General features: G+C 64.6%; 49 protein-coding genes, 1 tRNA gene and 1 other RNA gene (1 of these 51 running past the window's edge). 18 read left to right on the top strand and 33 right to left on the bottom strand.

Annotated features, from left to right (window positions below):
- The 5 genes from FM101_RS10250 to FM101_RS10230 all read right to left on the bottom strand — a co-directional run.
- Positions 1–96: the 5' end (the start) of a PLP-dependent aminotransferase family protein gene (locus tag FM101_RS10250; RefSeq protein ID WP_086999246.1), read on the bottom strand. Its footprint begins 1,167 nt before the window's first position; only the first 96 of its 1,263 coding nucleotides appear in the window; the start codon lies at positions 94–96; the stop codon falls past the left edge of the window.
- Positions 93–1,589 carry a M24 family metallopeptidase gene (locus FM101_RS10245; RefSeq protein WP_086999243.1) on the bottom strand — a complete coding sequence of 499 codons (1,497 nt, stop codon included), beginning with the start codon at positions 1,587–1,589 and terminating at the stop codon, positions 93–95. Before FM101_RS10245 ends, FM101_RS10250 begins: the two co-directional genes overlap by 4 nt.
- Positions 1,590–1,664: 75 nt before the next feature.
- Positions 1,665–3,155: an NAD-dependent succinate-semialdehyde dehydrogenase gene (locus FM101_RS10240; protein ID WP_086999240.1), complete on the bottom strand. Its 1,491-nt coding sequence runs from the start codon at positions 3,153–3,155 to the stop codon at positions 1,665–1,667.
- Positions 3,152–6,193 carry an FAD-binding and (Fe-S)-binding domain-containing protein gene (locus FM101_RS10235; protein ID WP_245806681.1) on the bottom strand — a complete coding sequence of 1,014 codons (3,042 nt, stop codon included), beginning with the start codon at positions 6,191–6,193 and terminating at the stop codon, positions 3,152–3,154. Before FM101_RS10235 ends, FM101_RS10240 begins: the two co-directional genes overlap by 4 nt.
- Before the next feature lie 17 nt (positions 6,194–6,210).
- Positions 6,211–7,482: an aspartate aminotransferase family protein gene (locus FM101_RS10230; protein ID WP_086999238.1), complete on the bottom strand. Its 1,272-nt coding sequence runs from the start codon at positions 7,480–7,482 to the stop codon at positions 6,211–6,213.
- 65 nt (positions 7,483–7,547) lie between these two features.
- Between FM101_RS10230 and FM101_RS10225 the strand changes: the two genes are divergently transcribed.
- Positions 7,548–8,564 (top strand): D-2-hydroxyacid dehydrogenase, encoded by a 1,017-nt coding sequence (locus FM101_RS10225; protein ID WP_086999235.1) that lies wholly within the window; start codon positions 7,548–7,550, stop codon positions 8,562–8,564.
- A gap of 10 nt (positions 8,565–8,574) precedes the next feature.
- On the top strand, positions 8,575–9,327 hold the full coding sequence (locus FM101_RS10220) for a hypothetical protein (protein ID WP_143269271.1): 753 nt from the start codon (positions 8,575–8,577) through the stop codon (positions 9,325–9,327).
- Between the two features lie 18 nt (positions 9,328–9,345).
- On the opposite strand, the gene FM101_RS10215 is transcribed toward FM101_RS10220, so the two are convergent.
- The 3 genes from FM101_RS10215 to FM101_RS10200 all read right to left on the bottom strand — a co-directional run bounded on the left by FM101_RS10215 (position 9,346) and on the right by FM101_RS10200 (position 14,143).
- Positions 9,346–9,735: a YciI family protein gene (locus FM101_RS10215; RefSeq protein WP_086999230.1), complete on the bottom strand. Its 390-nt coding sequence runs from the start codon at positions 9,733–9,735 to the stop codon at positions 9,346–9,348.
- A gap of 2,505 nt (positions 9,736–12,240) precedes the next feature.
- Positions 12,241–12,777 (bottom strand): nucleoside deaminase, encoded by a 537-nt coding sequence (locus FM101_RS10205; RefSeq protein WP_086999225.1) that lies wholly within the window; start codon positions 12,775–12,777, stop codon positions 12,241–12,243.
- 79 nt (positions 12,778–12,856) lie between these two features.
- Complete coding sequence (locus FM101_RS10200) at positions 12,857–14,143, bottom strand: aspartate kinase (protein ID WP_086999222.1); 1,287 nt, start codon at positions 14,141–14,143, stop codon at positions 12,857–12,859.
- 236 nt (positions 14,144–14,379) lie between these two features.
- Here FM101_RS10200 and FM101_RS10195 point away from each other — a divergent pair, with 236 nt between their 5' ends.
- Positions 14,380–15,399, top strand: coding sequence for an ABC transporter ATP-binding protein (locus tag FM101_RS10195; RefSeq protein ID WP_086999219.1), 1,020 nt, complete (start codon positions 14,380–14,382; stop codon positions 15,397–15,399).
- On the top strand, positions 15,396–16,616 hold the full coding sequence (locus FM101_RS10190; protein ID WP_245806680.1) for an ABC transporter permease: 1,221 nt from the start codon (positions 15,396–15,398) through the stop codon (positions 16,614–16,616). Before FM101_RS10195 ends, FM101_RS10190 begins: the two co-directional genes overlap by 4 nt.
- 43 nt (positions 16,617–16,659) lie before the next feature.
- Here the strand turns inward: FM101_RS10190 and FM101_RS10185 are convergent, their stop codons facing one another.
- The 4 genes from FM101_RS10185 to FM101_RS10170 form a co-directional block, all read right to left on the bottom strand.
- A complete protein-coding gene (locus FM101_RS10185) occupies positions 16,660–17,505 on the bottom strand; it encodes an amino acid ABC transporter ATP-binding protein (protein WP_275542622.1) in 846 nt (281 codons plus the stop codon).
- Positions 17,489–18,157 carry an amino acid ABC transporter permease gene (locus tag FM101_RS10180; protein WP_086999212.1) on the bottom strand — a complete coding sequence of 223 codons (669 nt, stop codon included), beginning with the start codon at positions 18,155–18,157 and terminating at the stop codon, positions 17,489–17,491. The genes FM101_RS10185 and FM101_RS10180 overlap by 17 nt, the downstream gene beginning before the upstream one ends.
- Complete coding sequence (locus FM101_RS10175; RefSeq protein WP_245806679.1) at positions 18,154–18,882, bottom strand: amino acid ABC transporter permease; 729 nt, start codon at positions 18,880–18,882, stop codon at positions 18,154–18,156. The genes FM101_RS10180 and FM101_RS10175 overlap by 4 nt, the downstream gene beginning before the upstream one ends.
- 84 nt (positions 18,883–18,966) lie before the next feature.
- Positions 18,967–19,911, bottom strand: a complete 945-nt coding sequence (locus tag FM101_RS10170) for a transporter substrate-binding domain-containing protein (RefSeq protein ID WP_086999209.1) — start codon at positions 19,909–19,911, stop codon at positions 18,967–18,969.
- A gap of 397 nt (positions 19,912–20,308) precedes the next feature.
- Between FM101_RS10170 and FM101_RS10165 the strand changes: the two genes are divergently transcribed.
- Positions 20,309–21,046 carry a GntR family transcriptional regulator gene (locus FM101_RS10165; RefSeq protein ID WP_179204298.1) on the top strand — a complete coding sequence of 246 codons (738 nt, stop codon included), beginning with the start codon at positions 20,309–20,311 and terminating at the stop codon, positions 21,044–21,046.
- Positions 21,047–21,083: 37 nt separating this feature from the next.
- Here FM101_RS10165 and recR read toward each other — a convergent pair whose 3' ends face one another.
- The 4 genes from recR to ffs all read right to left on the bottom strand — a co-directional run bounded on the left by recR (position 21,084) and on the right by ffs (position 25,908).
- Positions 21,084–21,680: a recombination mediator RecR gene (gene recR, locus FM101_RS10160; RefSeq protein ID WP_086999204.1), complete on the bottom strand. Its 597-nt coding sequence runs from the start codon at positions 21,678–21,680 to the stop codon at positions 21,084–21,086.
- 43 nt (positions 21,681–21,723) lie between these two features.
- The gene (locus FM101_RS10155) at positions 21,724–24,825 is read right to left on the bottom strand and encodes a DNA polymerase III subunit gamma and tau (protein WP_086999201.1); all 3,102 of its coding nucleotides are present in this window, start codon (positions 24,823–24,825) and stop codon (positions 21,724–21,726) included.
- A 28-nt stretch (positions 24,826–24,853) separates the two neighbouring features.
- A complete protein-coding gene (gene gluQRS, locus FM101_RS10150) occupies positions 24,854–25,780 on the bottom strand; it encodes a tRNA glutamyl-Q(34) synthetase GluQRS (RefSeq protein ID WP_086999198.1) in 927 nt (308 codons plus the stop codon).
- Positions 25,781–25,811: 31 nt separating this feature from the next.
- An RNA gene (gene ffs / locus FM101_RS10145) (signal recognition particle sRNA small type) lies at positions 25,812–25,908 on the bottom strand.
- Positions 25,909–26,075: 167 nt separating this feature from the next.
- On the opposite strand from ffs, the gene FM101_RS10140 reads away from it, so the two are divergent.
- Positions 26,076–26,160: transfer RNA gene (locus FM101_RS10140), tRNA-Ser, on the top strand.
- 152 nt (positions 26,161–26,312) lie between these two features.
- Positions 26,313–28,277, top strand: a complete 1,965-nt coding sequence (locus FM101_RS10135; protein WP_086999195.1) for an aconitate hydratase — start codon at positions 26,313–26,315, stop codon at positions 28,275–28,277.
- Positions 28,278–28,348: 71 nt separating this feature from the next.
- Here the strand turns inward: FM101_RS10135 and FM101_RS10130 are convergent, their stop codons facing one another.
- From FM101_RS10130 to FM101_RS10115, 4 genes are all read right to left on the bottom strand, one after another.
- Positions 28,349–30,067: an ABC transporter ATP-binding protein gene (locus FM101_RS10130; RefSeq protein WP_086999193.1), complete on the bottom strand. Its 1,719-nt coding sequence runs from the start codon at positions 30,065–30,067 to the stop codon at positions 28,349–28,351.
- Positions 30,064–31,092 (bottom strand): ABC transporter permease, encoded by a 1,029-nt coding sequence (locus tag FM101_RS10125; protein WP_086999190.1) that lies wholly within the window; start codon positions 31,090–31,092, stop codon positions 30,064–30,066. Before FM101_RS10125 ends, FM101_RS10130 begins: the two co-directional genes overlap by 4 nt.
- Before the next feature lie 2 nt (positions 31,093–31,094).
- A complete protein-coding gene (locus tag FM101_RS10120; RefSeq protein WP_086999187.1) occupies positions 31,095–32,180 on the bottom strand; it encodes an ABC transporter permease in 1,086 nt (361 codons plus the stop codon).
- Positions 32,181–32,290: 110 nt separating this feature from the next.
- The gene (locus tag FM101_RS10115; protein WP_086999184.1) at positions 32,291–33,925 is read right to left on the bottom strand and encodes an ABC transporter substrate-binding protein; all 1,635 of its coding nucleotides are present in this window, start codon (positions 33,923–33,925) and stop codon (positions 32,291–32,293) included.
- 244 nt (positions 33,926–34,169) lie between these two features.
- On the opposite strand from FM101_RS10115, the gene FM101_RS10110 reads away from it, so the two are divergent.
- The 3 genes from FM101_RS10110 to FM101_RS10100 all read left to right on the top strand — a co-directional run bounded on the left by FM101_RS10110 (position 34,170) and on the right by FM101_RS10100 (position 37,086).
- Positions 34,170–35,741 (top strand): fatty acyl-CoA synthetase, encoded by a 1,572-nt coding sequence (locus FM101_RS10110; RefSeq protein ID WP_086999180.1) that lies wholly within the window; start codon positions 34,170–34,172, stop codon positions 35,739–35,741.
- Positions 35,738–36,526 (top strand): enoyl-CoA hydratase/isomerase family protein, encoded by a 789-nt coding sequence (locus FM101_RS10105; RefSeq protein WP_086999177.1) that lies wholly within the window; start codon positions 35,738–35,740, stop codon positions 36,524–36,526. Before FM101_RS10110 ends, FM101_RS10105 begins: the two co-directional genes overlap by 4 nt.
- 65 nt (positions 36,527–36,591) lie before the next feature.
- Positions 36,592–37,086 carry a glutathione peroxidase gene (locus tag FM101_RS10100; protein ID WP_086999174.1) on the top strand — a complete coding sequence of 165 codons (495 nt, stop codon included), beginning with the start codon at positions 36,592–36,594 and terminating at the stop codon, positions 37,084–37,086.
- Here FM101_RS10100 and FM101_RS10095 read toward each other — a convergent pair.
- Complete coding sequence (locus FM101_RS10095) at positions 37,083–37,661, bottom strand: TetR-like C-terminal domain-containing protein (RefSeq protein WP_086999172.1); 579 nt, start codon at positions 37,659–37,661, stop codon at positions 37,083–37,085. The genes FM101_RS10100 and FM101_RS10095 overlap by 4 nt on opposite strands.
- A gap of 63 nt (positions 37,662–37,724) precedes the next feature.
- Between FM101_RS10095 and FM101_RS10090 the strand changes: the two genes are divergently transcribed.
- A complete protein-coding gene (locus FM101_RS10090; protein WP_086999369.1) occupies positions 37,725–38,207 on the top strand; it encodes a DUF4188 domain-containing protein in 483 nt (160 codons plus the stop codon).
- Here the strand turns inward: FM101_RS10090 and FM101_RS10085 are convergent.
- Complete coding sequence (locus FM101_RS10085) at positions 38,204–39,346, bottom strand: alcohol dehydrogenase catalytic domain-containing protein (protein ID WP_086999169.1); 1,143 nt, start codon at positions 39,344–39,346, stop codon at positions 38,204–38,206. The two genes, FM101_RS10090 and FM101_RS10085, sit on opposite strands and share 4 nt — an antisense overlap.
- Before the next feature lie 38 nt (positions 39,347–39,384).
- The gene (locus FM101_RS10080; RefSeq protein ID WP_086999166.1) at positions 39,385–40,407 is read right to left on the bottom strand and encodes an isopenicillin N synthase family dioxygenase; all 1,023 of its coding nucleotides are present in this window, start codon (positions 40,405–40,407) and stop codon (positions 39,385–39,387) included.
- Positions 40,408–40,554: 147 nt separating this feature from the next.
- Here FM101_RS10080 and FM101_RS10075 point away from each other — a divergent pair, with 147 nt between their 5' ends.
- Complete coding sequence (locus tag FM101_RS10075; protein WP_086999163.1) at positions 40,555–40,854, top strand: type II toxin-antitoxin system VapB family antitoxin; 300 nt, start codon at positions 40,555–40,557, stop codon at positions 40,852–40,854.
- 4 nt (positions 40,855–40,858) lie between these two features.
- Positions 40,859–41,608 (top strand): LytR C-terminal domain-containing protein, encoded by a 750-nt coding sequence (locus FM101_RS10070; RefSeq protein WP_143269270.1) that lies wholly within the window; start codon positions 40,859–40,861, stop codon positions 41,606–41,608.
- Between the two features lie 31 nt (positions 41,609–41,639).
- On the opposite strand, the gene FM101_RS10065 is transcribed toward FM101_RS10070, so the two are convergent.
- The 5 genes from FM101_RS10065 to FM101_RS10045 form a co-directional block, all read right to left on the bottom strand.
- Entirely contained in the window at positions 41,640–42,371 is a 732-nt protein-coding gene (locus FM101_RS10065; RefSeq protein WP_086999161.1) for a DsbA family oxidoreductase, read from the bottom strand.
- 54 nt (positions 42,372–42,425) lie between these two features.
- Positions 42,426–43,499 carry an alkene reductase gene (locus tag FM101_RS10060; RefSeq protein ID WP_086999157.1) on the bottom strand — a complete coding sequence of 358 codons (1,074 nt, stop codon included), beginning with the start codon at positions 43,497–43,499 and terminating at the stop codon, positions 42,426–42,428.
- 54 nt (positions 43,500–43,553) lie between these two features.
- Positions 43,554–44,867 carry an ABC transporter permease gene (locus tag FM101_RS10055; protein WP_086999154.1) on the bottom strand — a complete coding sequence of 438 codons (1,314 nt, stop codon included), beginning with the start codon at positions 44,865–44,867 and terminating at the stop codon, positions 43,554–43,556.
- 172 nt (positions 44,868–45,039) lie between these two features.
- Complete coding sequence (locus FM101_RS10050; protein ID WP_086999151.1) at positions 45,040–45,972, bottom strand: 2-hydroxyacid dehydrogenase; 933 nt, start codon at positions 45,970–45,972, stop codon at positions 45,040–45,042.
- Positions 45,973–46,087: 115 nt separating this feature from the next.
- Entirely contained in the window at positions 46,088–46,708 is a 621-nt protein-coding gene (locus FM101_RS10045) for a phosphatidic acid phosphatase (RefSeq protein ID WP_143269269.1), read from the bottom strand.
- Positions 46,709–46,828: 120 nt separating this feature from the next.
- On the opposite strand from FM101_RS10045, the gene FM101_RS10040 reads away from it, so the two are divergent.
- The gene (locus tag FM101_RS10040) at positions 46,829–47,146 is read left to right on the top strand and encodes a transcriptional regulator (protein ID WP_086999363.1); all 318 of its coding nucleotides are present in this window, start codon (positions 46,829–46,831) and stop codon (positions 47,144–47,146) included.
- 130 nt (positions 47,147–47,276) lie between these two features.
- Here FM101_RS10040 and aceB read toward each other — a convergent pair whose 3' ends face one another.
- Both aceB and aceA read right to left on the bottom strand, forming a co-directional pair.
- Positions 47,277–48,914: a malate synthase A gene (aceB, locus tag FM101_RS10035; RefSeq protein WP_086999146.1), complete on the bottom strand. Its 1,638-nt coding sequence runs from the start codon at positions 48,912–48,914 to the stop codon at positions 47,277–47,279.
- Positions 48,915–48,987: 73 nt separating this feature from the next.
- Positions 48,988–50,292 carry an isocitrate lyase gene (gene aceA, locus FM101_RS10030; RefSeq protein WP_086999143.1) on the bottom strand — a complete coding sequence of 435 codons (1,305 nt, stop codon included), beginning with the start codon at positions 50,290–50,292 and terminating at the stop codon, positions 48,988–48,990.
- Between the two features lie 252 nt (positions 50,293–50,544).
- Between aceA and FM101_RS10025 the strand changes: the two genes are divergently transcribed.
- The gene (locus tag FM101_RS10025) at positions 50,545–51,966 is read left to right on the top strand and encodes a helix-turn-helix transcriptional regulator (protein WP_179204300.1); all 1,422 of its coding nucleotides are present in this window, start codon (positions 50,545–50,547) and stop codon (positions 51,964–51,966) included.
- 91 nt (positions 51,967–52,057) lie between these two features.
- Here the strand turns inward: FM101_RS10025 and FM101_RS10020 are convergent, their stop codons facing one another.
- Entirely contained in the window at positions 52,058–53,482 is a 1,425-nt protein-coding gene (locus tag FM101_RS10020) for a nucleobase:cation symporter-2 family protein (RefSeq protein ID WP_086999138.1), read from the bottom strand.
- Positions 53,483–53,946: 464 nt separating this feature from the next.
- On the opposite strand from FM101_RS10020, the gene FM101_RS10015 reads away from it, so the two are divergent.
- The gene (locus FM101_RS10015; protein WP_086999136.1) at positions 53,947–55,203 is read left to right on the top strand and encodes an NAD(P)/FAD-dependent oxidoreductase; all 1,257 of its coding nucleotides are present in this window, start codon (positions 53,947–53,949) and stop codon (positions 55,201–55,203) included.
- Positions 55,204–55,347: 144 nt separating this feature from the next.
- The gene (locus FM101_RS10010) at positions 55,348–55,566 is read left to right on the top strand and encodes a PLDc N-terminal domain-containing protein (protein WP_086999134.1); all 219 of its coding nucleotides are present in this window, start codon (positions 55,348–55,350) and stop codon (positions 55,564–55,566) included.
- Positions 55,567–55,584: 18 nt separating this feature from the next.
- Here the strand turns inward: FM101_RS10010 and FM101_RS10005 are convergent, their stop codons facing one another.
- Both FM101_RS10005 and FM101_RS16120 read right to left on the bottom strand, forming a co-directional pair.
- Positions 55,585–56,097, bottom strand: a complete 513-nt coding sequence (locus FM101_RS10005) for a metallophosphoesterase family protein (RefSeq protein ID WP_086999131.1) — start codon at positions 56,095–56,097, stop codon at positions 55,585–55,587.
- Between the two features lie 52 nt (positions 56,098–56,149).
- Positions 56,150–57,139, bottom strand: coding sequence for a TIGR00730 family Rossman fold protein (locus FM101_RS16120; RefSeq protein ID WP_342744380.1), 990 nt, complete (start codon positions 57,137–57,139; stop codon positions 56,150–56,152).
- A 122-nt stretch (positions 57,140–57,261) separates the two neighbouring features.
- On the opposite strand from FM101_RS16120, the gene FM101_RS09995 reads away from it, so the two are divergent.
- Positions 57,262–57,516 (top strand): hypothetical protein, encoded by a 255-nt coding sequence (locus tag FM101_RS09995; RefSeq protein ID WP_086999125.1) that lies wholly within the window; start codon positions 57,262–57,264, stop codon positions 57,514–57,516.
- The last annotated feature ends 155 nt before the right edge of the window (positions 57,517–57,671 follow it).

Below are 57,671 nucleotides of genomic sequence, written 5' to 3'. Positions count from 1 at the left end.
GTGCTTCTGGGCTGCGAGCAGCGACGTGCTCGAGTCGATGACGGAGCCCACGAGGTTCTCGGCGCGGCCGGCGAGCGGCAGGTTCACGGTGGTCATGGTGTCTCCTTCGTGGGGTGATCGGTGTCGCTGTCGTCCTCGAGGGATTCCAGCGGCGGGGTGGTGGGTCGGGCCGGATCGCTATCGGCGGCCTCGGCATTGCGTGCCACAATGTTCATCGAACCGGTCAGGGTGGACTCCTCCGGGGTGGTGAACCCGAAACGCGGGGTGGCCGGACGGCGCGGTTCGTTGGTCGGAGGAGTCATCCCGGGCAGGCCCGGTGCGTTCGAGACCGCGCGCTCGCCGGGGTTGCCCAAGAGGCTGATCGACTGCGCTGCCTCGTGCCCGGCCCGGCCGGCGGGGACGAGCCCACGCGGGAAGGACGTAAAGGTCTCGACACCGCTATCGGTGACCCGGATGGCCTCGGAGACCTCGTAGCCGTAACCGTCCATCCACATGCCACACATCAGGTGGAACGTCATGTTCTCGGCCAACAGCGTCTGATCCTCACTGCGTAGGGAGATGGTCCGCTCGCCCCAGTCCGGGGGATAGCCAACACCGATGGAGTAGCCGATCCTTGAAGCCTTCTCGTAACCGTATTCGAAGAGCGTGCGGTTGAAGACCTGCGAAAGTTCCTGCACCGGGGTCCCGGGCTGCACCGTTTCCAGTACCGCCGCCAACGCGTGGTCGGTGGCCTGAGACAAATGGGCCAGCTGCGCGGTGGGGGTGCCGGTCATGAAGGTTCTGGCCATGGGGACGTGGTAACGCTGGTAGGCCCCCGCCAGCTCCACGATCATCGCCTGATCCTTCTCGAGCGTCTCGTTGTTCCAGGTCAGGTGCGGGGTGTCGGCTGACTCGCCGGTGGGGAGCATCGGAACGATGGCCGTGTAGTCACCGCCGAACTCCTCGGTGCCACGGATCTGTGCGTTGGTGATCGCCGCGGCGACGTCGCATTGCCGGGCGCCGACTTCGATGGCGTCCTGGGCCGCGTGCATCGCCATGTTGGTGACCACCGCCGCCTGGCGCATCAGCTGGATCTCCGCTGGTGACTTGATCGCCCTGACCCAGTTGACCAGTTCGAAGCAGTCGACCAGCGTCCATTCGGGCAAGGCGTTGACCAGTGAACGGTAGCCCTTGGGGGAGAAGAAATGGGCGTCCATCTCCAACCCCACACAGCCTTTGGTGGCCGGGGCGATCAGATACCTGGCGCGCAGTGCGTAGGCGACCCAGTCGAAGGGGTGCAGGTGAGGGCGGTGCACGTAGCGTTCCGGATACCCTACGATATTATCCGAATCCAGCCAGGTGGTGCGGAACGCCCCGTTGGCGTCCATCTCACGGGTGAACAGGATCATGTCCCCTTCCATGGGGACGAAGACCATTTGCGGGGTGTAGAACGACCAGGCGTTGTACCCCGTCAGGTAATAGATGTTCGCTGGATCGGTGACGATCAGCGCGCTGAGGCCCTGCTCTTGCATGCGCACCCGTGCCGCGGCCAATCGTGCGGCGTACTCTTCGGTTGAGAAGAGCATGGGGGCGAAGCCCGTTTGTACCATTCAAGCTCCTTAACTACCCATCGTAGATTGTCTACAATTCTAGGTTGTGGTTCAGGTCACTGGCAAGCATGACGCCTATCGGCGTGGCATGGCCATGTACTTGGTTTCGAGGAACTCCTCGATGCCGACCCGGCCGCCCTCGCGTCCAAGCCCCGAGGCCTTGATACCGCCGAAAGGTGCTGCGGGGTTGGAGACGATGCCCGTGTTCAGTCCGACCATGCCCACTTCGAGGGCATCCCCGACACGGAAGGCCCGGTCCAGGTCCTGGGTGAAGAGGTATCCGGCCAGCCCCCACGGGGTGTCGTTGGCCATGGCCACGACCTCGTCCTCGGTGTCGAAGGGGATCAGTGGGGCCACGGGGCCGAAGATCTCCTCGGTCATCAGATGGGCCGAGGGGTCCACGCCGGTGAGCACCGTGGGGGAGTAGAAGTAGCCGGCGCCCTCGGGGCGGGAACCGCCGCACACCACACGGGCCCCCTTGGCCACGGCGTCATCCACCAGTTCCTGAACCTTCGTCAGCGCCTTCTCTTCGACCAGAGGGCCGACGTCGGTTCCGTCGATGGCGCCGTTACCCACGGTCAGTGCCCCCAATCGCCGGGCGAGCATCGCGGCGAATTCCTCGGCGACGGAGGATTGCACGAAGATCCGGTTCGCCGCGGTGCAGGCTTCGCCCATATTGCGCATCTTCGCGGCGAACGCGCCCTCCACGGCACGGTCCAAGTCGGCGTCCTCAAAAACGATCAGCGGTGCGTTGCCGCCGAGCTCCATCGAGGAGCGCATGACGTTCTGGGCTGCCTGCTCCAGGAGCCGGATCCCGACCCCGGTGGAACCGGTGAAGCTGACCTTGCGGGCGATCCCCGATTCCATCCACGGCGTGACGACCTCGGAAGCTGATTTGGTGCACACCACGTTCAGCACCCCGGCGGGCAGACCCGCCTCGATCAGGATGTCCACCAGGGCCAGTGAGGACAACGGGGTCAGGTTGGCTGGTTTGAAGACCATGGTGCAGCCGGCGGCGATGGCCGGACCGATCTTGCGGGTGCCCATGGCCAGCGGGAAGTTCCAGGGAGTGACCAGCACGCAGGGCCCGACGGGCTCCTTGGAGACCATGATCCGGTTGGCGCCGTCCCCGGTGACCATCTGGTCTCCGCCGATACGCACGGCTTCCTCGGAAAACCAGCGGAAGAATTCGGCGGCGTAGGCGACCTCGCCGCGGGCCTCGGCCAACGGCTTACCCATTTCGGTGGTCATGACCAGGGCCAATTCGTCCTGCCGGGACATGATCAGGTCGTAGGCCCGGCGCAGGATCTCGCTGCGGACCCGTGGGGGCGTGGCCGCCCAGTCCTTTTGGGCGGCACCGGCTGCTTCGATGGCCCGCCGGGCGTCATCGGCGTTGCCGTTGGCCACCGTGGTGATCACTTCCTCGGTGGCCGGGTTCACCACGTCGAAGCGCCTCCCGGAGGCGGAGGGGACCCATTCACCGTTGATGAACAGGTCGGTGCTGATGCCCGAGACGCCACGACGGGCTGACTCGGCGACGGATGAGCTGGAGGTCTCGGTGGTCATGGGTGCTCCTTCGGGTGGGTGGTGGAACGGAGGTGGTCGGTGGCTGATTGGGGGTCGAGCAGTTCGGCCAGATGCAGGCCGCGGCGGCCGGCGTCGAGCTGGGCGACCTGCATGGTGCAGGAGAAGCCGTCGGCCAGGACGGGGACCTCCGGCTCGCTGTCGGCCATGGCAGGAGCCAGAGCCAGATCGGCGACCTTCATGCTGACCTCGTAGTGATCGGCCTCGAAGCCGAAGTTCCCGGCGACCCCGCAACAACCGGTGGCATCGGTGACATTGGCGACACCCAGGGCTGCCAGGGCCCGGCGTTGGATGGCGGCACCGAAGACCGAGTATTCGTGGCAGTGCGTTTGCAAGACCACTGAGGCGGGGACGGGGGCGGCCGGGGCCGGAGTCCACCCGTCGGCGGCCAGGGCGGCGATATGCCCGGCGAAGCTCCGGACCCGGGCCGCAACCCGGCGGGCGGCGTCGGTGTGGACGAGTTCGGGCAGGTCCTTGGACAAGGCGGCGGCGCAACTGGGTTCGATGACGACGATTGGGCGTTCGGTTCCGTCGTCGAGGACGCGGGCCGCTTGGTTCAGCAGGCGGCGGGCCGTCCCCAACTGTCCGGTGGAGATATAGGTCAACCCGCAGCAGGCCTCGGCCGAGCAGGTGACCGGTTCCCCGGTGCCGACCATCACCCGGGCAGCGGCCCCGGCGACTTCGGGGCGGAAGCCGCGGGTGAAGGTGTCCACGAACAAGACGGCGCCCGCGGTGTCGCGACCCGCCACGGCGTCGTTCTCGGTGGCGGTAGCCCGTGGCGTCCGGGCCCCGGAACCGGCGAGGGTGCGCGGCGGTCCGACCCGCTGTCGCGGTGCGGCGGCCAGGGCCGCGTCGACCTCGCGGCGCCAGGCCGACCCGGAGGCGAAACGCGGCAGCGCACGTTGGGTGGTCAACCCGCCGGCGGCGGAGACGAGCTTGCCCAGCGGTGAGCCCATGACGGCGTTGACCAGTGGGGCGACCCGTCCGGTGATCTTGAGCCATCGCGGCAGCCAGCCCAGCGAGAAGTGCGAGAGCGGGCGCATGCGCCCGGCGTAGTAGTGGGAGAAGAACTCGGATTTATAGGTGGCCATATCCACCCCGGTCGGGCAGTCGGTCGAGCAGGCCTTGCAGGACAGGCACAGGTCCAGGACCTCGCGGACCTCCTTGGATTTCCAGCCCTCTTCGACGGTCTTCGCACCGCGGACCATATCCTGCAGTACGCGGGAGCGGCCGCGGGTGGAGTCCTTCTCGTCCCCGGTGGCCCGGTAGCTGGGGCACATCACCCCACCGGTGGCCGAACGGCAACGCCCGATGCCGATACAGCCCTGGACCGCGCGGACGAACGGATCGAGCCCATCCCCGGTTTTTCCCGAGGCGGGGGTCAGATCGAAGCTGGTCCGCCACTGGCGTTCGGGCACCCCGGCCAGCAGCAGATTCTCATCGAAGGCGTCGGGGCTGGTCATCACCCCGGGGTTCAACAACCCCGTCGGATCCCAGATGGCACGAAAGTCCTCGAAGGCAGTGAGCATCGCCGGGGAGTACATCAACGGCAGGAATTCCGAGCGGGCCCGGCCGTCACCGTGCTCCCCGGAGAGCGAACCGCCATGGGAGACGACCAGCGCCGCTGCGGCCGCCGTAAATTCACGGAAGACCTTCCGGCCGGCGTCGCTGCGCAGATCGTAGGTGATGCGCACATGCATGCAGCCGGCGCCGAAGTGCCCATACATGACCCCTTGGAGCCCATGGTCGGCCAACAAGTCACGAAAGTCAGCCAGATAATCGGCCAGTTTCGCGGGCGCGACGGCAGAGTCCTCCCAGCCGGGCCAGGATTCCCCGCCGGTGGACAGCCGGGCCGAGAGGCCGGCACCGTCCTCGCGGACCCTCCAGAGGGAGGCACGTTCGACGGTGTCGGGGACCACCCGGCCATCGACCATCCGCCCGATGCCACGCAACTTTTCCAGCAGGTTCCCGGCCTGGGTCCGAACCGATTCCGGGTCGGTCCCGTCCAGGTCGATGTAGAGCCAGGCTTTGCCCTCGGGCAGGCCCGTGACGGAGTCCTCCCCGCGCCGGGACTTCATGGTGGCCACGATGGCGTCGTCGATCCCCTCGACGGCGGCCGGGGAGAACTCCAGGATGGTTTCAATATCGCGGGCGGCCTCGACGACGTCCGGGTAGCCGACACACAGCAGCAGCGCGCTCGCCGGTTTCTGCACCAGGGCCATCCGGGCGCGGACGACCAGACCGCAGGTCCCTTCCGAACCGACGAAGGCCCGGGCGATGTTGAACCCCTTTTCCGGCAGCAGATGCTCCAGATGGTAGCCGGAGACCTGACGCTGGATTTGCCCCAGATCGGTGCGGAACCCCGCAAGGTTCTCCTGCACCAGCGACTCAAGCGAGTCCGTCATCGCGGCGGCATGGCGCACCGCGGCGACGTCGTTCGCGTTCGTGGCGCGGACCCCGGAAGCGGTGGCCGTGAGTCGGCGGCCCTCGACGGTGACCAGGTCGATCTCCACGACGTGGTCGCTGGTCCGCCCGTAGCGCACCGAGTGGTTCCCGCAGGCATCATTGCCGATGGCACCACCGACGGTGGCCCGGTTTTTCGAGGACGGATCGGGGGCGAAGGTGAGCCGGCCCGAGGTGTGGGCCTCGATGCGGGCCGAGAGCGTGGCCAGAACCATCCCCGGTTCCACGTCGACCCACAGGTTCTCCTCGTCGATCTCCAGGACGTCGTTGAAAAAGCGGGAGGTGTCGATCACCAGTCCCGGGCCCACCGCATTGCCGGCCATCGAGGTGCCGCCGCCACGGCCGGTGACCGGGGTACCGGTTTCGTGGCAGGCCTGGATGATTGCCGCCACCTGATCGGCGTCGTGCGGGAACACGACGCCGATCGGTTCCACCCGATAGTTGGAGGCGTCATAGGAGTACTCGGCCAACCGTCGCGGTGAGGTGTCGACCTCGATTCCCGCCTCGAGGAGGATGGCCGTCACGGCCTGGGTGGTCGGTGGTGCAATCTGGGTCACGAGTGGTGGATTCCTCTCTACGTCCGGCTTAGGGAGCGTTCGGATACGGCGGAAAGTGCTGCCTCGAAGCGTTCCAGCCCGAGGGTGATCTCCTCGGAGGTGGCCACGAGTGCGGGGATCAGCCGCACCACGTTTCCGTGCGGTCCACAGGTCAGCGTGAGCAGACCGTGCGCGGTGGTCTCCTGTTGGAGGGCTGCCGCCGTGACGGCGTCGGGCGTGCGGTCGGCGGTGCTGAATTCGATGCCCTGCATCAGGCCCAGGCCGCGCACGTCGCCGATGGCCGGGAAGCGGGTGGCAAGATCCTTCAACCCGGCCTGGAGCTGCTCCCCGCGTAGCCGGGAGTTCTCCACCAAGGACTCGTCCTCGACGACGGCCAGGGTGGCGACCCCGGCGGCGGCGGAGACCGCGTTGCCGCCGTAGGTCCCGCCCTGCGATCCGGGCCAGCCCTTGGACATCAGCTCGGTGGAGGCGGCGATGGCGGAGATCGGGAATCCGGAGGCAATGCCCTTGGCGGTGATCAGGATATCGGGGGTCGCTGCCGAGTGTTGGTGGCCCCAGAACTTACCGGTCCGTCCGACGCCGGCCTGGACCTCGTCGATGATCAGCAGGATGCCGTGTTCGTTCGCCCGTTCGCGCAGGCCCTCGAGGAACCGTGGCGGGGTGGGCAGGTAGCCGCCGTCGCCCAAGGCCGGTTCGATGATGAAGGCTGCTGTGTCGTTGGGCGCGGTGCGGGTGGCCAGCAGGTAGTCCAGTTCCTGCAAGGCGAACTCCACTGCGGTCTCCACGTCCCAGCCGTAGCGGTAGGCGTAGGGGAAGGGGGCCATATGAACCCCGGCCATCAACGGTGCGAAGCCGGCGGAGAATCGGGTGCCGGCGCTCGTCAGCGAGGCGGCGGCGACGGTGCGTCCGTGGAAGCCACCCTGGAACGTCACGATATTCGGCCGTCCGGTGGCCATGCGGGCCAGACGGAGCGAGGCCTCGACGGCCTCCGCGCCGGAGTTCGCGTAGAACACCGAGTCCAATCCGGTCGGCAGCTTCTCGCCGAGCTTTTCGGTCAATTCCAACAGCGGCTGATGCATGACCGTGGTGTTCTGGGCGTGGATGATCTTGCCGCACTGCTCTTGGGCGGCAGCCACGACGCGCGGGTGGCAGTGCCCGGTACTGGCCACACCGATGCCGGTGGTGAAATCCAGATACTCGTTCCCGTCCGTGCCGTAGATCCAGGAACCGAGGGCGTGATCGACCACTACGGGGGTCGCTTGCTTCAACAGGGGGCTCAGTGAGGTCATATGGCCATCGTGGAGGCCCCCTCGGTAGATTGTCAACAATCTTTCGGACCGGTAGCGTAGGTGACGTGAAACACGCTGATTCAAACCGTCCCCGCCTGGCCCTCCTCACCGCCGCCGGCGTCCCCGAACCCCATAACCTCGACGCGATTCGCGAGCGCGCCGACGTCGTCATCGCCCATGCCGATGGTCTGGCCGAGGCACTTCACGGCGCTGATGCCGTCCTGCTCTGGGACTTCTTCTCCTCAGCGCTCAGCGACGCCTGGCATGCCGCCGACACCCTGGACTGGGTGCATGTTGCCGCAGCGGGCGTGGACGCCATGCTTTTCGACGGGCTCCGCCAGGCGCCGGTGACGCTGACCAACGCCCATGGGACGTTCTCCCAGCCGATCGCCGAGTTCGTGCTGGCTTCAGTGCTCGCCCACGATAAACAGTTGCATTTGAGCAAGGCGCTGCAGCAAGAACGGACCTGGAAACATCGCGAACTGACCCGCACTGCCGGATCGCGGGCCATCGTGGTGGGTACCGGAGGCATCGGGCGTGCCACCGCGAGGTTGCTGCGGGCCGTGGGACTGCAGGTCGAAGGCGCCGGGCGGAGGCCACGGGCCAACGACCCCGACTTCGGCACCGTGTTCACCAGCGACGAATTGGCGGACCGGGTGGGGGAGGCCGATCATGTGGTCTTGGCAGCACCGTTGACCGAAGCGACCCGCGGGATCGTCAACGCCGAGGTGCTCGCCGCGATGAAACCCAGCGCCCATCTGGTGAACATCGGACGCGGGGCCCTGGTGGACGAGCCGGCACTGATCGAGGCGCTGCGGAGAGGGGAAATCGCCGCAGCTTCCCTCGACGTCGTCTCCGTGGAGCCAATGCCCGAAGACCACCCCTTCTGGGGGATGGGCAACGTGCATATCTCCGCCCATATGAGTGGAGACGTGCACGGCTGGCGAGACGAACTGGCCGACCAGTTCCTGGAGAACCTCGACGCCTATATCGCCGGCAGGGGCTTGGCGAACGTGGTGGATAAGGACCGTGGTTACGTGTCCACAGCACCGGCGTCATCCTCAGCAAGGCAAGACCCATGAGGTGGAGGCCGTGAATCGGCCAGACGATCCTTTGGTCATCAGCGTCCAGGGTTCCATGAAACTGGACCAGCCGACCTTGGCAGCCATTCGTTCGGGGGAGCTCGAGTCCGAGGGAGCTTTTGCCTGCTTCTACGCAACCAGCAAGGCACTATCGCCCCGCGCGATGGCACAGGACCTGTTCGAGGCGCACGAAGGGTTCTGGGGTTTCGACGGCAACCTGCAGACTGATCGGTTGAAGGGTGAACTGGGTCGGTTTCAGACCGGAATACCTACTCGGGGTCGAACGGCACTACCGGTTCCCTTGCTGGTGCATTCGGCGTCCCAGGCGGTTGGACAACTCGGCGAGTACGAATTTTCCGGCCTGCGGGTGCAGGCCCCACTTTCCGCCCATGTCATTGGCTGGGAGGCCATCCAGGTGCTCCTTGATCAGTTCGCTGCGACCGCGGAAGTCAGCAAGCTGAGAACGGCCACGGCACGACTTTTCTCCGCGTCGCCCAGCAAAAAGTGGCAGACGAAGGGTGCCGAATGGTTCAACAAAACCCATCTTGAACCGTTTGTCGCTTCAGGAATATCGAGCGAGACTCCAGACATCGAGTTCGACGGCAGGTGGAGCCTGTCCACACCCGAGACATCAGAAAGGGCCACCTTCACGACGCCGGAATGGTCGCCTTCAGCAGCGGCAAACATGGTGATGTTCATGCTCGAAGCCGCTCGTGCTGCTGGAATCAAGGAAACGGTCATCGTCGACGTCCAGCTGGGCTAGACCCCGTCACCTGCCGGCTCATCCCGGTGGGGCCCGCACGGAGGTCGACCTGCCGCCGATCGGGATGGCGGAGGGCGAACAGACGTCCGGGGCGTCCATGATCTGCCGGACCTGCTGGGCGCAGCGGCATGCCGCGGCGATCCTGCCGGCCCACGAAAGCGCCGCCTCGTCGGAGGCCACGTCGATGATCGAAAAACCACCGATGTGCTCGGTGATCCGCGGGGTGGCGACCGAACCGTCGGTGTCCACGACACTGACGTCGTGACTGCCGATTCCACCGCCGAAGACCCATACCCCGGCCTCTTGGGCCTGCCTGATCACTGCATGGGATGCGGCGCCCACGGCGGGAAGATCTTCCTTGGGGAAGTTCTTATCCCCGTCGTCGAACGAGACCAGATAGTGCGTCATCGCCTTCCTCCTGATTCCGGATGCGAGGAGTCTAGCCACGGCCGTCGGAGCCAACAAGGGTTGTTGCTAGTCCTCGATACCGGCCAGCCGCGTTTGGAGGGAGCGGATCTCCGCGGTGAACTCGGGGACCGGGCCGGTGACCTGAACGCTGGGCAGAGCTCTTGCGATCCTGTCATAGAACCGTCGGGCCTTGTGTCTGGATCAGATGTTGCAAGGCCTCTTCCCGCAAAGCGTGATCGTTCCTTGACCCCTGTACCCGTTTACGGCTCAGTCAAGGTCTGGTATGGGCTCTGGTGGTGCGGGCCCGCCGAGGCGGTAAAGGTGGAATGGCATTCAAAGGAGGGCTGACCGATTTGGGATAGCGGATAGCTCATCACCTTCCCCTGGTTCAACTACCAAAGTGCGCGAGTGTACACAGCGAGCCTGCGAGCGAACCTCATAGTACTCGCAAACGTTTCCGTCGATGGGCGTCAGCTGAGATCCCGGGATTGGACATGAAGATGGTCGTCTCGCGCTTCAAGATCCGTGAGACGACCATCTTCATTTCTGTTCTGTTTAGTTCAGTAGTTCCTTGGAAGCTGGCTACCCCAAACGTCGTCTCGCGTTTGCTGATATGCGACGTTGGTCTTGCAAAATCGAATCGCCCGAGAGCTATCCTTTGGCGGGGGCCATCTTGGCTGGGCTGCTGAGTACTCCCTTGTTTCCCTTCGAAAGGTGCAGGACAAAGACAAGTCGTGCGTTTTCCGGGACTTCCTTTGCAAAACCGCAGGACACCCAGCCCGTCTTTGCGCTGCGTCCCTTGCACCGCAGGCCGTCCCCTGTGGTGTTCACCGCAGCGTCTACCTTGAGACCGAGCCCGTCTGCCCGCATGTCTTTGATGTAGAAACGATCTCCGTGCGGAACGAAGCAAGCCATCCCAGCTATTTCACGGCGGTTGTCGGGCGACGGGACTTCGGCGCACTGAATGTTTCCCAAGGTGGGTGCGGAGCTTGGCTGGGCAGTCTTTGAGTACACCGTGCTGGCAGAGCTTGGTGCCGCACTGAGCATGCTTATCATCATCATCGCAGCGATGACAGATGTGAAACTTTTTATACGAGATTGTCGTTTCATTTGCTCCAACCTTTCGTTCTGAGATGAGGCTCGTAAAGTTACCTAACTCATCCGAGATGGTCAAGGATGGTTTCGATGTTCTGTTCGTTAACGAATGAACCCCTTTTTCACACTCGACGTTGCGTGGAGCTGCGCTAGATGCAGTGCATTGAGGGGAGAAAACTCTACTCGCGGCAAGCCACAAGTGCAGTTCAGTCAGCTGACAAGACTCGTTCCGGACGCCGGTGCAGTCGTAGCCAAAAGTGAAGGTGAAAATGTTTGGCAACGCGCAAATTCCTGTGCCATATTTGGCTCTGAGGGGGGTGACTGCGGAGATGCGATCTGGAGTCGCAGACGTGCCCACCGATGGAGTGTCGACCGGCTTGGCGGACAGCGCGTCACGGGTGTGAATACGGAGGGAACCCTGTTCGGTGGTGGACCCGCTGTTGAACCGGAGGACGGCGACGTGGCCCTCCGCAAACTCTCTAGCGAACAAGGCCGGGAGAACATGAAGGGCAGCATAACCTCCGAGTCCCCGCGGTAGGTATTAAGTTTCGAAATCGGTTTCCCAGTGTTTTGCGTAAGCGGCGGTGTTATCTTTCACCAGCGCTTTCTCACGATCTAGAATGGTCGTGATGAGTCCGGAAGTTGCGTCCTCGCACGCTTAATTGGACGCAGACTCGGTCCTCAGTATGTACGGTCGCCGCGCCGATCACATAATTTTCAGAATCCGCCTCTTGGATCCGCGTCAGACCCGTCGAGGAGCAGCACCACGTGGTCCTCTGAGGAACATCCGAGCTCCGAGCAGAGCTCAATTTCCGGAGGAAATATGCGGACGGCCTCGGCGGCAAAGTTCGCGCTGCACGTTGTCACTTTCGAATATTTCCGGAGCGAAGTCCACCATGAATTCGCCCCTAAACACTGGATTCGACAAGAGCGGGTCTCATTCGTCTTTTTGCAGCAAGCACGAGGAATGCTTCGGAACTACTGCTTTGTCTCCTAGCTGAAACATTGTGCATGAAATTCTCATGACGTGGATATGTCTCTCCGATTCTCACGACTGGTGAAACCAACTGGGTAGTTTGAATCGCAACTATTCTTCTAGTATCTGAGTCCCAGCCGGTGCAGGAAAAATTAGTGCTTCGTATCTAGGGGAAAGGGGATTCAGTAGGTGGCTGAGGAAGTGTTCTAGGCATCAGACTCAGGACGGTTCAGTTTCCGCTGTTAGGCACGAACCGGCTGATTTCAGTGACAAAAAGGGGTATGCTCCGAAAAATGAGCGGACTGTGGCAAGGTATGGGAACGGTCCCGGAATGAGGCTGCGTGATCCTTGGCGCTGCGTACCCTTCAGGTTGCTTTCGCTGCTCCGGATGAATTATTGCGGGATGGACCACACGATTCCGACGACGTTGTTTGCTAGTCCTCGATACCAGCCAGCCGCGCCTGGAGGGAGCGGATCTCCGCGGTGAACTCGGGCACCGGGCCGATGACCTGGATTCCGGGGGCGACGGCGTTGACCGGCAGCGGTGTCACGGGGCCCGCGGGCACGCCCCATTCGCGATGCCAGGCGGTGAGTTGTTCGGAACTGGAGGCCAGCACGATGGTCCCCAAGCCCACCCAGGCGTGGGCGGCACTACACATCGCACAGTGTTCCCCCGAGGTATAGACCACTGCCGTATGGCGTTCGGCCGGGCTGAGGTTCGCCGCCGCCCACCGGGCGATCGCGATTTCGGGGTGGCGGGTGGCATCGCCGTCCTTCACCCGGTTGCGGTCCTCGAAGCGGACGGTGCCTGCGGCGTCGACCAGCAGCGAGCCGAAGGGGTGGTCGCCGGCCTCGAGGGCTTCGCGGGCCAGCTCCACACAACGGCGCAGATGGCCGCGGTCTGTCTCGTCTAGTGGCTGGCCCTCTCTTCCGGGGCCGTCGATGTTGGCTGTTGAGTGATGGGCGTCCATGCCGCCAACCTAGCAGGAAAGGCCCGGCCTCCCCGCAAAAATTTTGGGGGAGGCCGGGCCTTTCACCGGTCGGGACGCTCTAGCGGCCGGTGCCGCCGTGGACCGTGGCTTCGGTTTCACCGTCGAGGTCGAAGGCCCCGTGAACGGCGCGTACCGCGGTATCGAGCAATTCGGCGTCGGTGACGACCGAGATGCGGATCTCCGAGGTGGAGATCATGTCCACGTTCACCCCTGCCTGATGCAGGGCCTCGAAGAAGCGGTAGGAGACGCCGGGGTTCGAACGCATGCCGGCACCGATCAGCGACAGCTTGCCGACCTGGTCGTTATAGGAGATGTCCTCGAAGCCGATCGTGGCGCGGGCCGCTTCCAGGGCCTCGAGAGCGTCAGTGCCTTCGACGCTGGGCAAGGTGAAGGAGATATCCGTTTTGCCGGTTTCAGCTTTCGAAATGTTCTGCACGATCATGTCGATATTCACGTTGGCACCGGCGATCACGCCGAAGATCTCAGCTGCCGAACCGGGGACGTCGGGGACGCCGACCACGGTGATCTTGGCTTCTGAACGGTCGTGGGCCACGCCGGAGATGATGGGCTGTTCCATGGTGTCTCCCTCTTGGAGCTTGATGTTGTCTTCGGGGCTGGGCAGCACCCAGGTTCCCTCATGGTCATTGAAGGATGAGCGCACGTGCAGTGGCACCCCGAAACGGCGGGCGTACTCGACGCAGCGCAGATGCAGGATCTTGGCTCCGTTGGCCGCCATCTCCAACATCTCCTCGCTGGAGATCACATCGATCTTCTGGGCCGCAGGCACGATCCGTGGATCCGAGGTGTAGATGCCGTCGACGTCCGTGTAGATTTCGCAGGAATCGGCCCCGAGGGCGGCAGCCAAGGCCACCGCAGTGGTGTCGGAGCCGCCGCGACCCATCGTGGTGATGTTGTTTGATTCGCGGCTCATGCCCTGGAATCCGGCCACGATGGAGATGTAACCGCGGTCGATGGCCTGGCGCACGCGATGCGGCGAGACGTCAATGATGCGCGCCTTGCCGTGCACCGCATCGGTGATCATGCCGGCCTGGCTGCCGGTGAAGGACACTGCCTGGCTGCCGGACGATTCGATCGACATGGCCAGCAGGGCCATGGAGATGCGCTCACCGGCCGACAGGAGCATGTCCATTTCGCGCGCGGGCGGCGCATCGGTGAGCTGATTGGCCAGATCAAGCAGCTCATCGGTGGTGTCACCCATGGCCGAAACCACGGCGACGACGTCGTTCCCGGCCTCCTTGGTGGCGAGGATTCGGGCCGCGACGCGTTTGATGCCTTCGGCATCAGCGACCGACGAACCGCCGAACTTTTGGACAATCAGGCTCATGCGTTTGCACACTCCACAGGGTTGAGGATAGGACGGCCAGCCGCCGAGCCGGCCGGACACATTCTTAACCAGTGTAACGAGGCTGCGGCGTGGTGCCGTGTTCGAGTGACTGTGAACCGTCATGATGCGCCCCGAGATCATCCCGTGGGCTGACTCGCTCCGTACCGAACCAACGTAGGCTCATCCGCACGATCACGGGGCACAAGGCGCCGTGGCGCAGTCTGTCAGGAGGGGTGATGGGCATCCAGGAAACCCAGTACGACGGCGGTGCTCCGGTTCGAACACCGGCGGCCGGATCGGGGGTGGTGGCCATCGGGCTGGCCCGCTCCTTCGGAACCGTTCGCGCGGTCGAAGCCATGGATTTCACGGCTCGGCCCGGGGAAGTCACCGCATTGATCGGCCCCAACGGTTCGGGCAAGACGACCCTGCTGCTCATGCTCGCCTCATTGCTGGCCCCCGATACCGGAAGCATCAGGATCTGCGGCATCGATCCCGTCGAGGATCCGCGTGGGGCCAGGGCCCTATTGGGCTGGATGCCTGACACGCTCGGCGTGTGGGAAGAACTGACCGTCCACGAGATCCTGGCGATGATGGGCCGGCTCTACGGGGCCCCCAAGGCCGATGCCTCCGCCCGGTCCCAGGAACTGCTGGAGCTGGTGAAGCTCGACGAGTTCGCCTCCCAGCCGGCGCGCGTCCTCTCCCGTGGGCAACAGCAGAAGCTCTCCCTGGCCAGGGCGCTGGTCAATGACCCGCAGGTCCTGCTGCTGGATGAACCCGCTTCCGGGCTGGATCCGGGAGCCAGGATCGAGCTACGTAACCTGCTGCGTGAGCTGGCCGGACGGGGACGCACCGTGGTGGTGAGCTCCCATGTGCTGGCCGAACTCGATGAGATGGCCGACCGGGCGGTCTTCGTCTCGGCCGGTAGGACCGTCAGTGAGCAGCGGGTCGACGACGCGGGGTCCACGGGGCGCCGCTATGCCATCGAGGCGCTGGACCGCGAACAGCTGACTGGCGCGCTGGATGCCGCGGGCATCGAATTCACCCTTTCGGCAGGAACCCGGCAGGCGGAAGCCGTGGTCCATCTCGGTTCCGATCCGGAGGCCGCGGCGCTGTTGCGCCAACTCATTGTCGCCGGGGTCGGTGTGGTGGCTTTTGGGCCCGCCTCGGGAATCCTGGAGGAGTCCTACCTGCGCGCCGTGAATACCACCCAGGACCCTCCGACCCATCCAACAGCAGCAGGGGAGCCCCAGCCATGAGTACATCAACGGTGACGCGCCGTCCCGACGACGGGGGCCAGGGCAAGGAACAACGCGATGGCTCAGCATTGGGATTCTGGGCCGGAGTAGGAGCCGTCTTCCAACTCGAAAGCCGCCAACGGATGCGTTCGCGCGGCTGGTACGTGATGCTGGCCGTCTGGTTCGCCGTCACGGCATTGGTTGCCGGGCTGGCCGCGTGGACTGCGGGTTCCGAAGAGGGTTTCGGACAGGTCATGTTCGAACTGGTCATCGGGTTCGTGCTGTTCTTCGGCCTGCTGGTGGCCCCGGCGCTGTCGGCCAACACCATCACCGGTGACCGTGCCGGGGGGACCCTGGCCATCCTGCAGAACACCCTGCTGACCCCGGGCCAGATCCTGTGTGGCAAATGGCTGGCCGCCTGGATCTCCTCGCTGGCCTTTCTGCTGGTCTCGGTGCCGATGATCATCTGGGCGATGACCTATGGGGACGTCTACCTCCCGGCGGTACCGGTGCTGGTCGCCCTGACAGCCGTGGAACTGGGAGTTGCCTGCGCGATCGGGGTGGGGATTTCTGCCCGCTCCGCCCGGCCGCTGTTCGCGATTGTCGCCAGCTATCTGGTGGTTGCCCTGCTGGGGCTGGGGACCTTGATCATCTACGGTCTGAGCTTCCAGCTGGTCAAGGAGTCGGCGATGGCTTCGGAACAGATCTGGCCCGATGACCCCTGGGAGGAAGTCAGGTACAACGAGAAGGACGAAGCGGTGGACGCCCAGGGCGATGTCATCGAAGACCAGGAGGCCTATTTCGCCGAGATCGAGAAGAAGTCAGCGGCGGTTTTCGACGAGCAGAACTTCTCCTGCGGTAAAGCGCTATTTCCGGTCAACGTCTACCACACAGAACGAAACACGTGGTTGTTGGCGGCGAACCCCTTCGTGGTGGTCGCCGACGCGGCACCGGTGAGACCCCGCAATGCGGCAGCCGATGACTATGTGGGTGAGGGGCCCATGGAGGCCGTCAGCACGATGGTCCGTCAAGCCCAACGGGGCACCGCAGCAACCGATCCGTGCCTGGACGGGGTGAAGCAGCCGGTCGTTGATGAATACGATCTGACCGGCACCACCCCGCTCTGGCCGCTGGGTCTGGGTGTCCAGGTCGTGCTGGCGGCGGGACTGCTGGAGTCGGGGCGCCGCCGGCTGCGCACCCCGGTGAAGAAACTGACGCGGGGGACCCGGCTGGCATGAAAACGCGGGGTGTTCCCATCCCCCCTGGGAACACCCCGCGCGACTAGTGGGTACCGAGGGTGTTTTCACCCTCGCCGAGCACGGCGTGCAGGAAGTCCTTCGTGCGCTGGTGCTTCGGATCGCTGAACATCACCGAAGGTGAGGCCTCCTCGACGATCTTTCCGCCGTCGAACATCAGGACGCGGTTGGAGACATCGCGGGCGAACTGCATCTCGTGGGTGACGATCAGCATGGTGATATCAGTGGTTTCGGCGATATTACGCAGAATGCCCAGCACATCCCCGACGATCTCCGGGTCCAGGGCGCTGGTGACTTCGTCCAGCAGCAGGATCTCCGGGTCCATGGCCAGGGCGCGGGCAATGGCCACCCGCTGCTGCTGGCCACCCGACAGTGACGATGGGTGGGCGCCGGCCTTATCGGACAGGCCCACCCGCTCCAGCAGCTCCTTGGCCTTCAGGGTGGCCTCGCGCTTGGACTGCCCGAGCACATGCACCGGCGCTTCGATGATGTTCTCCACGACCGTCATGTTGGGGAAGAGGTTGAACTGCTGAAAGACCATGCCGATCCGTTGGCGGATGCGCTTCTGGTCCTTCTTGCTGACGGGCACCCGTTTGCCGCCGCGCTCCTCGTGCGTCAGGGGCTCGCCACCGACGAAGATGTATCCGCCGGTGAGCTCCTCCAGCGTCATGACCAGACGCAGGATCGTGGTCTTGCCTGAGCCCGAGGGGCCGATGAGGGTGACCCGATCGCCCTTCTGGACGCTGAAGTTCAGGTCATGCAGCACCACGTTGTCGCCAAAGGCCTTTTCGACATCGCGGAAGTCGATCACGGGGCCGTCGGCACCGGCACCCGCCGTCGGGATGGCTGTTGACTCAGGTTTTGTAGGCAAGGCGCTTTTCCAATCTGCCAATGAGGAGTGAAGTCGGGTAGCTGGCCAGCAGGAAGATGATACCCACCAGGGTGAACGCTTCGGTGTACCGGTAGGTGTCACCACCGTAGATCCTGGCGGCGTTGACCATGTCGAGGACGCCGATGACCAGCAAGTACGGGGTGTCCTTGAACATCGAGATCGCATAGTTGCCCAGCGCCGGGATGGTGGCTCGCAGGGCCTGCGGGATGATGATGGCGGCCCAGGTACGTCCCGTCGACATGGACAGGGCGGTGGTGGCTTCCCATTGTCCCTTGGGTACCGAATCAATGCCTGCGCGGTACACCTCGGACATGTAGGTCGCGTAGTGGATCCCGTAGACGATCACGCCGATGGTAATCAGGTCCAAGGACAGGAAGGCATAGGAGGCGAAGAGCAATTGGACGATGATCGGGGTCATCCGGATAACGTTCGCCATCCATTTGACGGCCACGGACAGCGGGCGCGGAAGAACCCGGATGGCCATGGCGATGACCAGCCCCAGGAGGGAAGCGACGACCGTACCAAGGACGGTGACCAGAAGGGTCACCTTCACGAACTGCGTCAAGAGGGTCGGCAGGACGTCCGAGACGGCGCTCCAGTCCCATTCGATGGCTGCGGGAATGCCAATCATGAGGCACCTCCTGCCCGGGTGCTCGGCGGTGGCGCCGGCGAGAGCATCCGCCATAGCGACGTGCCTTGTCCCAGCTTGTGCTTGGCTTGGCGCTCCAGGGCGTTCATGATAAACGTGAGCACCAGAGCGAAGGCGAAGTAGCCCAAGATGCCTACGACGCCGTAGGTGAACAGGGTGCCTGCGGGTCGCTTGAGTAGCTCGAGCTGGTAGGTGAAGTCGTCCAGCAGGATGAACCCCACGATGGCGGTACCTTTCATCAGGTGGATCAGCAGACTGGATAACGAGGGAATCATCAGTGCCCAAGCCTGCGGGAAGATGATGCGGCGCATCCGCTGGATGGGGCCGAGACTTAGTGCGGTGGTGGCCTCCCACTGTCCTGCGGGCACCGATTGGATCGAGCCGCGGACGACTTCGGCGGAATACGCCCCGTAGTTCAAGCCCAGCGCCAGGACGGCGGCCACCATCGGCTCGATAGGGACACCGAGGAGTGGCAGGACATACACGAGCCAGAAGACCTGAACCACCAGAGAGGTTCCGCGGAAGAACTCGATGATGATGCGGGCGGGAATGCGGAAGGCCTTGGAGGGGCTGGCTGCGGCCAAGCCCAGGATCACGGCGAGGATGAGCGCGGCGATGGCGCCGAGGATCGTCAGTTCAACGGTGAGGCGGAAGCCGTCGAGCAGGCGCGGCATGGCCTCGCCGATCGCGGCAAATTTATCGTCCACGGAGGCTGGACTCCTTCTCGTGCGGGGGACAGACTAGCAGCGCTGCGGCCGGCCGCTAGGGCCGGCCGCAGCAAGGTGTTGCTACTACTCGTCGCCGGGAGCGCCCTCGCAGAGCTGAGCGGTGGTCATGTCCTTCGGCGGCAGGTTCTCTGCCGTGAAGCCGAATTCACCGACCACGTCCAGGTAGGAGTCCTCGGATTCAGTGACCTTGGCCAGGCCTTCGTTGTAGGCCTCGAGCAGCTCGTCGTCACCCTTGGCGAAGACGGTGGAGCCGGCGCCGAGCTGCTTGACGCCGTCGATCTCCTGGACGAAGCCGTCGCCGACGGAGATGTTGGCGTCCGGGTTTTCCTTGGCCATGGTGGTCAAGGAGATCGCGGTCATGGCGAAGGCGTCGGCACGACCGTTGTCCACGGTGTCCATGCCCGTCTGTGCGTCGGGGACCGACTGGACCTTCAGGCCCAGAGACTTCGCGTAGCCTGCTTCGATGCCACCGGCGAGCACGGCGAGCTTGATGTCCTCTCCGTCATCCATCTTGGACTTGATCGTGTCGAGGTCGTCGAGACCCTTCGGATTGTCCTTCTGCGTCATCACGGCAGTGGTGTACATGATCTCCGGATCAGCGAAGTCGGCCTCGGCGCAACGTTCGGGCAGGATGGACATGCCAGCGCTGACGGCGTCGAAACGTCCGGCCTTCAAGCCGGGGATGAGGGAGTTCCAGTCGACGAGCTTGGTGTCGACCTTGTCGATGCCCATCCCGCCGAAGATCTTATCGGCCAGGGCGATGGTGGCACCGGTGGGCTTGCCGCCCTCCTCGTAGGAGTAGGGAACCTCGCCGGCGATGGCAACGGTGATGGTTCCCTTGTCCTTCAGGTCCTGAAGGTGGCCTGAGCCGGCCTCAACGGAGCCGCTGTCGCCACCGGCCTCGCCCTCGGTGGTCGAGCCTCCGCCACAACCGCTCAGGGCGAGGGAGGCGGAAGCGAGAATGGCGCCGGTGGCCAGCAGGGACCTGCGACGGATACTGCGGATCATGGTGTACCTCTTTCGGGGATGCATTGACCGGGTGGCGACGGTCCAGCCTCCCCCAGGAGGGCGGACCGACGTCGGGCGAACCCGACCGGTTGGTGCTGAGTGGTGTGAATCACGCTAGTCATGAAATAGTCAATTGACAATCCGACTTTCCAGACGTTGGATTGTCAACAATTAAAGATCCTGGAGATGAAATCCGCGGAAACTCGCGGAAACCTGCGGGAATTCGTGTCTTCTGCTCGTCGGGAAACACGCGAACAGCTCCACAATCACGATTAAGTTACGATCGAACCCCCACGGATCCGGTAGCAGACCCCTCAAGGGTGCGAGCTCCCGCACGCCGCGAGCGGCAGAGAGGGAACTTCCAATGCCCATAGGGCAGCACTCAACGGCACCGAACATGGCACGCGTGCAACGGTCTTCCACGGTCGACCTGATCACCGCTCAGCTCCGCAACGCGATCTACGATGGGCTGCTCCTGCCGGGAAGCCAACTCCATGAGGCCATCGTCGCCCAACAATTGGGGGTGAGCCGGGGTTCGCTGCGTGAATCCGCCCAGCGGCTGGTCCAGGACGGGCTGCTCGTGGCCCGTCCTGGACAAGGACTCAGGGTGGCCACGGTCGGTGTCGAGGACCTCGAATCCCTGTACGCCGCGCGTTTGGTCATCGAAGAGGCCGCGCTGCGCACCTTGGCCGGGTTTCCGGGACGAGAGGCTCGACGAGGGCGTCTGGCCACCGTCATCCCGCTGCTGGAACGGCTGGAGGAATGGGATGCAGGGAAAGGCGTTCCTGGGTCCCCTCGTGCCATCGGTGACACGGACCTGGAGTTGCATTTCGAAACGGTGAAGGCCGCTGGGAACCTCCGGCTGGCCCACTTTATGACCTCGCTGGTGATGGAAACCCGTATCGCCAGCCTGGGACATCCCCGAGGCTATATCGTGCGCACCGACGTGGGTGAAGTGCATCGGCAACGCCTGGAACTGGTGCTCTCCGGGCGGGGAGACGCTGCGGTGGAACAACTCAGCGAACATTTCAGGGACACCCTGGACCGGCTCACGGGCCGCGTGCCCGCAACGGTGGCAACGGCCGCCGTCGAACAGCCCGAGAAAGACCAGCAGTTGGGGCCCATCGCCACCTGACATCCCTGAGGGGGAGGCTAGGACCTAGCCGTGCAGGTCAGGACATGACGCGGCGGCCTTCGAAGGCCCGCCCCAAGGTGACCTCGTCGGCATATTCCAGATCGCCGCCGACGGGAAGCCCCGAGGCAAGACGTGAGATCTTGATGCCGATGGTGGAGAGCATGCGCGCCAGGTAGGTGGCCGTTGCTTCGCCCTCAAGGTTGGGGTCGGTCGCGATGATGACTTCGGAAATCTTGTCGTCGTGCAACCGCCCGAGCAGTTCACGGATATGCAGCTGGTCCGGTCCGATCCCCGCAATCGGGTTGATGGAGCCGCCCAGCACATGGTAGCGACCGCGGAAGGATCGCGTGCGTTCGACCGCCATGACGTCCTTGGACTCCTCGACCACGCAGAGCACCGTGTCTTCCCGACGCGGATCACGGCAGATGCTGCAGGTCTCGGATTCGGTGACGTTGAAGCAGACCGTGCAGAACTTCACCTTGTCCTTGACCGCACGAATGGCATCAGCGAGCCGGTTCATGTCCTCCCGATCGGCTTCCAGAATGTGGAAGGCGATGCGTTGGGCGGACTTGGGCCCGATGCCGGGTAGCCGACCGAACTCGTCGATCAGCTCTTGGACTGCACCTTCGTACACGAAACCTCACACTGCAAAGTTGGATGACGGCTCCGGGTGGAACCTAGATGATCGGGGTGCCGTCATGGTTGCGTTCCTCGATCAGGCGGCCGTTGAGCAGGCGTTCGATCGCCGGGCGGCCGACCACTCCGGATTCCTCGATGGAGATGTCATCGTCGCTGGGAATGTCCTCAACGTAGGTCGATTCTACGTCCGTTCGGGGCCGGGGGGGCGTTGCCCCGCCGCCGGATGCTATTCCCTGGGTGTTTGAGGCTGACTGATCCTTCACCCGGGCCTGATTCAATAGCTGCTGGTACCTGCTCATCGGCTTATCGGCAGTGGGCTGCGGGGCTTCCCGTTCGGGAACGGCAGGGGCCGACGGCGGGGCCACGGCTCCGGGAGCCGGGGCCACGGGCGCCGCGGAGTCAGCCGGTGCCGGCGCTACCGGTGAGGCCGAACCGGCGGGCGCTGGTGCCGCAGGAGCGGAGGTACCGACCGGCGCGGGCGCTGCAGGAGCCGGTGCTGCAGGAGTGCCGGCTGTCTGGTCTGCTGGTGCCGAGGGCGTGGGGGCCGCTGGAACAGGTGCTGCCGGCTCCGGACGCTGCCAGGTTTCACCTTCGGGGCGGGTGGCGCGCTGGGTCGGGGGTTCGGCCGCAGGCGTCGCGGGGCCGGAGGGTTCGTCCCAGGGCGCTACGGGCACGGTGTCGCTGCCCCAGTCGTAGCCGCCGTCGTCCTCTGGCTCTGCGCCGAAGTCGGTGGGTCCTTCATCAGGTGAGCGGTCGGGTGCACCACGGGAAGGACGGGCGCTGGTCGTTGCGGCTCGATGCTGTCGCAAGGCGGCAGCAGGTCCCGATGCCGCGTGGGCTTCCGGCTTGCTGCCTCCGGGAGCCGGGGCTGCCGGAGGCTGGGTCGCCGGTACGCGGGCTGTCGGCGCTGGGACTGCCGGGGGCCGTGCCGCAGTCGCCGTGTTGCTGGAGGTCGACGGCGCGTGCGTGGGTGCTGCCGTGGCGCTGTTCTGCGCTACCGGGCCGCGGGACGCCGGCGCGGGCCGGCGCTCAGCTTTTGGGCCCGAACCACCCGCCGGAACGGAACCCCCGCCGGTGATGACGATCTCGGGCGCGACGCCCAGGATGTGGTTGATGGCACCCCGGAGCAGATCGATGTTCTCCTGCTTGGCGGAAAAGGCCTTCATGGGTCCGGGATTGGCGAAAGCGACCGTCAACGTCCGGCCATCGAAGCCAGCCAATGAGGCGTGTGGCTGGATCGTCAGCCACACGAACTTCCTCTCTTCGCGCAGGGCGTCCATGATTTCCGGCCAGGCCCGACGGAACATCTCCACGGTGCCGGCAGTGCCGCCGGGCGTAGGTTCCTCGGCGGATGGTTCCGGCTGGGCCACCGGCTCGTTGATCGGCGTCGAGGGTTCCTCCCGCGTCGGGGAGGGGGTGGCTACGGGCTGTTCCGGGGCGCTGGGAGCCGAGCCGCCGTCGGCCGGGCCAGCGGTTTCGGTGCGCTGGCGGTTGTTTTCCGTCGGGGCCGGGGCCTCGGTAGATGCGGCAGCAGCCGTGGGATTGGCGGGTGTCGCCGCGGCGGGCGGTGACGGATTCTCGTCGACGGGGCCCCAGGCCCCCCAGTCGGCCGATGATTCCTGCGGTGTGCCGGCAGGCTGCGGTGCAGCCGTGGGGGTGCTCGGCGACGGCGCAGCGGTTTCGGTCTCGACCGGTTGCGGTCCGGCTGCCGGTTCGGCAGGTTGCGGCGCAGCACTGGGCGGCTCGGTGTCCGGCGGAGTGGAGGCGGCGGTGGGGGCCGGCTCCACGGGGCGGGGTTCGGTCGGGACGGCGGTGGGCTGGTCCTTGCCGCGGGCTGCCCGCAACGCTTCGCGGACGGCAGCGGCCCCCTGGGGGCTGGTCGTGGATTCGAAACCCGTCGCCGCCTGCGGCGTGCCGGCGCCGCGCACCGGAACGTCGATCGAGGGTTGGCCGGCAGGGATCTCGGGGACGTCCCCGGCATAACTGAGGCGGCGTTCGATGCGGTCCACCCGGGCATTGATGCCCCGTTCGGTGGTGTCCGCCGCCGGCAGCAGCAACCGGGCGCAGAGCAGTTCGAGGTGCAATCGCGGGCTGGTGGCACCGGTCATTTCGGTGAGGGCCTGGTTGGTGACGTCGGCGCTGCGGCTGAGCTCCGCATGGCCCAATAAGGTGGCCTGCTGCGTCATGCGGTGCAGCTGGTCCTCGGGCAGCCCGCGGATCACCTGCGAGGCGCTTTCGGGCATCGCCTTCACGATGATCAGGTCGCGGAAGCGCTCCAGCAGGTCCTCGACGAAACGCCGCGGATCGTGCCCGGTCTGGATGACCCGGTCGACCGCCGAGAAGACGGTCGCCGCATCCTGGGCGGCCATCGCGTCCACCACGTCGTCCAGCAAGGTGGCATGCGTGTACCCGAGGAGGGAGACGGCCAGCTCGTAGTCCAGTCCCTCGGGGCCGGCGCCGGCCATCAGCTGGTCCAATACGGAAAGGGAGTCACGTACCGAACCGCCACCGGCACGAATGACCAGGGAGAGCACCCCTGGAGCCACGGGCATGTTTTCCTGCGAGCAGAGTCGCTCGAGGTAGGCCATCAGGGGTTCGGGGGGAACGAGTCGGAAGGGGTAGTGATGCGTCCGGGACTTGATGGTCCCGATGACCTTATCCGGTTCCGTCGTCGCGAAGATGAATTTGATGTGCTCCGGCGGCTCCTCGACGATTTTGAGCAGCGCGTTGAAGCCGGCCGAGGTCACCATATGGGCCTCGTCGATGATGAAGATCTTGTACCTGTCGCGCACCGGGGCGAAGGTGGCGCGTTCTCGCAAGTCGCGGGCGTCGTCGACGCCGCCATGGGAGGCAGCATCGATTTCGATGACATCCAGCGAGCCGGATCCGCCGGTGGCCAACTCCAGGCAGCTATCGCAAGTGCCGCAGGGTTCCGCCGTCGGACCCTGGGCGCAGTTCAGGCAACGGGCCAGGATCCTGGCCGAGGTGGTCTTGCCGCAACCGCGCGGACCTGAGAAGAGATAGGCGTGGTTCACCCGGTTCTTGGACAGGGCAGCCATCAGTGGGGTGGTGACATGCTCCTGCCCGATCACGTCCGAGAAGGCGTCCGGACGGTAACGACGGTAAAGGGCTGTACTCACGAGTCGAAGCCTATCCGTTCCGCCGGGCTCATTGCATCCCCGGGGCGCCCGCAGTGAACCCGCCGAAGACCCACGGATCACGTGGAAGGCCGGAAGGGTCGAAGGCAGCCAGCGCGGCGGTCAATGAAGCACCCGGAAGTCCCAACGATTCCAGCAGGCGGGCGCGCACCCGCTGCGGGGGGAAACCTTCATGTTCCAGCTGTGCCAACGTGACCGAACCGTCCCGTTTGGCGAGGCGTTGGCCGTGTTCATTCAGGACCAACGGCACATGCACGTATTCCGGCAGTTTTGCGCCGTGGAAGTCTCCGCCCAGACCGGAGAGCAGCGTGGCGAGGTACCCCTGACGTGGGGTGGAGGGCAGCAGATCATCACCACGAACCACCTGATCGACTCCCTGGAGGACGTCATCAACGACGACGGCAAGGTTATAGGCGGGGACGCCGTCATTACGGAGGACGACGAAGTCATCCACGACCCCGGTGTATGGCCCGTGGAGGGTATCGGTGATGGTGAACTGCACGACGTCGGTGCGTAGCCGAAGTGCTGCCGGGCGCAGCTGCCGGCGGCTTGCCCGTTCGGCCTCGTTCAACTCGCGGCAGGTCCCCGGGTAGGCGCCGGGGGCGGCATGCGGCGCCGAGGGGGCTTCGGCGATATCGCGTCGAGTGCAGAAGCATTCATAGAGCAGGCCTGCCTGCTGCAGGGCGGCGATGGCGGCGTCGTAGCCCTCGGCCCTTTCGGTCTGGCGGACCGCGGCGCCGTCCCAATCGATGCCGATGGCGTGCAGATCGGCCAACTGGACCTCTTCGGCGCCGGCGCGGGCGCGATCCAGATCCTCCACCCGCAGCAGGAAGTCCCGGCCAGTGGAGCGGGCAAAAAGCCAAGCCAGCACGGCGGTGCGCAGGTTCCCCACATGCAATTCACCCGAGGGGCTGGGGGCGTAGCGTCCGGCGCCCATGGTGACCTCCTCATCGCGCGGCGGTGGGAAAAGTAAAGACCCCTCATGCACCTGCCAGAGCCCACCTACCCTTGCTACCTTCCGGTCCTGGGGGAGTTCGACGGGATGACACCACATGAGGGGCCGACAAATAGTGTACCTGAAAATGCGTGCTCTCCCGTCCCGGGCTTCGGCCCCGTGGGGCGCTGGACCGGCAGCTATTTGGCAGCGGTCGGCCCGGAATGGGCGGGCTGGGTGTCGATTCGGTCTGCGCGGATTCTTCCGGTACGCTGGAAACTGCTCTTTTGGGCAATCTGGAGGATTCGCCTAGCGGCCTATGGCGCACGCCTGGAACGCGTGTTGGGTTCACGCCCTCGGGGGTTCAAATCCCCCATCCTCCGCGGATACAAAAGCGGCCCTGACATCGGAAGATGTCAGGGCCGCTTCTGTCTGCCCGGAAACCCAATCCTTTCGTGTCCCCGAATTCGTGCCTACCATGGGGACAGGTCCGCTGCCGGGCCGGTGGCGGATAGTCAACCGGAGGGAGCCCACCATGGCCACGCAGAGCACCAGCACCCCAGCGCGCAATGTCGCCCAAAAGCTGATCTCAACGCATTTGGTCGACGGGGAGATGACCCCCGGCGCCGAAGTCGGCATCTCCATCGACCAGACGTTGACCCAGGATGCGACCGGGACAATGGTCATGCTGGAATTGGAGGCTTTGGGGCTCGACCGGGTGAAAACCGAACTTTCGGCCCAATACGTTGACCACAACCTGCTGCAAACCGACGAGAAGAACCCCGAGGACCATCTGTTCCTGCAATCCGCTGCAGAACGGTTCGGGTTGTGGTTCTCCAAGGCGGGTAATGGCGTCTCCCACCCGGTCCACCAATCCCGCTTTGGCAAACCCGGTGCCACCATGGTTGGTTCCGATTCACACACCTGCTCCGCAGGAGCCATCGGCATGCTGGCCGTCGGCGTTGGAGGCCTCGAAGTGGCCATGGCCATGGCCGGAGAACCGCTCTATGTGGCGATGCCGGAGATCTGGGGTATCGAACTGACCGGGGAACTACCCGACTGGGTGTCGGCCAAGGACGTGATCCTGGAGATGTTGCGCCGCCACGGGGTGAAGGGCGGCGTCGGGCGGATCATCGAATACCACGGCCCCGGACTCGCGGGACTCACGGCCATGGACCGCCACGTCATCGCGAATATGGGGGCGGAACTCGGGGCCACGACCACCGTCTTCCCCGCAGACGAGGCGGTCCGCGAATATCTGGCGGCAGTCGGGCGGGAAGACGAGTTCCAGGAGCTGGTGGCCGACCCGGAGGCCGGCTACGACCAGACGGACTCCATCAACCTTTCCGAACTGGAACCGCTCATCGCCAAACCCTCGTCGCCCGGCAACGTCGTCACCGTGGCGGAAGCAGCCGGGGAGGATGTTTTTCAGGTGGTCGTCGGTTCCTCGGCGAACCCCGGTCTGCGCGATTTTGCGGTATTCGCCGAGATCCTTGCCGGCCGTCAGGCCTCCGAGCAGGTCTCGGTCGATGTGAACCCCACCTCCCGCGAGGTCCTGGCAGATCTGATCGGCGGCGGCTGGCTGACCCAGCTGGTCGGAGCAGGAGCCAGGATCCACCAGTCAGGCTGCATGGGCTGCATCGGCATGGGACAGGCCCCGGCCGCCGGTCGGAACAGCCTGCGCACCATGCCCAGGAACTTCCCCGGCCGCTCCGGAACCGAGGAGGACGCCGTGTGGTTGTGTTCCCCCGAAACCGCGGCCGCTGCCGCCTTGACCGGCAAGATCACCGACCCGCGCGAACTCGGCCGCACCCTGGAGATGGCCTACCCGCGCCCGAAAATGCCGAAAACGTTCAGCCAGAACTCCGACATGCTCCAAGCACCGTTACCGCCGGAGGAGGCGGCCCGGGTCGAGTTGGTCAAGGGATCGAATATCTCCAGCCTTCCCGATTTCGACGCCATCGCCGACGACCTGGACCTTCCGATCCTGTTGCGGATGGGCGACAACGTCTCCACCGACGAGATCATGCCGGCAGGGTCCAGGGTGCTGCCCTTCCGCAGCAACATCCCGAAGATCGCCGAGTTTTCCTTCTCCCGCATCGACACCGACTATCCGGCGCAGGCCAAGGAGAACGACGACGGCCACGCGGTGATCGCCGGGGAAAACTACGGTCAGGGGTCCTCGCGTGAACATGCGGTCATCGCCCCGCGTTACCTCGGATTGCGGGTAGCAGTCGCCAAGTCCTTCGCCCGCATCCACTGGCAGAACCTGGCGAATTTCGGGATCCTCGCGCTGGAATTCACCGATGCCGCAGATTACGACGCCGGGACCACGGGGGAGCGGCTGGTCATCAACGGCCTGCATGCCCAACTGAAGGCAGGCAACGACGTCGCGGCGACCTTGGGTGGTCGGGATGTCACGTTGCGCCATAAACTCTCGGACCGGCAGGTCGATATGGTGCTGGCGGGTGGACGGATTCCCGCCGTGGCGAAGGGCTAAAGAGAACCCGGCAGGGGGTTCGTAGCGGTGACGGCGAGGCCGCCACCGCTACGGTGCTCCGGGGCAGGACCCTAGTCGGTCAGCAGCTCGCGGTTGGCCGCACGACGGCGGGCCTGCTCGGCGGGATCCGGCACGGGCAGCGAGGCGATCAGGCGCCGCGTGTAGTCGTGGCGCGGACTACCCATGATCTGGTTCCCGATTCCCTCTTCGACCAGCTCACCGCGGTACAGAACACCGACCCAGTCCGCGAGCATGTCCACGACAGCAAGGTCGTGGCTGATGAACAACGCGGCGAAGCCGTACTCCGTCTGAATTTCCTTGAACAGGTCCAGCACCGCGGCCTGCACGGACACGTCCAAGGCGCTGGTCGGCTCATCGGCGATCAGGAGTTTCGGGTTCAGTGCCAGGGCCCGGGCCAGGCTGGCACGTTGACGCTGCCCACCCGAGAGTTCATGGGGGTAACGGTCCACGAACCGGCCGGGGAGCTGGACCGCATCCATCAGTTCACGCACCCGGTCCCGGGCGCCCGAGACCGTGGGGTCCTGATGGACCCACAACGGTTCGGCCACGCAATCACCGATGGTCAGATGCGGGTTGAATGATGCGCCCGGGTCCTGGAAGACGAAACCGATGTCCTTGCGCAGCGGTTTGAACGTCCGCTCGCGGAAGTTGAGCATCTCGTAGCCGAGCACGTTCAGGCTGCCACCGGTGATCTTGTTCAGACCGGCGATGGAACGTCCGATGGTCGTCTTACCCGACCCGGATTCCCCCACCAGCCCGTACACTTCCCCAGCAGAGATCTGGAAGGACACCCCACCGACGGCCCGGAAACCGGATTTGCCGATCCCTCCGGGGAATTCGACCTCCAGATCCGTGGCGCGCACCAGAACCTCGGCCTCGGAATGGGCCCGTTCCACCAGTCCAGCCGAGGCAGAGTTCCGCCCCAAGTGCGGGACGGCCGCCAAAAGCTCCTTGGTGTAGTCCTCCCGTGGGTTGGCGAACAGGTCCGCCACGGGTGCCTCTTCGACGACATCCCCGCGATACATCACCACCACGCGGTCGGCCAGATCCGCGACGACCCCCATGTTGTGGGTGATCAACACGATCGAGGTTCCGTCCTGATGTTGCAGCTCCCGGAGCAGCTCGAGGATCTCTGCCTGCACGGTGACATCCAGGGCAGTGGTTGGCTCGTCTGCCACGATGAGTCCAGGATTCAAGGCCAGCGCCGCGGCAATGACGACGCGCTGCTTCTGGCCTCCGGAGAACTGGTGCGGGTAGTAATCCACCCGGTGCTCAGGATCCGGGATCCCTACCTTGGCCAACGCTTCGATGGCGCGGGCCTTGGCCTGTTTGCGGCTGATCCGGTGCCCGGATCCTGCGTGGGCGCGAATCCCCTCGATGATCTGCCAGCCCACGGTGTGGACCGGATTCAGCGCGGTGGAGGGTTCCTGGAAGACCATCGCGACATCGCGGCCCCGCAGGCCACGCAGTTCGTGGGCACTGACGGAGAGGACATCCGAACCGTTGACCAGGACGGCCCCCGAACTGGTGGCCGTTTCCGGCAAAAGTCCCAGAATCGTCTTGGCCGTGACCGTCTTGCCCGAACCGGATTCGCCGACGATCGCGACGACTTCGCCGGGCTTGACGTCCAGATTGACGTTGTTGACCGCGTGGACATCGCCACCATCGGTCGCGAAGGTCACCTCGAGCCCCGAGATGGATAAGACGGGGCTTGTTCCACCGGCCGCGGCCGGGTTCGGGTCCTGCCCGGATTCACGTTCGTGACTCATTTGGTGACCTCCAGTCCGGTTCCATTGACATAAGCGCTAGCGGGCACGTTGGGACCGCCGCGCTTCTTCCTTCCGGCGCGACGCCGCCCGCGCAGCCGCGGGTCGTTCAGGTCGTTCATGGACTCACCGACCAAGGTCAGCCCGAGCACGGTCAGGACGATCGCGAGACCCGGGAACAGCCCGGTCCACCAGATGCCACTGGTGGCATCGGCCAGGGCCTTATTGAGGTCGTAGCCCCATTCAGCGGCCGATGACGGTTCGATGCCGAAACCCAGGAAGCCCAGACCTGCCAGGGTAAGGATTGATTCAGCGGCGTTGAGGGTGAAGATCAACGGCATCGTCCGGGTGGCATTGGGGAAGACATGCCGGGAGATGATCCGCAGGTTCGAGGTGCCGATCACCTTGGCCGACTCCACGAAGGGTTCGGCCTTGAGCCGGATGGTTTCGGCGCGGGCGACGCGGAAGTACTGGGGAATGAAGACCACGGTGATCGAAATCGCCGCTGCCATGATCCCCCCGAAGAGGTTGGACTGGCCGCCGCTGATGACGATCGACATCACGATGGCCAGCAACAGTGCCGGGAAGGCGTAGATGGCGTCGGCGATGACCACGAGCAGACGGTCGACCCAACCACCCAGGTATCCGGAGACCAGCCCGAGGATCACTCCGGCGAAGACCGACATGAGCACGCCGAGGATGATGACCAATGTCGCGGTCTGGGCTCCCCAGATCACGCGGGAAAAGACATCGTATCCACCGACGGTGGTACCCCAGATATGTGCTGCGTTCGGTGCCATCTGAGCGCCGAAACTGGTGCCGTCGGCTGAGGCCTGTGCGTAGCCGTAGGGGGCGATCAGGGGTGCGAAGATCGCTGTCAGGACCAAGGCGCCCGAGAGGATCAGCCCGATGACCAGCATGGTCCGTTGCAAGCCGACGCTCTTGCGCAAATGCGAGATGATCGGCAGTCGGGTCCACCGGGGCTGTCGGGCGGATTTCTGAGCGGATGTCGAGGTTGTGGTGTCCAAGATCAGTACCTCACTCTCGGGTCGATCAAGGCGGCTATGACATCCACCAGGAAGTTGGTCAGCGCCACGATCACCGCGATGAGCATGACGATGCCCTGGACGGCGACGAAGTCCCGGGCGGTGAGATATTCCGCGAGCATGAAGCCCAAGCCCTTCCATCCGAAGGTGGTCTCGGTCAGGATCGCGCCGCCCAAGGTCAAGGCGATCTGCAGACCCATGACCGTGACGATCGGGATCAGTGCCGGTTTATAGGCGTGTTTGGTAACCAGTCGATACTCGCTGACGCCGCGCGATCTACCGGCTTCGACGAAGTCGGAGCCCAGGGTGCCGATGAGGTTGGTGCGGACCAGACGCAGGAATACCCCGCCGATGAGTAGTCCCAAGGCGATGGCCGGGAGGACTGCGTGTTTGAGGACGTCCAGGGCGATCGTCATGTTCCCGGCGCGGAGGGCGTCCAGAAGATACAGGCCGGTCGGATTTCGTAGTCCCGAGAGTTCGGCCAGATAGTCGGTTCTGCCGGAAACCGGGAACCAGCCGAGCCACACCGAGAAGATCAGCTTGAGCAGCAGACCGGCGAAGAACACGGGGGTGGCATAGCAGAGGATGGCGAACAGTCGCAGGAAGGCATCGGAGAGCCGGTCGCGCTTATAGGCGGCAATCATGCCAAAGGGGACCCCGATGATGAAAGCCACGATCAGTGCGTAGATGACCAGTTCCAGAGTGGCTGTGCCGTACTGGGCGAGGATCTCGGTCACCGGGCGGTTATCCGAGAGCGTGGTCCCGAAGTCGCCACGCAGGATGTTTCCGAGGTAATCGAAATACTGGATGAGGACGGGGCGGTCGTAGCCGGCCGCATGGATCCGATCGGCCAGTTGTTCCGGGGGCAAACGGCCGCCCAGGGCGGCGCTGATCGGATCACCAGTGATTCGCATCAGGAAGAAGACCATGCTGATCAGGATGAACATGGTGGGGATGATCAGCAGGAATCTGATCACCAGATAACGGATCAGGCCGAGGTGTTGGCTTCTGGGTTTCTTCCCTTGTGCCGGTGCGGATCCGGCCGGCACCCTGTCGCTAATTACTGTCATAACTACCTATACTCGTGCGGCCCGGATCCAGGGATCCCGGCGTTGGACGGCAAGCGGGGCGGGGCAGCCGTTGGTCTTGCTGACTGCCCCGCCCCCATGGACCCGGTGTACTACTTCTTGGAGATGACACCGATCCGGAACTTATAGGAGGCATCCAAGGTGCTGTCGACCCCTTCAACATCCGTACCGGCGATGGCCACGGTTGATCCCTGCAGGATGGGCAGGGTGGAGAGGTCCTTGGCGACATCGGTCTGGATTTCGCCGATCAACTCGGAGCGCTTGTCCTTGTCCTTGGTCACCTGCTGCTTCGCGATGAGCGAGCCGACCTTTTTATTGTCGTAGTGGTTGGCTAAGAAGTTGTCTGGCGTGAAGAACGGCGTCAGGTAGTTGTCAGCATCCGAGTAATCCGGGAACCAGCCGAGCTGGTAGATCGGGTAGACGTCCTGGGTCCGGTCCTTGTTGTACTGGACCCATTCGGTGGACTGCAGGTTGACCTTGAATAGGTCGGTGTCCTCCAGCTGCGACTTCACCATCGCATACTCCTCGCCGGAGGAAGGGCCATAGTGGTCGGCGTTGTACTGGATGTTCAGCTCCACGGGGGTCTTGACCCCTGCATCCTTCAGGCGCTTCTTGGCGCGATCAACATCCGCGCCGCCGTCGCCGTCACCGTACATTTCCTTCAGGGGTTCGGTCGCACCGGGCAGGCCGGTGGGGACGAAGGAGTACACGGGGGTGTAGGTGTCCTTATAGACCTGCGTGGCGATGTCCTGTCGGTTGATGGAATCCGCCATGGCCTGACGGACGGCTAGGGCCTTATCCGGATCGGCATCCGAGGTCTTGGCCCCGAACGGCATGGTGTTGAAGTTGAAGACCACATAGCGCAGCTCGCCGCCGGGGCCCTTATGGACCTTGACCTTGTCATCCTTTTCCAGGTCGGCAATATCGGTCGCCGCCAGGCTGCGGAAGGCGACATCAATGTTGCCCTGCTGGATGTCGAGCTTCAGGTTGTTGGCGCTGGTGTAGTACTTATAGTCCACGGTGTCGGTTTTGGGCTTGTCCAGCAACCCCTTATAACCATCGAAGGCCTTATAGGTGACCAGCTCGTTCTTCGTGTAGTTCGTGATCTCGTATTGGCCGGCGAAGGCCTTGCCCTTCACGATCTCGTTATCGGGGGTGATCTTGTCCTTGGAGAAGACCTCCTCATCCACGATCGGGCCGGTCGCACTGGTGAGCACCCCGAGGAAGGTCTGGTCGTTGCCGGCCTTCAGGTGGAACACAACGGTGGAGTCATCGGGTGCCTCGACACGGTCCAGGTTGGTGAGTAGTGCGGCAGGACCCTGCGGGTCGTCAATGGACACCACGCGGTCGAAGCTGAACTTCACATCGGAGGAGGTGAGGTCGTTGCCGTTGGCGAACTTCAGCCCGTCCTTGAGCTTGACGGTGAATTCCTTGGGGGAGGTGAACTCCGCCGATGTGGCGATTCCCGGTTCCGGTTCGGCGCTGCCTGGCTTGGAGTTCAACAGGAAGGGGTAGACCTGGGTCATCACCGTCAGCGAGCCGTTGTCGTAGGCACCTGCCGGGTCAAGGGAGACGATCTTGTCGGTGGTTCCGACGGTGACCTTCGATCCGCTGTCGCCGCTGTCACCACCGGTGTCCCCGGCAGGTCCGGTGCAAGCGGAGAGCGACAGCGCGCCGATGCCCGCCGTGGCCAGTGCCAATCTGAAGGCACGTTTTGATGTGGTCATGGTAGGTACTCCCTTATTGGCCTCGTTGTGCAGGTGGGCTGCACAAAGCAGTGCGTGTGATGTAACACACGGTACTACTAATGATTCCTATCGGAAAACACCGGTCACGCGGCCTGCGCGGCGGAGACCGTGACCGGAACGTTGTTCCGCGGGGACTGTGGCGGGTGCCGTGGGGCCGGACTAGCCTGTGAAGTGAGCCACACTGGGGCCCACTATCGGGCCGATCCGCGGGAGGAAGAACACCATGAACGCATCAACCACGCCGAGCGGGAGGGCCAATACCATCGGTGCGGTGCTGCGCCGTTCCGTCTCGCGCAATCCAGCGGCGACCGCCCTGCTCTTCGAAGACCGGCGGTGGACCTACGCTGAATTCGAAAGCGCCGTCCACCGGGTCGCCCACCGGCTCATGCTCGCGGGGCTTCCCCGGGGTGCAAGGGTCGCCGCCTACGGGATGAACTCGGACGCCTACGCGATCCTCTATTTGGCGTGCGCCTCCACCGGACTGGTGCATGTGCCGGTGAACTTCGCGCTCAAGGGTGATGAGCTGGCCTACATCGTGGAGGATTCGGGGGCCAGCCTGCTTGTCGCCGATACCGGCCTGCTGCCGCTCGTGGATCAGGTCCGCACGGCAGGCCGGGCGACGGAAGTCCACGAGGTGTGGCCGATGCTTCCCGGAGCGGAAGACGGTGGACGCTCCGTTTTGGCGACGGCACTGGACACCAGCGTCACCGCCCCCCAGGTCGACGTGGCCGTGGAGGGCAGCGATGTCGTGCAATTGCTGTACACCTCGGGCACCACCTCGGCCCCCAAGGGGGCGATGATGACCCACGAGGCCCTGGTCGCCGAGTACGTCTCGTCGGTCATCGCCCTGGATTTCACCGCGCAGGACAGGCCGCTCGTGGCGATGCCGCTCTATCACTCGGCGGCCATGCATGTCTTCTTGCTGCCGTATCTTTCCCTCGGGGCGACCATCCGGTTGATTGCACGCCCCGATATCGGGCAGATCCTGCGCCTGGTGGAGGAGGAACATATTGGCTCGCTGTTCCTCGCCCCCACCGTATGGGTGCCCCTGAGCAACCATCCGGAGATGGAAACCAAAGATTTGTCGTCACTGGTCAAAGTCCAATACGGGGCCTCCATCATGCCCGTCACCGTGTTGGCACGACTGCGCACGCGCTACCCGCGGATCGGCTTCTACAACTGCTTCGGGCAATCCGAGCTGGGTCCGTTGTGCACGGTCCTGCGTCCCGAAGAACATGACGCCCGCCCCGCCTCCTGCGGATTACCGGTCTACAACGTTGAAGCCCGCGTCGTGACCGCTGACGGGGCGATCGCCGCCCCCGGTGAACCCGGAGAAATCCAGTACAGATCACCCCAGTTGATGACCGGATACTGGAACCAACCGGACGCCACCAACGCGGCCTTCGTGGACGGGTGGTTCCGATCCGGGGACCAGGTCACCCGGGATGCGCAGGGCTATATCCAGGTGGTCGACCGGATCAAGGACGTCATCAATACCGGCGGCGTGCTGGTACCCCCACGCGAGGTCGAGGACTGCATTTACGAGCTGCCCGAGGTCGCTGAAGTCGCCGTCGTCGGGATTTCCGATGAGCGGTGGATCGAGGCCATTACCGCCGTCATCGTCCTCAAGGACGGTGCTTCCCTCACGGCCGAAGGCGTCCGCGCGCATGTCAGGAGTCGGATCGCCGACTATAAGGTGCCCAAGCGGGTGGACTTCGTGGCCGAGCTGCCCCGCAACCAGTCAGGAAAACTGCTGAAACGAGAACTTCGCGCAGAACGGAGCACAGGGAAGTGAGCGCCGAGACGACCGGGGACGAACTGCCGGCGATCGGCATCGAACGCCGGCCCGGCGTGATCCGCCTGGTCCTGCAACGCCCCGAGGGCGGAAACGTGCTGGACCTCGCTCTCGCCCGCCAGCTGTTGGCTGCCGTCCGGGCCGCCGAGGCCGAGCCCGAGGTCTACGTGCTGACGTTGACCGGGACCGGAAGGTTCTTCTGCGGGGGAGGGGACGTGGGGCATATGGCAGGATCCCCGCCCGCCGAACGCTCGGCGTTCATTGCCGCGCTGGCCGAGGCGGCCCACGAACTGGCTCTGGCCTTGGTCGGATCCCGGCTGCTGGTGCTGGCCGGGGTCAACGGGGTGGCTGCGGGGGCCGGTCTGGGGCTGGTGCTCAACGCCGACTGGGTTCTGGTGGCTGAGGAAGCCACACTGATGGCCGCCTACTCGGGCCTGGGATTCACCCCTGATACCGGGGTCTCCTACCTGCTGCCGGGGGCGGTGGGCCATCAGCGGGCCGTGGACCTGACCCTGGGCGGACGCAAGCTCTCGGGCAACGAGGCCGTGGAATGGGGGTTGGCCAATGCCTCCGCCCCGTCGGCAGTCTTCGCGGGAGAACTCACCGTGGCCGAGGACGGGTTCCTGCAAGGCGCCGTCCAGGCTCTGGGGCCGACGAAGGCACTGCTCCGGGCGGGAATGTTCGCTGGCTACGTGGCACATCTGGAGGCCGAAACTCGCAGCATTTCCGCCTTGGCCGCCCACCCCGATTCGGTGCAGCGCGTCAACCGGTTCGCCGGTCGCTGAAGGAGGCCCGCGGGCCGGGACTGGTGGCTAGGCTGAAGGAAAGTACCCGTGACCGAGAGGACATCATGAGCCAGAGGATTTCGACCCTGCGGGATATCGCCATCACCTTCAACGACGGAACAACATCGACCTTCGGGGAGGCCTTCGCCGATCGGACGGTCCTGGTCGTCAATGTCGCCTCCAAATGTGGTTTCACCCCGCAGTATGCGGGCCTCGAGGAGCTCTATACGACCTATCGGGACCAGGGCCTGGTGGTGCTGGGGGTGCCGAGCAACCAGTTCATGGGCCAGGAGCCGGGGACGGACGCAGACATCGAAGAATTCTGCCAGGTCAACTATGGGGTGACGTTTCCGTTGGCCACGAAGACCGACGTCAACGGGCCCGAGGCACACCCGCTCTACCGCGAGCTCACCGCCTACCCCACCGGCGAGGTCCAGGATATCGGATGGAATTTCGAGAAGTTCCTCGTCGGTGCCGACGGAGTGGTTCTGGGCCGTTTTGCCTCCAAGGTGGAGCCGCTATCCGATGAACTCGTCGAGGCGGTGCGGGCAGCTCTCTAGCGCTCGCCGTAGAGGCTGACGATGCTGCGTAAGGTTGCCTCGTAGGCCTCGTCCCATGCGGTGTTTCCCGGCAGCGGAACCTGCGCCAGTTCCAGCGAGACCAGCCCGTGGACCTGCCCCCAGATGGTGGTGGTCGCCAAACGGGCCGACTGGCTGGAGCCGCTGCGTCGAAGGGTAGCGGTCACGGTTGCGTGGAGCGGCCCCAGCGCGGAAGCGGCGACGTCGGGGGATGCCGGGCAGTCGATCCCGGCGACCAGCGCACCACCGAACATGAGCCCATAGAGGGCGGGGTGCTCCAGGGCCCAGTCGCGGTAGGCCCGCCCCAGGGCGGTCATCCCCTCGGGTGCGGCCACCTCTTGGGAATGGCCGAAAGAGACGAAGGCCCCGTTGATGACCGCCGTGAGCAGCTGGGCTTTCCCACCGAACAGCGCATAGATGGCACTGGTGGAGGTTCCGGCGGCCGCGGCCACATCACGCAGCACCAAATTTCCGTGGCCGAGCCGCGTGATCTGTTCGGTCGCCGTGCCGAGCAAGGTTTCACGCAACGCAGCATCATGAGTCAAAGGTCTTGCCATGAGGCCAAGTATTCCATAACATCGTTCTATAACAGTGTTATGACTCAGTGAGAGGCGATGGCCATGACGAAAACCGTGAACCCCGGACGATTCACTGCCGCCCCGGATCAGGAGGAAATCACCGTGTTCCTGATCGGGATGCGGGCCAATAAGTGGTGGAAGCTGCCCGCGGTGCTTCCGACAGTGGCTGCCATGCCCCGGATGCTGGCTCATTTGGCGGCAGATCCTGATGCCGGTCTGCTGGGCTACCACCAATGGCTCGGCCGGACCACGATTCTTTTGAGTTATTGGCGCAGCCCCGAAGACCTGCAGCGTTTCGCCTCCGCTCAGGATGCGCCGCATCTGGGAGCCTGGCGCCGGTTCACGAAGAAGTCGGCAGGCAGCGGCGACGTCGGAATCTGGCATGAGACCTACCGGGTGAAGGTCACCGATCAGGAGAGTGTCTATACCGATATGCCGCTCTTCGGGCTCGGGGCCGCCACGCGCAGGGTACCTATCGGGCGGGGCACGCATACGGCGCGCCAGCGGCTGGGACGCAACGGCTAGAACTCGATGACTTGCCGGACCGCCCGGCCCGCGGCGAGTTCGTCCATGGCCTCGTTGATCTCTTCCAAGCCGATACGTCGGGTGATGAGCCGTTCCAAGGGGAGTTTCCCGGCCCTCCATAAGGCGACGAATCGAGGAATATCGCGCGAAGGCACCGCGGAACCGAGGTAGCAGCCGATGATCGATCGGGCCTGGGCTGTCAGGCCCAAGGGGCTGATCCGTGAGAGGGCATCGGGTGCCGGTAGCCCGACCGTCACCGTCGCCCCGCCGGGGCCGGTGAGGTCAACGGCGGTCTCGAAAGCCACCGGGTGGCCGGCAGCTTCGATGACGAATGGTGCCGATAGCCCGCGCCCGATGGCCTGCTCCGGGGTCAGGGCCTCGTCGGCGCCGAGTTCCCGGGCCAACTCCAGCTTCTCGGTTTGCTGGTCGATACCGATGACCCGGCCGGAGGTGAGGGCGCGGGCGACCATGAGCGCGGCCATCCCGACCCCGCCGAGACCGACCACGAAGATGTCATCCGTGGGGCCGGGTCGTGCGGCGTTCAGGACAGCCCCGCCACCGGTGAGTACGGCGCAACCCAAAACCGCGGCGATTCCCGCCGGCACGTCAGCGTCCACCGGCACCACCGATCGACGGTCCACCACGGCAGCGGTGGCGAAACCGGAGACGCCCAGATGGTGGTGCACCGGTTCGGTACCTTCCGCGGTCTTGCGGCTCAGCCGTCGTCCACCGCCCAAGAGTTCGCCGGTGTTATTGGTGGCGCTGCCGGCCGAGCAGGGGAGCCTGCCGTCGGTGGCGCATTCGGCGCATTCACCGCAACGGGGCAGGAAGACCATGACCACGCGTTGGCCGGGGGCCAGATCATGCACACCGGCCCCGAGCTCCTCGACGATCCCTGCGGCTTCGTGGCCCAGGAGCATCGGTACCGGGCGCCTTCGGTTGCCGTCCACCACGGAGAGGTCCGAGTGGCAGACACCGGCGGCTTCGACACGCACCCGGATCTCACCTGGACCGGGGGCGGCCAGCGTGAGTTCCTGGATCCGCAGGGGAGTGGAGGTGGCAAAGGGGCTGGCGGCCCCGATCGTCTCCAGGACTGCGCCACGGATGGTCCTGCCGTCGACTGCGGTGGTGTCGTTCATGGCAATACCTTACGTCCGGTTCCGGGGCAGTACCGCTCCTAGGTCGCCAGATCGGGATAGTGGATGGCTGCGGTTTCCGGATGGGCCCGCAACCACCCCTTGAGAACGTTGGCGCCGTAGGAGGAGAGCATCGGATTGGTCGGGTCGTCGGAGACACCGCGGGCCTGGGCGGCCAACTCCGGCGGGAGCGGGACCGTATCGATCACCGCATCCAGTCGGGGGGACCAGAAGAAGGGAACCGAATAGCGGTCGACGCCGGCTGGTGGTGCCGTCACCCGGTGGATCGTGGCCATCAGGTAGCCGTTGGTCGCGACTTCAAGCATTTCACCGAGGTTGACGACCAGCGCGCCGGGGATCGGTTCCACCGGAATCCAGTCCTCCTGCCCGTACGGTTGGACCTCCAGCCCGCCGACCTCGTCCTGGAGCAGCAGGGTCACGAAACCATAGTCTGCGTGCAGGCCCACACCTTGGCTCCCGGCCTCGGGGACCTGACCTCCGACGTAGTGGACCAGCTTGCCCATCCAGGCCGGGCTGTGCTGGAACGGTGCCTCGAAATGGTTTTCGGGCAGTCCCAGCGACACGGAGATCGCTGCGAGGAGTTCCGCACCGACCCGCGACATCAGCTCGGCCCAGGCCATGGCCACGCGCTCAAGTTCGGGGAAAGCGTCCGGCCACTGGTTGGGGCCCTGCAGGTTCAGGTAGGGGCGCTCCTGCGGGTAGCTGTCGAGTTTGTCTCGTGCGGGGCCGTAGTCGATCTGTTCCCTGGAGTCGGCCCGGCCCTGGGTCATTTCCTTGCCCAGCCGGGTGTAGCCGCGGAACTGGGCCGAGGTGCGGTTGTCCAGCTTCAGTCGTTCGGCCAGGGGCAGGTTGAAGAAGGCCTCCATGGTCTGCAGCAGTTCCTGGGTCTGGCCTTCGGCGGCACCGAATCCGGTGAGTTGAAAGAACCCGACCTGATGGCTTGCGGCACGCAGGGTGTCGATGAAGTCGGGGTTGAAGCAGCCGTCGGCTTGGCGGGCCGTCGAGAAATCAAGAACGGGCACTGAGGTTCGCACAAAGTTCATGGCCGTAACGTTAGGGCGTGTTGGCCATGGCTGGACAGCAACGGTTACGCCCCGTTCCGTCATATTGCCTCGTATGTCAGAACCCTTGACAGGGTGCACCGGCAGGTCGTCGTTTCACATTGGGGTGGTGTTCCCTAAGCTGGAGCAGTGATCTTCAAAGCAGTCGGCGAATCCCGCCCATATCCCGACCACAACCTCGTGACGCCGAAGGACTGGGCAGTCGTTGCCCCTCGTCAGGTGCGCCTCGATGAATTGGTGACCACCAAGGCGACCCTGGACCTGGCGGCGTTGTTGGCCGAGGACTCCACGTTCTTCGGGGACCTCTTCCCGCATGTGGTGGAGTGGCAAGGCACCATGTACCTGGAGGACGGTCTCCACCGGGCCGTCAGGACGGCCTTGCACCAGCGTTCGGTGATGCACGCCCGCGTCCTGGTCTTGGATTCGTGACCCCATGAGCGACGAACGCGACCCGACCGATTGGCATGGCCAACGGATCGTCACCGAGGAAGATCTGGATGAGGGGTTCTCGGATAACGATCCCGAACGGGTGGAGAATCCGCGCTACTACCGCCGTCGGCTGCTGCACGGCATGGTGTTGGGCCTGCTGGTCGCCCTGGTGATCACCGCACTCGTGCTCGCCTACCTGGTCAAGACCGGGGAAATTGTCATCCCGGCTCTTGAACCCGCGCCGGCGGCAACGGCAACGGCAACAGCGCAGGCCAAGGATCCGGCTGCCGCCGTCTGCCCGCAGGAAGAGCTGAAATATGCCCAGCCGAAGGACATCACGGTCAACGTCTACAACGCGACCACGACTGCCGGGCTCGCCGCAGCCACGGCACAGTCCCTGAAGGAGCGCGGTTTCAAAATCGGCAAGGTCGCCAACGGGAAGTTGAAGAACCCCAAGGTGGTGGGCACCGTGGTTTCGGGGACCAAGGGCAGGGCCAACGCACTGAGCGTCCAACGCCATATCAAGGGCACGGAATACGTGAAGAAGCCCAAACGCAGCGCCGACACCATCGACTTCGTGATCGGCAAGAAGTACAAACCCGAATCGATGGTGCCACAGAAGAAGGTCGATACTGCCGGCGGTCAGCTCAGCTGCCCGATCGCGGTGAAGGAAGCCCGCAAGCAAGCCAAGGAATCTGCTGCTGCCACCGAAAAGGCCAAACCCTCACCGGCCCCCGAAACAAAGGACAAATAGCCGAAGGGACGACGGCGGCCGGCGGGTCCTGCTAGTTGCAGCCCTCCGGTCCGCAGGCCGGGGCGTCCGTTCCGGTGGTGGCATCATGTCCTGCGTTGACCATGGACAGCGGCGAGATCTCGTTCCACGCGGTGGTCAGCGCCTCCGCGAAAACCTCTGCCGGTTGGGCCCCCGAGATCCCGTACTTCATGTCCAGGACGAAGAACGGCACACCGGTAACACCCAAGGCGCGGGCCTGGGCGACGTCGGCCTGGACCTCCGCGGTGTACCGATCCGATTCCACGACACCCACGACGTCCTCCTCGGCCAGTCCCGCTGCGGTGCCGATCCGGCGCAGCACTGCTGCCTCCCCGGTATCAAGGCCCTGTTCGAACTGGGCGGAGAGCAGCGCCTCCTTGACCTGACCGGCCACCCCGTGGGCGGCGGCCAGATGCAGCAATCGGTGGGCGGTGAACGAGTTGGCCACCTTGAGGTTCCCGAAATCGTAGTGAAGTCCCTCTTCGGCCGCCTGTGCGGCGACGTGTTCAAGCATCTGCTTCACCTGGTCCGGATCCATCCCCTTCTTTTCTGAAAGGTATTCGAATTCGGTGCCGTCGTAGTGGGCCGGCAGCGAGGGATCGAGCTGGTAGCTGTGCCAGGTCACGTCCACGCTGTCGCGGAAGGGAAGCGTGGCCAGGGCTGCTTCGAAACGGCGTTTGCCGATGAAACACCAGGGGCAGGAAATATCGGACCAGATATCGACGGAAAGGCGCGGAGAAGTCATGGATACTTCAACCTCTCCGCGCCGTCGACTATTCCCGCGGCTACCGGGTGGCTGCTAGTTCTGCCAGAACGGGTAGTCGATGTACCCGGTGGGTCCTTCGGTGTAGAAGGTCGCCTGGTTTGGCTCGTTCAGCGGCAGGTCTTCACGCCAGCGACGCACCAAATCGGGGTTGGCGATCGCGGGGCGGCCCACGACGACGGCGTCGCCCCAGCCGCTGGAGGTCAGTTCCCGGGCGTCTTCGACGGTGGTGATGGCCGCGAACCCCGAGTTCAACAACACGGGGCCACCGAAGCGTGAACGAAGGTCCTGCGCCAGCTCCCCGGTCGGCTCCCGATGCAGGATGCTCAGCGCGGACAGTCCCAGCGGGGCAATTCCGTCGACCAGGGCGCCGTAGGTGGCCGCGACGTCGTCGTGATCCTCCTCCAGGGTGCTTTGGACGTTGTGTTCCGGGGAGATCCGCAGGCTGGTCCGTCCGGCACCAATGGCTCCGGCCACCGCGGTGGCCACCTCGATGACCAGGCGGGCCCGGTTTTCCGGGGACCCGCCGTATGCGTCGGTGCGCGTATTGGCCGAGGGGGCCAGAAATTCATGGAGCAGGTAGCCGTTGGCGCCGTGGAGTTCCACCCCGTCGAAGCCCGCGGCGATCGCGTTGTTCGAGGCCTGGACGAACTCCTCCACGATGCCGGCCAGCTCGGAGGTTCCCAGCGACCGCGGGGCCGGGTAGGGCTGCTTACCGGTGTAGGTGCGGGTCGTGCCGTCCACGGCGATCGAACTGGGAGCCACGATATCGTCGGTGCCGGTGATATCGGGGTGGGTGACCCGCCCGGCGTGCATGACCTGGGCGATGATCAGTCCGCCTTCGGCATGGACGGCGTCGGTGACGCGCTTCCAACCGGCGACCTGTTCGTCGGTGACCAGTCCGGGCTGGCGAACGAATCCCTGGCCGGTCTGGCTGGGGTAGGTTCCTTCACTGACGATCAGGCCCATCGAGGCCCGTTGGCGGTAATACTCCACGACGTCGTCGTTGGGTACCCCGTCAACGCGTGAACGTGACCGGGTCAGTGGCGCCATGACCAGCCGGTTGGGCAGGTCGAGGTCGCCGAGGGTGAGCGGGGCAAACAGATCCATGGGGGTACTCCTGAGATGGGGGGACACGGGGGTCAACGGCACGTGGGGGCGCGACTATTCCCGGTGCTTGGGTGGCCGGGGCAGGCTGGAGAAGTCGGATTCCAGCCCCGAGGGCCCGCTGTCGAAGCTCGGGTCGGTGGGCGTTGGGTCGGGGCCACCGCCCCGTCGTTGGGCGTCGTCGTCGGGGTTCCAGTCCGCTCGACTGGCCCCCGGGTGGTCGACGACCATGATGGTCCCGGTTTCGGTGGATTCCAGTCCGTGACGGGAGAGGACCTCGTCACGTTCGGCGATCATGAAGGTGCGGTTGGCGGCCTGCGCGTCCCCGAACATGGTGGTGGCCCCGGTGGTGATGTTGTGCACCCGCTTGTTCTCCCACCTCCGTTTGCCCACCCAGGCCAGCAGCAGTCCGATGCCGGCATAGGCGACCAACATGATCCAGCCCCGCCAGTACCCGGGGCCGACGTCGTAGATCATCCGTTTGAGCATTTCGGTGATCCCGCTACCCACAACGAAGGGATTCAAGGCCCTGAACGGCTGGGGCATCAGCCATTCGGGGAAGGCAGCCCCGGAGGCGGGGATGGAGACGAAAACGAAGATGGTCAGGGCGGGCATCGTGATGAACCTGCCGAAGAAGTAGCTCAGCCCGTTGACCGCCAGCCCGACGGCCACGATCCAGGCCCACATCAGCCCCCAGAGCGGCAGGAAGAACTCCCCGGAGATGGCACCCAGGACCGGGACGACCAGCACGTCGATGAGCAGGGAGAGCACCAGCGCCAGGCCGACGATGACGGAGAGTCGGGTCTTATGTCGCAGCGGCCCACCCATCATGCCGATGAACATGGCGGTCAGGTAGCCGGCAATGCACATCACGAGCATCAAATACATGGGGGTCATCCCCACGTCCCCCGCGGGCAGCGGGGCCAGGTCCTCGACCGCTGGAGGATTGTCGGGGGCACCCAGCAGCGGGGAGAGCAGTTCGGGCAGAATGGCCGAGGCCTGTGCTTGGTGGGCGCCGGCGAGCAGAATCGTGTGGGTCTCGGTGTCGAAACCGGCGCCGACTTCCCCGGTCACTACCGCCTCGCGGATGGAAGCGGCGTCGTCGTAGTGGAGGTATTCGACGCCTCCGGGAACTGCCTCGTCGGCGATCTTCTGGATGCTGGCCGTCGGGCCATTAACGGCAACCGGGATGTCATGCGGGGCGATGTGATTGAACGCAGCGATGTAGCACAGCGAGAACATGATGATGAAGAACAGCGGCATATACAGTTGCATGCCGATGAGCTGCAGGGAGGGGTGGAGCGAGGAGTACCAGCGGCGGAATCTGCCCGGCTCGGCTTTCTCTGCGTAGGTGACCGGGCTGTTCTGCATACGGGTGGACCTCTAACTGCTCGTGGTGCCGAAAAACCTATTCTTGTCCTCAGGACAGTAAGTTGCAAACTGGGTTTACGCTGTTGGCTCAAGCGCGGCCAGAGGCGCAAAGAGCCCGGAAATTCGCGACTTTTGACTGGTTTTTGGCGCACCGGTCTGCTACCTCCCGGCGCTACGAGCAGGGCGTTGACCGCACCAGGTGGAGAGGTTCCCGGCCACTGGCCAGACGGCGGACCTGCTCGACGGTCAAGGCCGCGGACCGGCGCAAAAATTCATGGGTGTTCCCGGCCATATGCGGGGTGAGTAGGCATCCGGGGGCGTCCCAGAGCGGATGCCCGGCCGGTAGCGGCTCCGGGTCGGTGACATCCAGGGCGGCCCGTAACCGGCCGGCCTGCAATTCGGCGACCAATGCGTCGGTGTCCACGACCGCGCCGCGGCCGATGTTCACCAAGAGGGCGCCGTCGCCCATCGCGGCCAGGAAGGCGGCGTCCACGAGCCGTTCGGTGCTTTCCTGGTGGGGCAGGGTCACCACGACGACGTCGGCCCGGGGCAGAAGCGCCGGCAGCTCCTGCGTCTCGTGCACCTGCACTCCGGTTGCGGTGGTGCGTTGGCGGCTGGCGACGGGAAGTACTGCCGCCGGACGGAAGGGCTCTAATCGGGCAGCCACTTCCTGGCCCACCCCGCCATAGCCCAGAACCATGACCACCGAACCATGCAACGAGCTGGTCCACAGCGGCGACCAGTGATGCCGGTGTTGCTGTTGGGCTGCGACCGGAAGATCGCGTAAGGACGCGAGGATGAGGGCCAGGGCATGTTCGGCGGTGGCGTCTTCGACGGCCCCCCGCGAATTGCTCAGCGTGGTCCCGGCAGGCAGATGCTCCAGGACCCATTCGTAGCCGATGGACAGCAGGTGGACGTGACGCAGGCCGGGGATGGCCGAGACCCGGGAACGGTGGGCCGGGAAGCGGGGCCGCTCGGTGACTAGGACATCGGCTGCCGGGGCAGGGGAGGTATCGGTGTCGATATGCCAGATGATGGCTTGGACTCCCGGGCCGCTGATGTCGTGCGCCAACGCGGCGGAAGGGACCAAAACGCGAAGTACCATCGTGCTCCATTCACAAGTTTTGCGCCGGGGCCCGGGCCCTGGCGGGTGGTTTCCGCCATCTTATAAGCGTTCTGCCGACGGCGGGTGCGGGCACCAGCCCGTGTGGATCAGCCGTTCAGGAGAGGGCCAAACCGGCCACGAATACTGCACAACCCACCAGCGCACCGGCGAGCACCTGGCCGGGAGTATGGCGTCGGAGTTCCAGGCGGGACCAACCGACCAGAAGGGTCATGAACAAGGCGGCTGCCGGACCCCAGTCCGGGCCGGAGAAGACGGTGAGCCAGATGAAGGCGGCGACCGCCGTATGGACGGAGATCTTCCAGCGCAGGTTCACCACCAGGCAGATCAGCAGCCCGGCCAGAATCAGGGCCAGCGTAGTGAAGACCGCCGCCGGCGCGCGCAGCAGCAGCAAAACACCACAACCGACGAGCAGGGAGGCCCCGGCGAGAACGAAAACCGGCCAGCGTTGGGACCGCTCGCGAACATGCAGATCGGTGACTCGCCCGCTATGCCTCATCCACACCACGCCCAACCAGGGCAGACCCGTGGTGAAGACCAGGGCCACGACGGCCTGCAGCCAGGTGGTTTCCGGACTTCGCCACGGCATCAGCAGCAGATAGGCGCTCACCAGGACGACAGGAGAGAAGAGGTAGGTGACGGCCCATGCTGCCGACGATCCCTGACCCGGCAGTTCGCCGGTGGGCGCATCGACGCCGTCCCCGGAGGTGATGTCCATGGGCTTGCTCCCCACCTTTCCGGCCATCCGGTCCGTCCGGGGCCGTCATCCAGCCTACTGGCGTTCCCCCGCGTGGCCGGGGCAACTGACTTCGCCGACGAAGACTGGGATGATCAACTCATGACGAACCCATCAACATTCATTCCCGCCGATCTGGCCCGGGCAGCCCGCGCCATCACCCAGGTCTCGAGCAAGGTCATTGGCCGGGCTGCAGGGCTGGAGAAGCAACAGATCCGTGCCTTCGAAAAAGGCAACCAGGATCTAACCCTCGAACAGAACGCCATGCTGCGACATGCCTTGGAGCAGTACGGCGCGGTCTTCGTCGAAGAGGACGAGGATGCCGGACGGGGGGTCCGGCGCAAATACAACGCGTCGAAGGTCCGCCGGTTGGAAACCTGGGAGGGCGAGGGCGGGCCCGCCTACGAGGACGACATCTAGCCCCACCGATAAAAGAACGACGGACCCCGGCTGCTCTGCCACATGGGGTCCGTCGTTGTTTGGGGGCCGCCCGCCCCGCCCCCGGGTCCAATGGAGGGGGAACCTGGGTGACGGTGCGGGCGGTGGCTATTTAGGCGTCGACCATCTGCCGGGCCTTGGACTGGCAGAGGAACCGGGTGTAGGAGGGGACGGTCAGGAAGGCCGGGTAGTGATCCCGCAACGCGCACTCATCGAAGATCTCGCGAGCATCGGCGAACCGGTCACCCTCGAAGCGCTCCATCTTGGCGTACTCTTCCTCCACGATTTCCTCGACGAACTCGGTGGTGATCAGTTCGCCGTCGTCGGTCACCGCGCCTTGGCAGATCCACTGCCAGATCTGCGAACGGGAGATCTCCGCGGTGGAGGCATCCTCCATCATGTTCTTCAGGACGACTGCCCCATTGCCGCGCAGCCACGACTCGATGTACCGCAAGCCGATGACCACGTTCATCCGGACCCCGCCTTCGGTGATCAGGCCAGGGGTGCCGGCGATGTCGAGCAACGCCCGGTCATCGGGGGTGACGTCTTCGCGCAGGCGGTCGATCTGGTTCGGCTTTCCGCCCATGACCTCGTCGAAGATTCCCTGCACCACCGGCACCAGGTCCGGGTGAGCCACCCAGGCACCGTCAAAACCATCCGCGGCTTCGCGGGACTTCTCGACGGCGACGGTCTCGAAGGCGACGGCATTGGCGGCTTCGTCGCGGCGGTTCGGAATGAAGGCGCTCATGGAGCCGATGGCGGTGGCTCCGCGGCGGTGGCAGGCCCGCACCAGCTGCTCGGTAAAGGAGCGCATGAAGGGCGCGGTCATGGTCACCATCGCCCGGTCGGGCAGCACGAACCGCGGCCCGCGGGTGCGGAAGTTCTTGATCACCGAGAAAATGTAATCCCACCGACCGGAGTTCAGGCCGGCTGAATGCTCGCGGAGTTCGTAGAGGATCTCCTCGAGTTCAAAGGCCGCGGTGATGGTCTCGATGAAGACGGTGGCACGGATGGTGCCCCGGGGGATGCCCAGCAGCTCCTGCGCCCTGATGAAGACGTCGTTCCAGAGACGGGCCTCCAGGTGGTTTTCGATCTTGGGCAGGTAGAAGTAGGGGCCACGTCCGCCGGAGATCAGCCGCTGCGCGTTGTGGAAGAAGTACAGGCCGAAGTCGACCAGCGCCCCCGAGGTGGACTTGCCACCGATGGTCAGATGCTTTTCGGGCAGATGCCAGCCGCGCGGCCGGACCATGATGGTCGGCAGTTCGGTCAGCGTCCGACCGGTGACTCGGTATTCCTGGCCCTCTTCGGAAACGAAGTCGATATCGTTCTCGAGCACGGCTCGCAGATTCAGTTGTCCATTGATGACGTTCTGCCAGGTCGGGGTCGTCGAATCCTCAAGGTCGGCCAACCAGACGTTCGCGCCGGAGTTCAGGGCGTTGATCGCCATCCTGCGTTCGGGCGGCCCGGTGATCTCCACCCGGCGGTCCTCCAGCCCGGGGGCGATGGGGGCGACCTTCCAGGAATCATCCTCGCGGAGGTGCCGCGTCTCTTCCAGAAAGCGGGGATCCTGGCCGCCGGCGATCTCGCGGCGACGCGTTTCGCGCAAGGCCAGCAGCTCCTGGCGACGCGGCTCGAATTCGTGGTGCAGCTGCGCCAGGAAGTCCATGGCCTGGGGGGTGAGGATCTGCTCCTGGCCGCGGACCGGCGAAGCATTCGGCGTGGTGCCGTTCAGGGTGATGGGGTCATTCATGGCGGATCTCCTTCGAAAATGGTGGGGGACGACGCCGGTGCCCGGGCGGGCGGGCACCGGCGTCGTGTGTTGCCTAGTGGAACTGTCCGGCTTCGGTGGATCCCACCAGAGCCAGGGTGGATGCTTCGGGGTTCAGGGTGGTAGCGATCTGGTCGAAGTAGCCGGTGCCGACCTCGCGCTGGTGCTTGGTGGCGGTGTAGCCGGCCGCTTCGGAAGCGAATTCACGTTCTTGGAGTTCGACGTAGGCGCTCATGCCGTTCTGGGCGTAGCCGGAGGCCAGATCGAACATCGAGTGGTTCAGGGCGTGGAACCCGGCCAGCGTGATGAACTGGAACGTGAAGCCCATGGCGCCGAGTTCGCGCTGGAACTTGGCGATCGTGGCGTCGTCGAGGTGCTTCTTCCAGTTGAACGACGGGGAGCAGTTATAGGCGAGCATCTGGTCGGGGTGCTCGGCCTTGACCGCTTCGGCGAACTTCTTGGCCATCTCCAGGTCAGGTGTCCCGGTCTCCATCCAGATGAGGTCGGAGTACGGGGCGTAGGCCTTGGCCCGGGCGATGCAGGGTTCGATCCCGTTGCGGACCTTATAGAAGCCTTCGGCGGTGCGCTCGCCGGTGACGAATTCTGCGTCCCGCTCGTCGACATCCGAGGTGATCAGGGTGGCTGCCTCGGCGTCGGTCCTGGCGATGATCACGCTCGGGGTATCCGAAACGTCGGCTGCCAAACGGGCGGCATTGAGGGTGCGGATGTGCTGGCCGGTCGGGATGAGGACCTTGCCACCGAGGTGACCGCACTTCTTTTCCGAGGCGAGCTGGTCTTCCCAGTGCACCCCCGAGGCGCCGGCGGTGATCATCGACTTCATCAGCTCGTAGGCGTTCAACGGGCCACCGAAGCCGGCCTCGGCGTCGGCGACGATCGGAACCAGCCAATCCTCGACGGTCTGGATGTCCTCGGCGAACTCAATCTGGTCGGCCCGCTGCAGGGCGTTATTGATGCGGCGCACTACCTGCGGAACCGAGTTGGCCGGGTAGAGCGACTGGTCGGGGTAGGTCTGGCCGGAGAGGTTGGCGTCGGCGGCGACCTGCCAGCCGGAAAGGTAGATGGCCCGCAGGCCTGCCTTGACCTGCTGAACCGCCTGGTTGCCGGTCAGGGCGCCCAGGGAGTTGGTGTAGGCGCCGGTTTTGGCTTCGGCCGTGAGCTGGTCCCACAGTTTTTCGGAACCGCGGCGAGCCAACGTGTTCTCTTCGACGACGCGTCCCTGCAGGCGGATCACCTCGGCTGCGGTGTATTCGCGGGTGATGCCTTCCCAGCGGGGGTTGGCGCTCCACTCCATCTCCAGGGCCTGTGTGCGCTCTGCGGCGGAATTCTGCTTCTGCGTCATGGCCTTCTCCTTCAATCGTTCCGGGCTGTCCCGGGGATCCGACGACGTGTCCGGCGCCTCTGCCGGTAGTCGATGTTTCCGTGTTTTTCTTCGTAATGACGACTATTCGTGAGATGCAAGAGGTTTTCTAGGGGTTTCTAGTGGAAAGATTTGCGCTTCTTGCGGTATTCTCAAGAAGTGACGACTCCCACATGGAACCGGCCCCCCGGCGGACACACCCCGGATGCTGCCTCGACGGATGACGACGCGGAGATGGATGCCATCGCACTGGGGCGGCGGATACGCCATCTGCGCAAGGGCAAGTCCTTGACCCTTGACGGTTTGGGTGAATTGGTCTCGGTGGCCCCCTCGCAACTGAGTCTGATCGAGAACGGCAAACGCGAACCCAAGGTGGGGCTGCTGCGGCAGCTGGCTGCCGCCCTGGAAACCGGTGTCGATGACCTGCTCGGTTCCGAGCCTCCGAGTCGGCGGGCCGGACTGGAAATCGAGTTGGAAAAAGCGCAACGGGGGCCGCTCTACGGTTCGCTGGGACTGCCGAAGGTGCGCGTGTCCTCGCGGTTGCCGATGGATGTCCTCGAATCCCTGGTCGGTTTGCAGCATGAACTCGAGCGGCGACTTGAGGAGCAGGCGGCGACTCCCGAGGAAGCCCGTCGGGCGAATACCGAGATCCGCACCGAAATGCGCGAATGCAACAACTACTACCCCGAGCTGGAGAAGCAGGCCCAGGGGCTGCTCGACGCCGTCGGGCACACCTCTGGTCCGTTGTCCCACCACGTCGCCGCCGACCTCGCCGAGCATCTGGGATTCGGCCTGCACTTCGTGGGTGATTTGCCGCATTCGACGCGTTCGGTGACGGATCTGAAGAACCGCAGAATTTATCTCGTGCAGGGGACGAAGAGTGACCATGACGCCCGTTCGGTGCTTTTGCAGGCGCTGGGCCACTACGTTTTGGGTCATGAGGCACCACGAAACTACAGCGAGTTCCTCCGCCAGCGGGTCTACACCAACTACTTTGCGGCCGCCTTGCTGATGCCGCAGAAGACCACGGTGGCGTTCCTGGAGGAAGCCAAGAAGTCCAAATCGTTGGCGATCGAGGACCTGCGGGATGCCTACGCGGTTTCCTATGAGTCGGCGGCCCACCGTTTCACGAACCTGGCCACCGAGCACCTGGACATCACCTGCCACTTCCAAAAGGTGCATGAGTCGGGGATCCTGCATAAGGCGTATGAGAACGACGACGTGAACTTCCCTGCCGATCACACCGGTGCCATCGAGGGGCAATCGATCTGCAGGTACTGGACCAGCCGCGAGGTCTTCGACGTGCCGGATAAGTTCAGGGCCTTCGAGCAGTACACCGACACCGTGGCGGGAACCTTCTGGTGCACCGCCCGGACCGAACGTCACTCCTCGGGGATGTACTCGCTGAGCATTGGTGTCCCCTATGAACACGTGAAGTGGTTCCGTGGCCGCGACACCACCGAGCGGTCGAAGTCACGCTGCCCGGATGAGTCCTGCTGCAAGCGGCCGCCCGAAGCCCTGGCCCGCTCTTGGGCCGGGCAGGCCTGGCCCGCGGCCCGGGCCAACTCCCACCTGTTGGCGGCCATGCCCTCGGGGGCCTTTCCCGGGGTCGACGAAACCGAGGTGTACGAGTTCCTGCAGACCCACGGCGGCTAAAGCCCCGACATCACAGGCGAGGGAGCAGGCCCGGTTTCCCGGAGCTGCTCCCTCGCCTGTTTCTTGCGGTTCTTGTTCTAGCGGCCGATGCCTAGGCCTCGGAGACCTTCTGGTCCTCGAAGTCCTTTTCGGTGGCCGGCCGGACCGGGGCCTTGGCGAAGACCGAGGGATCCGTCGGGGTTCCGATCTTGATGTGGTTGAACAAGATGTTCAGCAGAATCGCGGCTACTGCTGCCGAGCTGATGCCCGAGTGGAAGATCGTGCCGACCCAGGTCGGGAACTCGTTCCAGAAGGTCGGGGCGGCGATCGGGATGATGCCGAAGCCGACACCCGTGGCCACGATGATCAGGTTCATGTTGTTCTTGTAATCGACCTTGGCCAACGTGCGGATGCCGCTGGCGGCAACGGTGCCGAAGAGCACGATGCCGGCACCGCCGAGGACCGCGGTGGGTACCGCAGCAACGACGCGTCCCATGATCGGCAACAGGCCCAGGACCACCAGGATCAGGCCGCCGGCGCTGACCACGAAACGGCTCTTGATGCCGGTGATGGCCACCAGTCCGACGTTCTGGGCGAAGGCGCTCTGGGTGAAGGAGTTGAAGATCGGGGAGATGAGGCTGGAGATCATGTCGGCGCGCAGCCCGTTGCCGATGCGCTTGGAATCGACCTCGGTTTCGACGATTTCACCGACGGCCAGGATATCGGCAGTGGTTTCGGTCAGGATGACCAGCGTGACGATCAGCATCGAGATGATGGCCGGCAGTTCGAAGGTCGGCCAGCCGAAGGCGAAGGGGGCCGGGAAGGCGAAGATCGGGCCGTTGCCGATGCCGGAGAAATCGGCCATGCCGGTGAAGACGGCGATCAGTGTGCCGATGACGATGGCCAGCAGGATGGACAGGCGGGAGATCGTCGCATTGCCGAGCTTGCTCAGCAGCAGGACGACCAACAGGGTCACCCCGGCCAGTCCGATATTGGCCATGGAGCCGTAGTTATCGGCCTTGGCGTTGCCGCCCATGGCCCAGTTGGCGGCCACCGGCATCAGCGATAAGCCGATGACGGTGATCACGATGCCGTTGACGACCGGCGGGAAGAACCTGATCACCTTGGAGAACACCGGGGTGATCAGTAGTCCGACGGCTGCGGAGACCATGACCGCACCGAAGACCGCTTGGATGCCGCCACCGCCACCGATGATGGCCGTCATGGTGGCGACACCGGCGAAGGAAACACCCTGGACCAGCGGGAGCTGTGAACCGAAGAACGGAATGCCGATGGTCTGAAGCAAGGTGGCCAGGCCGCCGACGAACAGGCAGGCGGCAATGAGCAGGCCGACGTCCGAGGAGCTCATGCCCGCTGCGGTGCCGACGATCAGTGGCGGGGCGATGATTCCGCCGTACATGGTCAAAACGTGCTGGAAGCCGTAGGCGAAGGTGCTACCGATGGGCAGACGCTCGTCTTCGGGACGTGCAGGCGCGGTACTGCGGCGGGCCGCGGCGCTTGAAGCGTTCTTGTTCATGGAGTTTCCCTTGTGTGCGGATGATCGGAAGCAGGTCCGGGCGACAGCTGTTCCTTGTACTGGGGTCCGGATCCCTGGCTACATCAGCTGGGATTCCGTATAGCGGAAAAAGGATTTCGCTATGCAATATAGTGAACTGGGTCACATGGGCAATGTCAAGGGTTGTGTCGAGACGCTGTCATCCACTGGGGAGGTTCCTGGCGCACCGGGGCGGCCAGACCGGCTCGGGCCGTCACGGTTTAGGGTGCGGTTGCACGGCCGGCTGTGATGTAGTCCCGGTGAACCTCAGAAGGAAGTCAAATAAAGTCCGAAATAAATACGGTGTGACAGCACGATGCCGTGTTTAATTCAATTTTTGGCTTCCCGGCGGCACCTCTGCCGTGGAAACCTCTCGAGGGGTTGAGGTTGTCTGCGGGCTCGGGCAGTCTTGCGGTGCGAGTTTGATCGAGCCAACGGGAGAAACCATGGGCATGCAGCATCCTGAACACGTCGTCGTCGTCGGCGCGGGCATCGTCGGCCTGTCGACCGCCTGGCACCTGCAAGAGCAGGGCGTCCGCGTCACCATTGTCGACAGGACCGGAGTCTCCGCCGGCTCCTCCTGGGGCAATGCCGGCTGGCTGACCCCCGCATTGACCCTGCCATTGAGCGAACCCTCCGTGTTCGCCACCGGGGCCAAGGCCATGCTGGACCCTGCCTCGCCCCTGTACATTCCGCTGACCACCGACCCGTCGCTGATCAAGTTCCTGGCAGGATTCGCCCGACACTGCACCCCCGGCAAATGGCGGGAAGCGATGAAGGTCTTCAGCGAGATCGGCAGCACCGGTCTGGATGCCTTCGCCGAGCTGGCCGAGGGCAGCAACGCAGTCACCGAACCCACCAAACCGGCAGAGCCCTTCCTGGCAGCCTTCGCCAGCGAAAAGGACCGCCAGGGGCTGGTGCACGAATTCGAGGGCATCCGTGAAGCCGGCGGGTCCGTGGACTTCGACCTGATGACCGGTGCCGAGATCCGCGCCCTGGAACCCACCCTGGGTTCCGGGGTCACCGCCGGCGTGAAGATCCACGACCAGCGCTTCATCAACCCGCCGAACTTCATGGAATCGCTCGCCGATTCGGTGCGGAAGCGTGGCGGGGAGATCATTGACGGCTTCACCGTGTCCGATGTCCGTGAATCGTCGAACTCGGTGACGGTGATCGGCTCCAGTGGTAGGAGCTTGACCGCTGATTCGGTGGTTCTGGCGACCGGCGCCTGGCTGAACTCGCTGACCCGAAAATTCGGTGTCCGCCAGGTCGTCCAGGCAGGCCGCGGCTACAGCTTCACCGTCAAGCCCGAGGTCATGCCGACCCACCCCATCTACTTCCCCGCCCAGCGGGTCGCCTGCACGCCTCTGGGGGACCGCTTCCGGGTTGCCGGCATGATGGAATTCCGCGACGCCGATGCGCCGTTGGACGAACGTCGGATCCAGGCGATCATCAAGGCTGCCTCCCCGATGTACACCGGCATCGACTGGGAAGACCGCCAGGAGGAATGGGTGGGGGCCCGCCCCTGCACCGCAGATGGCCTGCCACTGATCGGCGCCACCAAGTCCCCGCGCGTCCACGTCGCCGGCGGCCACGGGATGTGGGGTGTCGCCCTCGGCCCGCTGACCGGCAAGATGCTGGCAGCCGAAATGACCGGTCAGGGCACAGCTCCGCTGATGCGGCACTTCAGCCCGCTGCGCTAACCCGCACTCGGCCGGGCACGAGCCGGCCCCAGCAGTGCACGACGGCGGCACCCGATCCGGGTGCTGCCGTTTCCGTTGCTTCCCACTGCGCATTGCGGTGGACTCGTTTAGGCTGGTGGTTACCTACGAACGTCGGGAGTGATCATGATGGCGAAGAAGCATTTCAAGGACCTCAGTGCAGGACGCAAATTCTGGGTGATGACATTGGGCGCGGTTCAGGTCGCGTTGCAGGGGGCTGCCCTGAAGGATCTTGCTGGTCGACCGGCAACCCAGGTCAACGGCCCCAAGATCGCGTGGTTCTTCGCCAGTTTCTTCAACTTCATTGGCCCACTCAGCTATTTCGCGGTCGGCCGCAAGAAGTAGGTTTCGCCGAAGGCCGGGCTAGGTGCCGACCCGCTCCACCGGAATGATGCGGACCTCGCCCAGAACCCCGTCCTGCGCGACGGCGCTCATATACGTGCAGACCGGTTGGCGCCGCCGATCCGTCGGCGAACCGGGGTTCAGCAAGCGCAGGCCGTTGTCCGCCGTGGTGTCCCAGGGAATGTGGCTGTGCCCGAAGACCAATACATCGGTGTCGGGAAAATCCTGAGCGCACCGCTTCTCCCTGCCGGTGGAGGCGCCGGTTTCGTGAATCATCGAAAAACGCAGTCCCTCGATCTCTATATGGGCGACCTCGGGCAGTCGGGAGCGCAATTCCTCCCCGTCGTTGTTCCCATAGACAGCGACCAGCTTGTGGCAGCGCCGCTCGAGCTCGTTCAATAGCTCCGGCTCAACCCAGTCACCGGCGTGGAAGACCACATCTGCCGCCTCGATTTCCTCCCACAGGCTGGGGTGCAGTCCGCGGGCCCGTTTGGGCAGGTGGGTATCGGCGATCAGGACCAGGCGCGTACTCATAGGGGCATCCTTTCATGAAGCATGCGGTGCTCCGGAGGCTTTGGTGCGGGGCCTATTTGCTCCATTTGGGGGCCGGCGGTTCCCATCGGTCCAGCTGCGCCAGCAGGTCATCGGCGTCGTCACTGACGATCAACGTGTCCCGGTAGGAGGAGGCCAGGAACCCGCGGCTGACCATGGTGTCGACCATGGCCAGCAGGGGATCCCAAAAACCGTCGACATTGAATAGCGCCACCGGTTTGCGGTGGATGCCCAGATGCTGCCAGGTCCAGGCCTCGAAGAACTCCTCCAACGTACCGGCGCCGCCGGGAAGGGCCACGAACCCGTCACCCAGATCTGCCATACGTTGCTTGCGTTCATGCATCGTGGCCACGATTTCCAAAGACGTCAGCCCGGTATGGGCGGTCTCCCCATCTACGAGGGCCTGAGTCATGATCCCGGTGACGGAGCCGCCGGCCGCCATGGCAGCATCGGCGAGGACCCCCATGAGCCCGACCTGCCCTCCGCCGTAGATGATACCCAGACCACATTCGGCCAACCGGGTGCCCAAGACGCTGGCAGCATCGAGGTAGTCGTGGCCATGCCCGGTCTTCGAGCCGGTGAAGACCGTCAGCTGTCGGGCCGCCCGCTCCCCGGTGCCACCCAGTGCCGGAAGCACCTGCTCGGACAGCAGCGGAGCCAGATCCGGCGGCAGGAGGGCGGCGGCCGGGTCCAACCAGCGAAGCTCGGCGATCTCGGAGGCGGGCCGGGCGGAAACCAGGGCAGGGTGCTCGAAGACGTTGGCTTGGACATCATGTCCTGGCTCATTGGCGGCCCGGGTGCGAAAAACCCCGACTTCGCGTAAACGCCCGGGATCCAGGTCCACCCCCAACTCCTCGGAACATTCGCGCAGTGCCGTCTCGGCGGGGTTTTCGCCCGCCTCGGGTTTGCCGCCGGGGAGCATGAACCGTTCGGTGCCTGCTTTGCGGACGGTGAGCACCGACCCGGAGAAGTTCCGCAGGACGACGGCACTGACGTGGATGACGGGGTTTTTGGGTGAATTCACCCCGACCACGCTACTCGGTTTCCCCCGGGGCGGCGGGGTCGTAGGCTGGAAGAAGAGCCCGAAGCGCCTGTGTCGAAACGAGCAGCACCACGGGTCGGGGACGATCTGTCGAGGAGGACACCGTGGGTACCCACGAACACCACCACCAGGACGCCGTCACCCAGGCTGGAATGGGCATGGATGGGATGCAACTTCCCCAGCCGGAGGCCACGGAGCACGAAACGCGTCGCGGCGTCGACGGCACCACCGAGATCGATTCGAGGTCGATTCCTGTTCACGGGGATGAGGAAACCGCTGACGAATTGGCGATGGAGGCCTATGGGGATGAAGACGAGGACGGGAATCCCGATATCCCCAACGCCCCGTTCCCGGGCTGAGCCCCTGAACGGAAACGAACATGGAGACGCCTCCGGACCATGACATCCATGGTCCGGAGGCGTCTCCGCTGCTCGGAGATCCGGGACGGAGCTACCTAGGTGTATTGACCACTGAGGTTGGGTACGCGGGCAGCGGGTGGAAGTCCTCGTAGTGA

Origin of the sequence: Arthrobacter rhombi (genome assembly GCF_900163545.1) — a bacterium.
GTDB lineage: Bacteria > Actinomycetota > Actinomycetes > Actinomycetales > Micrococcaceae > Arthrobacter_H > Arthrobacter_H rhombi_A.
Note: the sequence above shows the minus strand (reverse complement) of the source record. Positions and strands in the feature narration are given on the sequence as shown.

Bases quoted from the DNA above. Each gene is read 5' to 3' on its own strand.
- FM101_RS10115 (WP_086999184.1), bottom strand. From the start codon at position 33,925: ATGACCACATCAAAACGTGCCTTCAGATTGGCACTGGCCACGGCGGGC.
- FM101_RS10070 (WP_143269270.1), top strand. From the start codon at position 40,859: ATGAGCGACGAACGCGACCCGACCGATTGGCATGGCCAACGGATCGTC.
- FM101_RS10005 (WP_086999131.1), bottom strand. From the start codon at position 56,097: ATGAGTACGCGCCTGGTCCTGATCGCCGATACCCACCTGCCCAAACGG.
- FM101_RS10080 (WP_086999166.1), bottom strand. From the start codon at position 40,407: ATGAACTTTGTGCGAACCTCAGTGCCCGTTCTTGATTTCTCGACGGCC.
- FM101_RS10165 (WP_179204298.1), top strand. From the start codon at position 20,309: ATGGCACGCGTGCAACGGTCTTCCACGGTCGACCTGATCACCGCTCAG.
- FM101_RS10205 (WP_086999225.1), bottom strand. From the start codon at position 12,777: ATGGACGCCCATCACTCAACAGCCAACATCGACGGCCCCGGAAGAGAG.
- FM101_RS10190 (WP_245806680.1), top strand. From the start codon at position 15,396: ATGAGTACATCAACGGTGACGCGCCGTCCCGACGACGGGGGCCAGGGC.
- FM101_RS10180 (WP_086999212.1), bottom strand. From the start codon at position 18,157: ATGATTGGCATTCCCGCAGCCATCGAATGGGACTGGAGCGCCGTCTCG.
- FM101_RS10170 (WP_086999209.1), bottom strand. From the start codon at position 19,911: ATGATCCGCAGTATCCGTCGCAGGTCCCTGCTGGCCACCGGCGCCATT.
- FM101_RS10025 (WP_179204300.1), top strand. From the start codon at position 50,545: ATGGATGCCATCGCACTGGGGCGGCGGATACGCCATCTGCGCAAGGGC.
- FM101_RS10065 (WP_086999161.1), bottom strand. From the start codon at position 42,371: ATGACTTCTCCGCGCCTTTCCGTCGATATCTGGTCCGATATTTCCTGC.
- FM101_RS10240 (WP_086999240.1), bottom strand. From the start codon at position 3,155: ATGACCACCGAGACCTCCAGCTCATCCGTCGCCGAGTCAGCCCGTCGT.
- FM101_RS10130 (WP_086999193.1), bottom strand. From the start codon at position 30,067: ATGAGTCACGAACGTGAATCCGGGCAGGACCCGAACCCGGCCGCGGCC.
- FM101_RS10110 (WP_086999180.1), top strand. From the start codon at position 34,170: ATGAACGCATCAACCACGCCGAGCGGGAGGGCCAATACCATCGGTGCG.
- FM101_RS10195 (WP_086999219.1), top strand. From the start codon at position 14,380: ATGGGCATCCAGGAAACCCAGTACGACGGCGGTGCTCCGGTTCGAACA.
- FM101_RS10100 (WP_086999174.1), top strand. From the start codon at position 36,592: ATGAGCCAGAGGATTTCGACCCTGCGGGATATCGCCATCACCTTCAAC.
- FM101_RS10015 (WP_086999136.1), top strand. From the start codon at position 53,947: ATGGGCATGCAGCATCCTGAACACGTCGTCGTCGTCGGCGCGGGCATC.
- FM101_RS10010 (WP_086999134.1), top strand. From the start codon at position 55,348: ATGATGGCGAAGAAGCATTTCAAGGACCTCAGTGCAGGACGCAAATTC.
- FM101_RS10045 (WP_143269269.1), bottom strand. From the start codon at position 46,708: ATGGACATCACCTCCGGGGACGGCGTCGATGCGCCCACCGGCGAACTG.
- gluQRS (WP_086999198.1), bottom strand. From the start codon at position 25,780: ATGGGCGCCGGACGCTACGCCCCCAGCCCCTCGGGTGAATTGCATGTG.
- FM101_RS10120 (WP_086999187.1), bottom strand. From the start codon at position 32,180: ATGACAGTAATTAGCGACAGGGTGCCGGCCGGATCCGCACCGGCACAA.
- FM101_RS10200 (WP_086999222.1), bottom strand. From the start codon at position 14,143: ATGAGCCTGATTGTCCAAAAGTTCGGCGGTTCGTCGGTCGCTGATGCC.
- FM101_RS10095 (WP_086999172.1), bottom strand. From the start codon at position 37,661: ATGGCAAGACCTTTGACTCATGATGCTGCGTTGCGTGAAACCTTGCTC.
- aceA (WP_086999143.1), bottom strand. From the start codon at position 50,292: ATGACGCAGAAGCAGAATTCCGCCGCAGAGCGCACACAGGCCCTGGAG.
- FM101_RS10085 (WP_086999169.1), bottom strand. From the start codon at position 39,346: ATGAACGACACCACCGCAGTCGACGGCAGGACCATCCGTGGCGCAGTC.
- FM101_RS10040 (WP_086999363.1), top strand. From the start codon at position 46,829: ATGACGAACCCATCAACATTCATTCCCGCCGATCTGGCCCGGGCAGCC.
- FM101_RS10245 (WP_086999243.1), bottom strand. From the start codon at position 1,589: ATGGTACAAACGGGCTTCGCCCCCATGCTCTTCTCAACCGAAGAGTAC.
- FM101_RS10050 (WP_086999151.1), bottom strand. From the start codon at position 45,972: ATGGTACTTCGCGTTTTGGTCCCTTCCGCCGCGTTGGCGCACGACATC.
- FM101_RS10020 (WP_086999138.1), bottom strand. From the start codon at position 53,482: ATGAACAAGAACGCTTCAAGCGCCGCGGCCCGCCGCAGTACCGCGCCT.
- FM101_RS10055 (WP_086999154.1), bottom strand. From the start codon at position 44,867: ATGCAGAACAGCCCGGTCACCTACGCAGAGAAAGCCGAGCCGGGCAGA.
- FM101_RS10215 (WP_086999230.1), bottom strand. From the start codon at position 9,735: ATGACGCACTATCTGGTCTCGTTCGACGACGGGGATAAGAACTTCCCC.
- FM101_RS10060 (WP_086999157.1), bottom strand. From the start codon at position 43,499: ATGGATCTGTTTGCCCCGCTCACCCTCGGCGACCTCGACCTGCCCAAC.
- FM101_RS10230 (WP_086999238.1), bottom strand. From the start codon at position 7,482: ATGACCTCACTGAGCCCCCTGTTGAAGCAAGCGACCCCCGTAGTGGTC.
- aceB (WP_086999146.1), bottom strand. From the start codon at position 48,914: ATGAATGACCCCATCACCCTGAACGGCACCACGCCGAATGCTTCGCCG.
- FM101_RS10090 (WP_086999369.1), top strand. From the start codon at position 37,725: ATGACGAAAACCGTGAACCCCGGACGATTCACTGCCGCCCCGGATCAG.
- FM101_RS10135 (WP_086999195.1), top strand. From the start codon at position 26,313: ATGGCCACGCAGAGCACCAGCACCCCAGCGCGCAATGTCGCCCAAAAG.